This window comes from Pseudomonas sp. PS02290, from assembly GCF_029960075.1.
Lineage (GTDB): Bacteria > Pseudomonadota > Gammaproteobacteria > Pseudomonadales > Pseudomonadaceae > Aquipseudomonas.
The window spans coordinates 1-57,671 of the sequence record NZ_JASCOY010000019.1 but is presented as its reverse complement, the minus strand read 5'-3'; the positions used below and the strand labels follow the sequence as shown (position 1 = coordinate 57,671).

Annotated in this window: 52 protein-coding genes (1 of these 52 running past the window's edge); 21 read left to right on the top strand and 31 right to left on the bottom strand. The window is 60.9% G+C overall.

The features are described 5' to 3' along the window. The 15 genes from rnhB to rpsB all read right to left on the bottom strand — a co-directional run. Positions 1-586, bottom strand: partial view of a ribonuclease HII gene (gene rnhB, locus QMX88_RS11615; protein ID WP_122622967.1) — the 5' portion only. It extends 56 nt beyond the left edge of the window; only the first 586 of its 642 coding nucleotides appear in the window; the start codon lies at positions 584-586; the stop codon falls past the left edge of the window. Positions 587-597: 11 nt separating this feature from the next. Next, the gene (gene lpxB, locus QMX88_RS11610; protein ID WP_282369326.1) at positions 598-1,734 is read right to left on the bottom strand and encodes a lipid-A-disaccharide synthase; all 1,137 of its coding nucleotides are present in this window, start codon (positions 1,732-1,734) and stop codon (positions 598-600) included. Between the two features lie 2 nt (positions 1,735-1,736). After that, on the bottom strand, positions 1,737-2,513 hold the full coding sequence (gene lpxA, locus QMX88_RS11605; RefSeq protein WP_282369324.1) for an acyl-ACP--UDP-N-acetylglucosamine O-acyltransferase: 777 nt from the start codon (positions 2,511-2,513) through the stop codon (positions 1,737-1,739). Further along, positions 2,510-2,950: a 3-hydroxyacyl-ACP dehydratase FabZ gene (fabZ, locus tag QMX88_RS11600; protein ID WP_037014232.1), complete on the bottom strand. Its 441-nt coding sequence runs from the start codon at positions 2,948-2,950 to the stop codon at positions 2,510-2,512. The genes lpxA and fabZ overlap by 4 nt, the downstream gene beginning before the upstream one ends. A 112-nt stretch (positions 2,951-3,062) precedes the next feature. Beyond that, a complete protein-coding gene (gene lpxD / locus QMX88_RS11595) occupies positions 3,063-4,118 on the bottom strand; it encodes a UDP-3-O-(3-hydroxymyristoyl)glucosamine N-acyltransferase (RefSeq protein ID WP_282369319.1) in 1,056 nt (351 codons plus the stop codon). Positions 4,119-4,122: 4 nt separating this feature from the next. Beyond that, the gene (locus QMX88_RS11590) at positions 4,123-4,626 is read right to left on the bottom strand and encodes an OmpH family outer membrane protein (protein WP_037014235.1); all 504 of its coding nucleotides are present in this window, start codon (positions 4,624-4,626) and stop codon (positions 4,123-4,125) included. Positions 4,627-4,672: 46 nt separating this feature from the next. Further along, positions 4,673-7,045, bottom strand: a complete 2,373-nt coding sequence (bamA, locus tag QMX88_RS11585; protein WP_282369315.1) for an outer membrane protein assembly factor BamA — start codon at positions 7,043-7,045, stop codon at positions 4,673-4,675. A 75-nt stretch (positions 7,046-7,120) separates the two neighbouring features. Beyond that, complete coding sequence (gene rseP / locus QMX88_RS11580; RefSeq protein ID WP_282369313.1) at positions 7,121-8,473, bottom strand: RIP metalloprotease RseP; 1,353 nt, start codon at positions 8,471-8,473, stop codon at positions 7,121-7,123. An 87-nt stretch (positions 8,474-8,560) separates the two neighbouring features. Beyond that, positions 8,561-9,751 (bottom strand): 1-deoxy-D-xylulose-5-phosphate reductoisomerase, encoded by a 1,191-nt coding sequence (gene ispC, locus QMX88_RS11575; protein WP_192170827.1) that lies wholly within the window; start codon positions 9,749-9,751, stop codon positions 8,561-8,563. Further along, the gene (locus QMX88_RS11570; protein WP_282369307.1) at positions 9,748-10,566 is read right to left on the bottom strand and encodes a phosphatidate cytidylyltransferase; all 819 of its coding nucleotides are present in this window, start codon (positions 10,564-10,566) and stop codon (positions 9,748-9,750) included. Before QMX88_RS11570 ends, ispC begins: the two co-directional genes overlap by 4 nt. Then, positions 10,566-11,321: a polyprenyl diphosphate synthase gene (uppS, locus tag QMX88_RS11565; RefSeq protein ID WP_074891303.1), complete on the bottom strand. Its 756-nt coding sequence runs from the start codon at positions 11,319-11,321 to the stop codon at positions 10,566-10,568. The genes QMX88_RS11570 and uppS overlap by 1 nt, the downstream gene beginning before the upstream one ends. Positions 11,322-11,337: 16 nt before the next feature. Continuing rightward, positions 11,338-11,895: a ribosome recycling factor gene (frr, locus tag QMX88_RS11560; protein WP_065989845.1), complete on the bottom strand. Its 558-nt coding sequence runs from the start codon at positions 11,893-11,895 to the stop codon at positions 11,338-11,340. Beyond that, on the bottom strand, positions 11,892-12,635 hold the full coding sequence (gene pyrH / locus QMX88_RS11555) for a UMP kinase (RefSeq protein ID WP_037014256.1): 744 nt from the start codon (positions 12,633-12,635) through the stop codon (positions 11,892-11,894). The genes frr and pyrH overlap by 4 nt, the downstream gene beginning before the upstream one ends. A 222-nt stretch (positions 12,636-12,857) precedes the next feature. Next, positions 12,858-13,721: a translation elongation factor Ts gene (tsf, locus tag QMX88_RS11550; protein ID WP_122537362.1), complete on the bottom strand. Its 864-nt coding sequence runs from the start codon at positions 13,719-13,721 to the stop codon at positions 12,858-12,860. Positions 13,722-13,908: 187 nt separating this feature from the next. After that, on the bottom strand, positions 13,909-14,649 hold the full coding sequence (gene rpsB, locus QMX88_RS11545) for a 30S ribosomal protein S2 (RefSeq protein WP_037014262.1): 741 nt from the start codon (positions 14,647-14,649) through the stop codon (positions 13,909-13,911). A 339-nt stretch (positions 14,650-14,988) separates the two neighbouring features. Here rpsB and map point away from each other — a divergent pair, with 339 nt between their 5' ends. The 3 genes from map to dapC all read left to right on the top strand — a co-directional run bounded on the left by map (position 14,989) and on the right by dapC (position 19,848). Next, the gene (gene map / locus QMX88_RS11540) at positions 14,989-15,771 is read left to right on the top strand and encodes a type I methionyl aminopeptidase (protein ID WP_282369296.1); all 783 of its coding nucleotides are present in this window, start codon (positions 14,989-14,991) and stop codon (positions 15,769-15,771) included. Between the two features lie 84 nt (positions 15,772-15,855). Continuing rightward, complete coding sequence (locus tag QMX88_RS11535; protein ID WP_282369294.1) at positions 15,856-18,555, top strand: [protein-PII] uridylyltransferase; 2,700 nt, start codon at positions 15,856-15,858, stop codon at positions 18,553-18,555. 96 nt (positions 18,556-18,651) lie between these two features. Next, a complete protein-coding gene (gene dapC, locus QMX88_RS11530; protein ID WP_282369292.1) occupies positions 18,652-19,848 on the top strand; it encodes a succinyldiaminopimelate transaminase in 1,197 nt (398 codons plus the stop codon). 30 nt (positions 19,849-19,878) lie between these two features. Here the strand turns inward: dapC and QMX88_RS11525 are convergent, their stop codons facing one another. After that, entirely contained in the window at positions 19,879-21,525 is a 1,647-nt protein-coding gene (locus QMX88_RS11525; RefSeq protein ID WP_282369385.1) for a Na+/H+ antiporter, read from the bottom strand. Positions 21,526-21,869: 344 nt separating this feature from the next. Between QMX88_RS11525 and QMX88_RS11520 the strand changes: the two genes are divergently transcribed. From QMX88_RS11520 to QMX88_RS11495, 6 genes are all read left to right on the top strand, one after another. Further along, positions 21,870-22,991 (top strand): hypothetical protein, encoded by a 1,122-nt coding sequence (locus QMX88_RS11520; RefSeq protein WP_282369290.1) that lies wholly within the window; start codon positions 21,870-21,872, stop codon positions 22,989-22,991. Next, positions 22,991-23,359 (top strand): hypothetical protein, encoded by a 369-nt coding sequence (locus tag QMX88_RS11515; protein ID WP_282369288.1) that lies wholly within the window; start codon positions 22,991-22,993, stop codon positions 23,357-23,359. The genes QMX88_RS11520 and QMX88_RS11515 overlap by 1 nt, the downstream gene beginning before the upstream one ends. Before the next feature lie 165 nt (positions 23,360-23,524). Then, complete coding sequence (locus tag QMX88_RS11510) at positions 23,525-23,887, top strand: ArsC family reductase (protein ID WP_133772712.1); 363 nt, start codon at positions 23,525-23,527, stop codon at positions 23,885-23,887. Positions 23,888-23,918: 31 nt separating this feature from the next. Beyond that, entirely contained in the window at positions 23,919-24,953 is a 1,035-nt protein-coding gene (gene dapD, locus QMX88_RS11505; protein ID WP_282369285.1) for a 2,3,4,5-tetrahydropyridine-2,6-dicarboxylate N-succinyltransferase, read from the top strand. A 65-nt stretch (positions 24,954-25,018) separates the two neighbouring features. Further along, entirely contained in the window at positions 25,019-26,224 is a 1,206-nt protein-coding gene (locus QMX88_RS11500; RefSeq protein WP_282369283.1) for an aminotransferase class V-fold PLP-dependent enzyme, read from the top strand. Then, complete coding sequence (locus QMX88_RS11495) at positions 26,221-26,625, top strand: SufE family protein (RefSeq protein ID WP_282369281.1); 405 nt, start codon at positions 26,221-26,223, stop codon at positions 26,623-26,625. Before QMX88_RS11500 ends, QMX88_RS11495 begins: the two co-directional genes overlap by 4 nt. Before the next feature lie 355 nt (positions 26,626-26,980). Here QMX88_RS11495 and tcdA read toward each other — a convergent pair whose 3' ends face one another. Further along, positions 26,981-27,799 (bottom strand): tRNA cyclic N6-threonylcarbamoyladenosine(37) synthase TcdA, encoded by an 819-nt coding sequence (gene tcdA / locus QMX88_RS11490; protein ID WP_282369279.1) that lies wholly within the window; start codon positions 27,797-27,799, stop codon positions 26,981-26,983. Between the two features lie 232 nt (positions 27,800-28,031). Between tcdA and QMX88_RS11485 the strand changes: the two genes are divergently transcribed. The 7 genes from QMX88_RS11485 to QMX88_RS11455 all read left to right on the top strand — a co-directional run bounded on the left by QMX88_RS11485 (position 28,032) and on the right by QMX88_RS11455 (position 36,892). Next, positions 28,032-30,620, top strand: coding sequence for a glycosyltransferase family 2 protein (locus tag QMX88_RS11485; protein ID WP_192170816.1), 2,589 nt, complete (start codon positions 28,032-28,034; stop codon positions 30,618-30,620). Between the two features lie 102 nt (positions 30,621-30,722). After that, a complete protein-coding gene (gene dapE / locus QMX88_RS11480) occupies positions 30,723-31,874 on the top strand; it encodes a succinyl-diaminopimelate desuccinylase (RefSeq protein ID WP_282369276.1) in 1,152 nt (383 codons plus the stop codon). Then, a complete protein-coding gene (locus tag QMX88_RS11475) occupies positions 31,874-32,683 on the top strand; it encodes a putative RNA methyltransferase (RefSeq protein ID WP_192170814.1) in 810 nt (269 codons plus the stop codon). The genes dapE and QMX88_RS11475 overlap by 1 nt, the downstream gene beginning before the upstream one ends. A gap of 65 nt (positions 32,684-32,748) precedes the next feature. Beyond that, a complete protein-coding gene (locus QMX88_RS11470) occupies positions 32,749-33,126 on the top strand; it encodes a hypothetical protein (protein WP_192170813.1) in 378 nt (125 codons plus the stop codon). Positions 33,127-33,223: 97 nt separating this feature from the next. Beyond that, a complete protein-coding gene (plsB, locus tag QMX88_RS11465; protein ID WP_282369275.1) occupies positions 33,224-35,716 on the top strand; it encodes a glycerol-3-phosphate 1-O-acyltransferase PlsB in 2,493 nt (830 codons plus the stop codon). Between the two features lie 48 nt (positions 35,717-35,764). Further along, on the top strand, positions 35,765-36,163 hold the full coding sequence (locus QMX88_RS11460; protein ID WP_282369274.1) for a YbaY family lipoprotein: 399 nt from the start codon (positions 35,765-35,767) through the stop codon (positions 36,161-36,163). A 39-nt stretch (positions 36,164-36,202) separates the two neighbouring features. After that, positions 36,203-36,892 carry a DUF4197 domain-containing protein gene (locus tag QMX88_RS11455; protein WP_282369273.1) on the top strand — a complete coding sequence of 230 codons (690 nt, stop codon included), beginning with the start codon at positions 36,203-36,205 and terminating at the stop codon, positions 36,890-36,892. A 208-nt stretch (positions 36,893-37,100) separates the two neighbouring features. Here the strand turns inward: QMX88_RS11455 and QMX88_RS11450 are convergent, their stop codons facing one another. Both QMX88_RS11450 and QMX88_RS11445 read right to left on the bottom strand, forming a co-directional pair. Further along, entirely contained in the window at positions 37,101-40,169 is a 3,069-nt protein-coding gene (locus QMX88_RS11450) for an efflux RND transporter permease subunit (RefSeq protein WP_282369271.1), read from the bottom strand. Between the two features lie 4 nt (positions 40,170-40,173). Continuing rightward, positions 40,174-41,286 (bottom strand): efflux RND transporter periplasmic adaptor subunit, encoded by a 1,113-nt coding sequence (locus QMX88_RS11445; protein ID WP_282369269.1) that lies wholly within the window; start codon positions 41,284-41,286, stop codon positions 40,174-40,176. Between the two features lie 106 nt (positions 41,287-41,392). Here QMX88_RS11445 and QMX88_RS11440 point away from each other — a divergent pair, with 106 nt between their 5' ends. Next, positions 41,393-42,025, top strand: a complete 633-nt coding sequence (locus tag QMX88_RS11440) for a TetR/AcrR family transcriptional regulator (protein WP_442969448.1) — start codon at positions 41,393-41,395, stop codon at positions 42,023-42,025. Between the two features lie 311 nt (positions 42,026-42,336). Here the strand turns inward: QMX88_RS11440 and QMX88_RS11435 are convergent, their stop codons facing one another. Together QMX88_RS11435 and QMX88_RS11430 are read right to left on the bottom strand one after the other, a co-directional pair. After that, on the bottom strand, positions 42,337-43,425 hold the full coding sequence (locus tag QMX88_RS11435) for a catalase family protein (RefSeq protein ID WP_282369265.1): 1,089 nt from the start codon (positions 43,423-43,425) through the stop codon (positions 42,337-42,339). A 128-nt stretch (positions 43,426-43,553) separates the two neighbouring features. Next, the gene (locus QMX88_RS11430) at positions 43,554-44,345 is read right to left on the bottom strand and encodes a class I SAM-dependent methyltransferase (protein ID WP_282369263.1); all 792 of its coding nucleotides are present in this window, start codon (positions 44,343-44,345) and stop codon (positions 43,554-43,556) included. 98 nt (positions 44,346-44,443) lie between these two features. Here QMX88_RS11430 and QMX88_RS11425 point away from each other — a divergent pair, with 98 nt between their 5' ends. Beyond that, positions 44,444-45,073, top strand: coding sequence for an energy transducer TonB (locus QMX88_RS11425; protein ID WP_282369261.1), 630 nt, complete (start codon positions 44,444-44,446; stop codon positions 45,071-45,073). Between the two features lie 175 nt (positions 45,074-45,248). Here the strand turns inward: QMX88_RS11425 and QMX88_RS11420 are convergent, their stop codons facing one another. The 6 genes from QMX88_RS11420 to ppc form a co-directional block, all read right to left on the bottom strand. Further along, the gene (locus tag QMX88_RS11420) at positions 45,249-45,947 is read right to left on the bottom strand and encodes an extensin-like domain-containing protein (RefSeq protein ID WP_282369259.1); all 699 of its coding nucleotides are present in this window, start codon (positions 45,945-45,947) and stop codon (positions 45,249-45,251) included. 49 nt (positions 45,948-45,996) lie between these two features. Next, the gene (locus QMX88_RS11415) at positions 45,997-46,869 is read right to left on the bottom strand and encodes a DUF72 domain-containing protein (RefSeq protein ID WP_282369257.1); all 873 of its coding nucleotides are present in this window, start codon (positions 46,867-46,869) and stop codon (positions 45,997-45,999) included. Next, positions 46,866-47,156 (bottom strand): hypothetical protein, encoded by a 291-nt coding sequence (locus tag QMX88_RS11410; RefSeq protein ID WP_192171051.1) that lies wholly within the window; start codon positions 47,154-47,156, stop codon positions 46,866-46,868. The genes QMX88_RS11415 and QMX88_RS11410 overlap by 4 nt, the downstream gene beginning before the upstream one ends. A 218-nt stretch (positions 47,157-47,374) precedes the next feature. Next, complete coding sequence (gene tsaB, locus QMX88_RS11405; protein WP_282369254.1) at positions 47,375-48,049, bottom strand: tRNA (adenosine(37)-N6)-threonylcarbamoyltransferase complex dimerization subunit type 1 TsaB; 675 nt, start codon at positions 48,047-48,049, stop codon at positions 47,375-47,377. Between the two features lie 90 nt (positions 48,050-48,139). Beyond that, complete coding sequence (adk, locus tag QMX88_RS11400) at positions 48,140-48,787, bottom strand: adenylate kinase (RefSeq protein WP_172610925.1); 648 nt, start codon at positions 48,785-48,787, stop codon at positions 48,140-48,142. Positions 48,788-49,070: 283 nt separating this feature from the next. After that, positions 49,071-51,707 carry a phosphoenolpyruvate carboxylase gene (gene ppc, locus QMX88_RS11395; protein ID WP_282369247.1) on the bottom strand — a complete coding sequence of 879 codons (2,637 nt, stop codon included), beginning with the start codon at positions 51,705-51,707 and terminating at the stop codon, positions 49,071-49,073. Between the two features lie 243 nt (positions 51,708-51,950). Between ppc and QMX88_RS11390 the strand changes: the two genes are divergently transcribed. The 3 genes from QMX88_RS11390 (at position 51,951) to QMX88_RS11380 (ending at position 53,829) form a co-directional block, all read left to right on the top strand. After that, on the top strand, positions 51,951-52,286 hold the full coding sequence (locus tag QMX88_RS11390) for a pilin assembly protein (protein ID WP_282369382.1): 336 nt from the start codon (positions 51,951-51,953) through the stop codon (positions 52,284-52,286). Between the two features lie 286 nt (positions 52,287-52,572). Continuing rightward, on the top strand, positions 52,573-52,998 hold the full coding sequence (locus QMX88_RS11385; RefSeq protein WP_074893253.1) for a DUF4398 domain-containing protein: 426 nt from the start codon (positions 52,573-52,575) through the stop codon (positions 52,996-52,998). Between the two features lie 48 nt (positions 52,999-53,046). Further along, complete coding sequence (locus tag QMX88_RS11380; RefSeq protein ID WP_192170798.1) at positions 53,047-53,829, top strand: OmpA family protein; 783 nt, start codon at positions 53,047-53,049, stop codon at positions 53,827-53,829. A 115-nt stretch (positions 53,830-53,944) separates the two neighbouring features. On the opposite strand, the gene QMX88_RS11375 is transcribed toward QMX88_RS11380, so the two are convergent. The 4 genes from QMX88_RS11375 to QMX88_RS11360 all read right to left on the bottom strand — a co-directional run bounded on the left by QMX88_RS11375 (position 53,945) and on the right by QMX88_RS11360 (position 57,541). After that, positions 53,945-54,853 (bottom strand): alpha/beta hydrolase, encoded by a 909-nt coding sequence (locus QMX88_RS11375; RefSeq protein ID WP_192170797.1) that lies wholly within the window; start codon positions 54,851-54,853, stop codon positions 53,945-53,947. Between the two features lie 75 nt (positions 54,854-54,928). Then, positions 54,929-56,206, bottom strand: coding sequence for a flavohemoglobin expression-modulating QEGLA motif protein (locus tag QMX88_RS11370; protein ID WP_074892251.1), 1,278 nt, complete (start codon positions 56,204-56,206; stop codon positions 54,929-54,931). Positions 56,207-56,233: 27 nt separating this feature from the next. After that, positions 56,234-56,791, bottom strand: coding sequence for a hypothetical protein (locus tag QMX88_RS11365; protein WP_282369233.1), 558 nt, complete (start codon positions 56,789-56,791; stop codon positions 56,234-56,236). An 18-nt stretch (positions 56,792-56,809) separates the two neighbouring features. Further along, a complete protein-coding gene (locus QMX88_RS11360) occupies positions 56,810-57,541 on the bottom strand; it encodes a TetR/AcrR family transcriptional regulator (protein ID WP_282369231.1) in 732 nt (243 codons plus the stop codon). Positions 57,542-57,671: the final 130 nt, after the last annotated feature.

The following is a 57,671-nucleotide window of genomic DNA, read 5'->3' as shown; positions in this document are numbered from 1 at the left end:
AGGCCTGACGGACCGGGCCGAAGGAGCGCCGGTGAATAGGCGTCGGGCCCAAACGCGCCAGGGCCTCAAGGTGCACGGCCGTGGGATAACCCTTGTGGCCGCCAATGCCGTAGCCCGGATAGAGCAGCTCCATGCGCGCCATTTCCCGGTCGCGACTGACCTTGGCCAGAATCGACGCGGCGGCAATGGCCGGCACATGGGCGTCACCCTGAATGACAGGCGCGCTGGGCACTGACAGCTGCGGGCAGCGGTTGCCGTCGATCAGCGCCAGTTTCGGCGTGATGATCAAGCCTTCTACCGCGCGCTTCATCGCCAGCATGGTGGCGTGAAGAATATTCAGCTCGTCGATCTCTTCGACTTCAGCCCGCGCGATGTGCCAGCACAGCGCCTTCTCGCAGATTTCGTCGAACAGTCTTTCGCGCTTGGCTTCGGTGAGTTTCTTCGAATCGTTCAGGCCCAGAATCGGGCGCTTGGGGTCAAGAATGACCGCCGCAGTGACCACGGCGCCGCACAGCGGGCCCCGGCCGACTTCGTCGACACCGGCGACCAGATCCTCGACAAGATTGAAGTCCAGACCCATTTGCATTGATTGCCTGCTCATTGTGAAGGCGTTGCGCCAATCAGGTTCAGCACCGCTTCGGCAGCCTGATTGGAAGCATCGCGACGCAAGGTTCGGTGAATCGCATCGAAGCCGGCCGTCTGTGCATCGCCGTTTTCCAGCAACGGCAACAGCGTCTGCGCCAGGGCCTCGGCGGTCGCCGCGTCCTGCAGAAGCTCCGGAACCAGCAAGCGCTGGGCCAGCAAATTCGGCAGCGACACGTACGGGCTTTTCACCATCCGCTTGAGTATCCAGTAGGTCAGTGGTGCCAGACGATAGGCAACCACCATCGGTCGTTTGTACAGCAGCGCTTCGAGGGTCGCGGTCCCGGAAGCGATCAGCACGGCATTGCAGGCTGCCAACGCTACGTGGGACCGGCCGTCGAGCAACGTCAGTGGAAGATCGCGCTCTTGCAGCAGTTGCTCGATCTGCTCACGGCGTTGAGGGCTGGCACAGGGCAGCACGAAACGGATGTCGGGACGCGCGGCGAGAAGGCGTTCGGCCGCGTCGAAAAACAGCGCACCGAGACGCCCGACTTCACCACCGCGACTGCCCGGCATCAACGCGACCACCGGGCCTTCGCCCAGGCCAAGTTCGGCGCGCGCCGCCAGTTGATCCGCCTGCAGTGGAATGGTGTCGGCCAACGGATGCCCGACGAAACGCACAGGCACGCCCTTCTCTTCATAGAAACGGGCTTCGAACGGCAGCAGCGTCAGCATCAGATCGCAGCCTTCACGGATCTTCAGAACACGCTTCTGCCGCCACGCCCATACGGACGGGCTGACGTAATGAACGGTCTTGATCCCGGCCTGACGTAGCTTGAGCTCGATATTGAGGGTGAAATCCGGGGCATCGATGCCGATGAACACGTCGGGCTTTTCGTCGATGAGGGCCTGAATCAGCAACTTGCGACGGGCGAGCAGCTCCTTCAGGCGGCCCAGTACTTCCACGAGGCCCATGACCGACAGGCGCTCCATCGGAAAATACGACGTCATGCCCTGGGCTTCCATGAGCGGTCCGCCGACACCAATAAATTCGGCGTCCGGATGCCGCGCCTTGATTGCACGCATCAAACCGGAGCCGAGAATGTCGCCGGAGGCCTCTCCGGCCACCAGCGCAATACGCAAGCGGGCCATGGTCAGCGGGTGATGCCGCGGGTCGAGGACTGGATGGACTTGAGGAACAGCCCGACTTCAGGGAACTGCGCAGCGGGTTCGCTCAGCTCGACGATCGCCTGCTCCACGGTCAGGCCCTGACGGTAGACGGTCTTGTAGGCGCGGCGCAGCGCATGGATCGCTTCCTCGGAGAAGCCGCGACGGCGCATGCCTTCGAAGTTCATGCTACGGGCTTCGGCCGGGTTGCCGAACACGGTGACGAACGCCGGAACGTCCTTGCCGATGGCCGTGCCCATGCCGGAAAAACTGTGCGCGCCGATATGGCAGTACTGATGCACCAGGGTGAAGCCCGACAGAATGGCCCAGTCATCCACGTGCACATGGCCGGCCAGTGCGGTGTTGTTGACCAGAATGCAGTGATTGCCGATGACGCTGTCATGACCAATGTGCGCGTAGGCCATGATCAGGTTGTGATCACCGAGGGTGGTTTCGGCGCGGTCTTGAATGGTGCCACGGTGGATGGTCACGCCTTCACGGATGACGTTGTGGTCACCGATCACCAGACGTGTCGCTTCACCTTTGTATTTCAGATCAGGCGTGTCCTCACCTACCGAGGAAAACTGGTAGATGTGGTTGTGTTTGCCGATTTTGGTCGGGCCGCGCAGGATCACATGCGGTCCGATCACTGTACCCTCGCCGATTTCCACACCAGGTCCGACGATCGACCACGGGCCGACCTCCACATTGTCGGCCAGCACGGCCGTCGGATCGATGATTGCGCGAGAGTCAATCAAACTCATAGTTTGCGTTCCGCACAGATGATTTCAGCCGAGCAGACCGGCTTGCCATCTACCGATGCCTGGCATTCGAACTTCCAGATCTGACGCTTGCAGCTCAGGAATTTCGCTTCGAGGATCAGCTGATCCCCCGGCAGCACGGGCTGGCGAAAGCGCAGTTTGTCGGAACCGACGAAGTAATACAGGGTGCCGTCGGCAGGCTTCACATCGAGCATCTTGAAGCCCAGGATGCCGGCAGCTTGAGCCATGGCCTCAATGATCAGCACGCCCGGCATGATGGGGTGCTGAGGAAAGTGACCGTTGAAGAAAGGCTCGTTGATGCTGACATTCTTGTAGGCACGAATGCTCTTGGTCTCGACATCCAGCTCCACCACACGGTCCACAAGCAGGAACGGGTAACGGTGCGGCAGATATTCACGGATTTCGTTGATGTCCATCATTTCGAAGGGAAGCCTGTAGTAAAGAGTGGGAGGGCGCGACTAACGCGCGTCACTCCTCTAGCAAATCAAGGAGGCAGTTTATCGGCTGTGCACGCTTGATAAGAAAAAAGTATCAGCCATCAGATGAAGCTTTACCGCCTGAGGTCACTGCCTCGACAATCTTTTCCAGGTGCTGCAGACGTCGCGCCATGTCATCGAGATGACGCATGCGTGCCGCGCTCTTGCGCCACTCCGCCGCCGGCTGCATCGCCGTCCCCGAAGAATACGATCCAGGCTCGGTGATCGACCGGGTGACCATGGTCATGCCGGTGACGAAAACCCCGTCGCAGATCTCGATATGGCCCACCAGCCCGACACCGCCTGCGAGCATGCAATGCTTGCCGATCTTCGCGCTGCCCGAGATGCCGACGCACGCGGCCATGGCCGTGTGGTCGCCGATCTGGACGTTGTGAGCGATCTGAATCTGGTTATCCAGCTTCACGCCATTGCCGATGCGAGTGTCATCCATGGCGCCGCGGTCGATGGCGGTGTTCACGCCAATCTCGACATCGTCACCGATGGTCACACCGCCAATCTGCGCGATCTTCTGCCAGACGCCTTTCTCGTTGGCGAAACCAAAACCTTCACCCCCCAGCACCGCACCGGACTGGATGACCACACGCTGCCCGATACGGACGTCGTGATACAACGTGACGCGCGGGGCAAGCCAGCCGCCCTCGCCAATGACGCTGCGAGCGCCGATGAAGCAATGGGCGCCAATGGTCACACCGGCCGCAATCCGCGCGCCGCTTTCGATGACCGCATAAGCGCCAACGCTGGCCGCCGGGTCGACGAACGCATCCGGCGCTACCAGGGCAGTCGGGTGTACACCGACGGCAGCCTTGGGCTTGGGATCGAACAGATGGGAAATACGGGCGTATGCCAGATACGGATCAGCCACCAGCAATGCGTCAGCGGCATACCCTTCAGCATCCGCCGGCTTGAGCAGCACGGCAGCGGCCTGGGTGGTCGCGAGGAATTTTCGGTACTGAGGATTGGCCAGAAAGCTGACCTGATCAGGACCGGCTTCCTGCAAGGTTGCCAGTCCTGTGATTTGCTTGTCCGCCGGGCCACGCAGGGTGGCGCCGAGGAACTCGGCCAATTGGCCGAGTGTGATGGTCGCGGTCATTAACTTACTTCAGCTGGTTCATGCGCTCGATAACCTGGCGAGTGACGTCGTATTGCGGCTTGACGTCAATCACGGCACCGCGCTCGAACACCAGGTCAAAGCCGCCTTTCTTGATGACTTCTTCTACCGCCTGGTCAAGCTTCGGCTTGAGTTGCTTGAGCATGTCGCGGTCAGCAACAGCCTTGGCTTCGTTCAGCTCTTTGGACTGGAACTGGAAGTCACGGGCCTTCTGCTTGAAGTCCAGCTCCAGACGCTCGCGCTCAGGCTGGGCCATCTTGTCGCCACCGGCAACCAGACGATCCTGAATGCCTTTGGCGCTGCTTTCCAGCGCTTTCAGCTTGGTCAGCTGAGGACCGAATTTCTTCTCTGCATCCACCGCGTACCGTTTGGCTGCGTCGGATTCGAGCAGGGCCATCTGGTAGTTCAGTACTGCGATTTTCATGTCAGCAAATGCCGGGCCTGCGATCAGAACCGTTGCCAGCAATGCCAATTGGGTCAACTTACGCACGATGTAACTCCTACAGAATCCGTTGTCGTTAGCAGTGATCAGGCCCTTAGAAGGTCTGACCGAGAGAGAATTGGAAGACCTGGGTTTCGGTGCTGTCGTCCGGTTTCTTGACCGGCATCGCCAGGGCAAAACTCAACGGACCCAACGCAGTGACCCATGTCACGCCAACACCGACGGAGCTTGCAAGGCCGGACAGATCGGGGCCGTTACATTCAACTTTTTGATTGTCGAGTGTGGTCTTCTGCGAGCCGCAGTTGGTATTGAACGTATTACCCACATCCCAAAAAATCGAGGTGCGCAGCGAGCGCTGGTCCTTGATGAAGGGCAGCGGGAACAGGATCTCGGCGCCACCGGTGATCAGCACGTTGCCGCCGAATGGCAGTGGATCCTGATCCGGGTCGATAGTAGTGCCACGCTTGCCGTTACTAGGCGTACTGCGCGGACCAAGCGTGCTGTCCTTGAAGCCACGCACTGAGTTGAAGCCACCGGCGTAGTAGTTCTCGTAGAACGGCAGACCGGACGTCGAACCATAACCGTCGCCATACCCCAGCTCCGAGTGCAGACGCAGGGTGTAGTTATTGGTGATCGGGTGGAACAACTGGCCGCGATAATCAAGTTTGTAGAAAGACAGGTCGCTGCCCGGAATGGTGGTTTCCAGCGTCAGACTCTGAGAGCTGCCACGGGTCGGCAGGGTGCCTTTGTTCAGCGTCGATTCGGACCAGCCTACCGAGGCCTTGAAGTTGGTGAAACTGTCGCCCTCTTTGTCGATGAAGTCGAAGATCTCGTCAACGGTGTACTTACCGGTGCTAATTTCATCCTTCTGTACCGACAGGCCGTAGTTCAGGCGAGAAGTTTCGCTGATCGGGTAGCCCATGTTGATGCCGGCACCCAAGCTGTCGACCGAGTAGCTTGCCACGTCGACGTCGAGGTCGCTGTAGTCAGTCTTGCGGTAGAACGCGCTGTAGCCGAGGCTCACTCCGTCCGGCGTGAAATACGGATCGACGTAGCTGAAGTTGTAGCGGGTCTGGTATTCACTTTTGGTCAAACCAATGGTGACCTTGTTACCCGTACCCAGGAAGTTGTTCTGGCTGATGGAACCACCAAGGATCAGACCGGCGCTCTGCGCAAAGCCGACACTGGCGGTGATCGAACCGGACGCCTGCTCTTCAACGGCGTAGTTCACGTCAACCTGATCGTCGGTGCCAGGCACCGCAGGGGTTTCAACGTTCACTTCCTTGAAGAAGCCCAGACGGTCAAGACGGGTCTTGGACTGGTCGATCAGGTAAGTGGATGCCCAGCCGCCTTCCATCTGGCGCATTTCGCGACGCAGCACTTCGTCCGCTGTCTTGGTGTTGCCACGGAAGTTGATGCGGTTGACGTAAGCACGCTTGCCCGGATCGACGACGAAAGTGATATCGACGGTGTGGTCTTCATCGTTCGGCGTCGGCACACCGTTGACGTTGGCGAAGGTGTAACCCTCGTTACCCAGACGGCGGGTGATCAGCTCGGAAGTCGTGGTCATCACCTTGCGGGAGAACACCTGGCCCGGCTTGACCAGCAGCAGCGATTTAACCTGATCTTCAGGGACCTTGAGGTCACCGCTCAGCTTGACCGACTTGACGCTGTACTTCTCGCCTTCATGGATGTTGACGGTGATGTACACGCTTTTCTTGTCGGGCGTGATGGATACCTGGGTCGAGGCGATATCCATGTTGATATAGCCGCGGTCGAGGTAGTACGAACGCAGACGTTCCAGGTCGCCGGAGAGCTTCTCACGGGCGTACTTGTCGTCGTTCTTGAAGAAGGAAAGCCAGTTGGTGGTTTTCAGTTCGAACAGATCGACCAGATCGTCTTCAGGGAAGACCGAGTTACCCACCACGTTGATGTGCTGGATGGCGGCAACTGCGCCCTCGTTGATGTTGATCTTCAGGCCCACACGGTTACGCGGCTGCGGCACGACTTCGGTGGCGACTTCTGCAGAATAGCGGCCCTGGGCAACGTACTGACGTTGCAGCTCGTTGCGGACGCCTTCCAGCGTAGCGCGCTGGAAGATTTCGCCTTCGGCCAGACCCGACTGCTTCAGACCCTTCATCAGGTCCTCAGTGGTGATCGCTTTGTTGCCTTCGATCTCGATACTCGAGACCGACGGACGCTCCACAACTGTGATGACCAGGACGTTACCGTCGCGGCCCAGCTGGATGTCCTGGAAAAATCCGGTTTTGAACAGCGCGCGAGTTGCGTCGACAAGACGCCCATCATCGGCCTGTTCACCCACGTTCAACGGCAGCGCGCCAAACACGCTGCCGGCGGAAACCCGCTGCAGACCGTTGACCCGGATATCGGAGATAGTGAAGGACTCGGCGTGAACTTCGGCGATCATCAGTACGGCAAGAACCGCAGTTAGCAGCAGACGTTTCATGAAGTCCTTTCTTATTCCAACTGGCAATAAACAAACTGCCGCAAAATGCGGCAGATTCACAATTCGGCGTAGCTTTTACAGTCGTCCCAGATCGTTGACCAGTGCGAGCAACATCACTCCAACCACCAGACTGATACCGATCTGAACCCCCCAGCCCTGCACCTTCTCCGACAGTGGTCGACCACGCGCCCACTCGATCAGATAAAACAGCAAGTGCCCCCCATCCAGCACTGGTATGGGCAGCAAATTGAGAACGCCCAGGCTTATGCTCAGATAAGCGAGGAAATTCAGGAAGTCACCTACGCCTGACTGGGCCGAAGCGCCCGCCACTTTAGCAATGGTTATCGGTCCGCTCAAGTTTTTTACCGAGAGCTCGCCGAACAACATTTTCTTCAGCGAATCGAGGGTCAGCACGCTCATGGTCCAAGTACGCCGCGCGCCTTCTGCGACGGCGGCTACAGGGCCATAGCTGACCTCGCGCAACATCTCCGGCGGCCAATCCACGCCTTTCACGCCGGCACCGAGATACCCGGTCGCCGCAGCGCCCTCACCACGTGTCACTAGGTCAACGGGCACCTCCAGCTGTGCGCCATCACGCTCAACGCGCACCGAAATCCGCGTATCGGGATGGACACGAACCCAGTCAACGACCTTCTGCCATTCGTCGACAGCCTCGTTATTAAGGGCCAGCAGACGGTCACCGGTTTTGAGACCCGCAGTTTGTGCGGGGCCTTTCGGATCGAGCTCTGCCAGCACCGGCGGTAGCGCCGGACGCCACGGTCTGATACCCAGCGAACGAATCGGGTCTGGCTCGGCTGCGCCCTTGAGCCAGTCGTTGAGCACCAGCGAACGCGGGGTTTCCACGTCGGAACCCTGCTCGCGAACCTTCAACGCGATGCTGCCGCTCTCACCCAGGCGACGCACCAGTTGCAGGTTCACACCCGCCCATCCGGTAACGGCCTCGCCATCAACCGAGACGATTTCCTGACCGGAACTGAGCCCGGCCTTCTCTGCAATACTGCCTGGCTCGACACCGCCTACGACGGGCCGAACCTGCTGGCTGCCCAGCATGGCGAGTACCCAGAAAAATACAATCGCCAGCAAAAAGTTGGCGACCGGGCCGGCAATCACGATGGCGATGCGCTGATAAACCGACTTGCGGTTAAAGGACTGGTCAGCCAGCTCGGGCGGAACGTCGCCCTCCCGTTCGTCGAGCATTTTCACGTAGCCGCCGAGGGGAATCGCCGCCACGACATACTCGGTGCCCTTGCGATCACGCCAGCGCAGCAGCGGCATGCCGAAGCCCACCGAGAAACGCAGGACCTTGACGCCACAGCGACGCGCCACCCAGAAGTGACCGAACTCGTGAAACGTCACCAGCACGCCCAGCGCAACCAGGGTGCCGACAATCATATATAGCGCGCTCATCGCTGCTCTCCGGGTACCGATCTAGCGGTGCGTTGAAGCCCACATTGCATGCAAATCATCAAAAACACGACTGCCTGAACCGACCGCCTAGCGACCATTGCGACCGAGCCACTGCTCGGCCAACGTGCGGGCACGTGCGTCGATCTCGAACACTGTCTCCAGCTCGGACACGGCGACGACAGGCTCAAGGTTCAGAACCTCGTCGATCATACTCGCGATTTCCGGATAGCGAATGCGCTTGTCCAGAAACGCAGCGACCGCGACTTCATTGGCTGCGTTCAGAACCGCAGGCGCACTGTCACCCGCCTCGGCAGCTTGCCGCGCCAGACGCAGGCATGGGAAGCGCACTTCGTCCGGTGCTTCGAAGTCCAGTCGCGCGATGCTGAACAGATCCAGCGGCGCGACGCCCGAGTCGATGCGCTCGGGCCAGGCCAGCGCGTGGGCAATCGGCGTGCGCATGTCGGGATTACCCAACTGCGCCAGCACCGAGCCGTCGACGTAATCGACCATTGAATGGATCACGCTCTGAGGGTGAATCACCACCTCAATCCGCGCAGGCGTCGTGTCGAACAGCCAGCAGGCTTCGATCAGCTCGAGGCCCTTGTTCATCATGCTGGCTGAATCGACGGAAATCTTGCGACCCATGGACCAGTTCGGATGGGCACAGGCCTGATCCGGGGAGACGTGCTCCAGCTCGGCGAGCGGTGTCTGACGGAACGGGCCACCGGATGCGGTCAGCAGAATGCGTCTGACGCCGACCTTCTCGAGACCGCTTTCGTAATCACGGGGCAGGCACTGGAAGATCGCGTTGTGCTCGCTGTCAAGCGGCAGCAGTACCGTGCCACTGCGGCGAACAGCCTGCATGAACAGGGCGCCGGACATGACCAGCGCTTCCTTGTTGGCCAGCAGGACTTTCTTGCCCGCCTCAACAGCGGCAAGGGTCGGGCGCAAACCGGCGGCACCTACGATGGCGGCGAGCACGGTATCCACCAGAGGGTGAGCAGACACTTCGCAGAGCCCGCCCTCCCCCACCAGCACGCGGGTATCGAGACCGGCTGCGCGCAGGTCGTCCTGCAACTGGCGGGCGGCGGCCGTCGTCGGCACCACGGCAAACTGCGGGGTATGGCGAACGCACAACGCCAACAGCTCGGCCAGGCGCGTGTAACCCGTCAGGGCAAACACTTGATAACGCGCCGGATGCCGCGCGATGACGTCGAGCGTGCTCAAACCCACCGAGCCCGTTGCGCCGAGCACGGTAATGAGCTGAGGCGTACTCACATCACGCCCCAGTCTTTGGCGGCCCAGAGCAGCAAGGCGAACACCGGAATGGCGGCAGTCAGGCTGTCGATGCGATCCAGCACACCACCGTGGCCCGGCAGCAGGTTGCTGCTGTCCTTGACCCCGGATTTGCGCTTGAACATGCTCTCGGTGAGATCACCGACGACCGAAATGAGCACGACAATCGCCGCGCACACCAAAGCGAAGATGATTTCGCTCAGCGACCAGCCGCGATAGACGCCCACCGCCGCCGTGATCAGCAGACACGCCGCCAAACCGCCGTAGAGACCTTCCCAACTTTTACCCGGGCTAACTTTCGGGGCCAGCTTGCGCTTGCCGAATGCCTTGCCGGAGAAGTAGGCGCCGATGTCGGCACCCCACACCAGAATCATCACCGACAGGATCAGCCAGTTGCCCAGCGGCATCTGCTTGATCAGCACCAGGCCCTGCCAGGCCGGCAGCAATATCAGCAAACCGATCAGCAGTTTGCAGAGGGCACTGGACCAATGCTCGCTGGACTCGGGATAGGTGAGCACCAGCCAGTTTGCCACCAGCCACCAGATCAGCGCCGCCACCAGCAACCAGGGCGCGAGGTCGGGTAGCAGGTACAACAGAAACAGCAGCGCAGCGACCACCACGGCGTACAGAACGCGGGCCGATTGGGCTTCGAAGCCGGAAAGACGCGCCCATTCCCAGGCGCCGAGTACGACGACCGCGCCGATGAACAACGCGAAGCTGCCGCCTGCCAGCAGAAAGAAGCCGCACAGGGCCAGCGGCGCAAGGATCAGCGCAGTGATGATTCGTTGTTTGAGCATTAAGCGCGGGCTCCAGCTTCTACCTGCTCGCTGGTTTTCCCGAAGCGGCGTTGGCGAGAAGCGAAATCGGCCAGCGCAGTGCGCATGGCATCGTGTTTGAAGTCCGGCCAGAACAGGTCGGAGAAATACAGCTCGGCATAGGCCAGCTGCCACAGCAGGAAATTGCTGATGCGGTGCTCGCCGCCCGTGCGGATACAGAGGTCGGGCAGCGGCAAGTCGCCGGTGGCCAGGCACGTTTGCAGCAGCTCCGGGGTGATGTCCTCCGGGCGCAGATGGCCGGCCTGAACTTCACGGGCCAGCCGCTGCGCAGCCTGAGCGATATCCCACTGACCGCCGTAGTTGGCGGCGATCTGCAGGACGAAGCGGCTGTTCTCAGCCGTACGCTGCTCGGCTTCGCGGATGGCAGCCTGCAGCTCGGGATGAAACCGCGAACGGTCGCCGATGATGCGCAGGCTGATGCCGTTCTCGTTCAGGCGCTTGGTCTCGCGACGCAGCGCCGTGAAAAACAACTCCATCAGCGCGCCGACTTCTTCCGCCGGGCGCTGCCAGTTCTCGCTGGAAAACGCGAACAAGGTCAGCACCTCGACCTTGGCCTCGGCGCAGACTTCAATCACCGCACGAACAGCGTCGACGCCGGCCTTGTGGCCTGCTACACCGGGCAGCAGGCGCTTCTTGGCCCAGCGGTTGTTCCCATCCATGATGATCGCGACATGACGCGGCACCGATGCCGGCGCAGCCAGCTTTGTCTTATCCATGAAAGCTTCCCGGCCCTTATACGGCCATCAGGTCCGCTTCTTTGGACTTGGTCGCGGCGTCGATGTCCGCCTCAGCCTTGTCCGTCAGCTTCTGGATGTCGGCAGCGGCGCGGCGCTCTTCGTCTTCGCTGATTTCCTTGTCCTTGACCAGCTTCTTCAGTTCACCCAACGCGTCACGGCGGATGTTACGCACGGCAACGCGGGCGTCTTCGGCGGCGCTGCGAGCCTGCTTGGTGAACCCCTTGCGGGTCTCTTCCGTCAAGGCAGGCATGGAGATCAACAGCATCTCGCCCAGGTTGGTCGGGTTGAGGTTCAGGCCAGCGCTCTGAATCGCTTTGTCGACTGCAGACAGCATGTTGCGCTCGAACGCCACGACCTGCAGCGTACGGGAGTCCTTCACGGTCACGTTGGCGACGCCGCTCAACGGAGTGTCGGAACCGTAGTACGGCACCATCACGCTGCCGAGAATGCTCGGGTGCGCCTTGCCGGTACGGATCTGGCCGAATGCATGGGCCAGGGACTCAAGGGATTTCTTCATCCGCTCTTGAGCGTCTTTCTTGATTTCGTTGATCATTGTTCGCCTTCCTCGATCAAAGTACCTTCCGCGCCGCCATGCACAATGTTCAGCAGGGCGCCGGGCTTGTTCATATTGAAGACACGCAGTGGCATCTTGTGGTCACGACACAGACAGATGGCTGTCAGATCCATCACACCCAGCTTGCGATCCAGCACTTCGTCATAGGTCAGACGATCGAACTTCTCGGCATGCGGGTCCTTGAATGGATCGGCAGTGTACACACCATCGACCTTGGTTGCTTTCAGCACGACATCAGCGTCGATCTCGATCGCGCGCAGACACGCTGCGGAATCCGTGGTGAAGAACGGATTGCCGGTACCGGCCGCGAAGATCACGACTTCCTTGGCATTCAGGTGACGCATGGCCTTGCGCCGGTCGTAGTGATCAGTAACGCCCACCATGGAAATGGCTGACATCACGATGGCCGAGATGTTGGCCCGCTCCAGCGCGTCACGCATGGCGAGCGCATTCATCACGGTGGCCAGCATGCCCATGTGGTCGCCCGTGACCCGATCCATGCCGGCCGCGCTCAGCGCTGCGCCGCGGAACAGGTTACCGCCGCCGATGACCAGACCGACCTGAACACCGATGCCGACCAGCTGACCGACTTCCAGCGCCATGCGATCCAGCACCTTGGGGTCGATGCCGAACTCTTCCGACCCCATCAGGGCCTCGCCGCTGAGCTTGAGTAGAATGCGTTTATAGCGAGCTTGATAGCCACTGCCCTGCTGAGCCATTGCGAATCTCTCCTGCGGCGTTTGAAAAAAATCGTTCGAGTTGCGGGCCGTTTTCGGCCTGCGCTAACTCTAGGTCACTGCTTCAGGGAAATGCAGCCTCGTAGGCCCAGCCCCCTGCAAAAACAAATTCAGTGCAGCAATAACAATTCCGCGTACCGCTTTGACAAAGAGGCTGCGCGCGTTAGCGGGCAGCCTCTTCGGGGCGACAGTTGGAAAACCGTCTTATTGCTTGCTTGCAGCTACTTGAGCAGCGACTTCTTCAGCGAAGTTGTCGACTGGCTTCTCGATGCCTTCGCCTACTTTGAAGTAGGTGAAGGAAACGATTTCAGCGCCGGCTTTCTTGGCCAGTTCACCGACCTTGATTTCCGGGTTCTTGACGAACGCTTGCTCAACCAGGCTCGCTTCAGCCAGGAACTTGCTGATACGACCGCCAACCATCTTCTCGGCGATTTCAGCAGGCTTGCCTTTCAGCTTGTCTTCGTTCAACTGCATGAAGACATTCTTCTCGCGCTCGATCGCTTCTGGCGAAACGTCCGACGGCAGCAGGAACTCAGGGTTGGTCGCTGCTACGTGCATGGCGATGTCTTTCGCCAGCTCTGCATCGCCGCCCTTGAGGACGACAACCACGCCGATCTTGTTGCCGTGCAGGTACGAACCCAGCACGTCGCCTTCGATGCGCGCCAGACGACGGATGTTGACGTTCTCGCCAACCTTGCCGACCAGCACCAGACGATCAGCTTCCATCGCTTCAACCAGAGGCTCAACGGTGGTCAGCTTGTCAGCGAAGGCTTTCTCGACGCTCTTGGCGACGAATGCCTTGAAGTCATCCTGCAGAGCCAGGAAGTCGGTCTGGGAGTTGACTTCGATCAGGACAGCAGCTTTGCCGTCGTCCTTGATGGAGATGGCGCCTTCAGCAGCAACGTTGCCTGCTTTCTTGGCGGCCTTGATTGCGCCCGAAGCACGCATATCGTCGATGGCTTTTTCGATGTCGCCGCCAGCCTTGGTCAAGGCCTTTTTGCAATCCATCATGCCTTCGCCGGTACGCTCGCGCAGTTCTTTGACCAACGCTGCAGTAATCTCTGCCATTTCAAAATCCTCTTGGATAGGTCTTCAACCATTCCACCCGCAAGACGGGCGTTCAAATTCTTGAAAATCCATGGTGACTGCTGCACATGACAATAAGATCGATGGCAACGTCAGATGGTTTTCGAGGTGGCAAAAAGGGGGCCAAGCCCCCTTTTTGCGTACTGAGTCAACGCCAGGCGTTTGTTACTCAGCCTTCAACAGTTGCCGCTGGAGCTTCTTCAGCGTAAACGTCGGTGCCGCCAGCATTGTTGTTGCGACCACGGATCACAGCGTCAGCCATCGAACCCATGTACAACTGGATGGCGCGGATTGCGTCGTCGTTGCCCGGAATGATGTAGTCAACGCCTTCAGGGCTGCTGTTGGTGTCGACAACGCCGATGACCGGGATACCCAGCTTGTTGGCTTCGGTGATCGCGATGCGCTCGTGATCAACGTCGATAACGAACAGAGCGTCTGGCAGACCGCCCATGTCCTTGATACCACCCAGGCTACGATCCAGCTTTTCCAGATCGCGAGTACGCATCAGCGCCTCTTTCTTGGTCAGCTTGGTGAAAGTGCCGTCTTCTGCCTGGATTTCAAGATCACGCAGACGCTTGATGGAAGCGCGGATGGTCTTGAAGTTGGTCAGCATGCCGCCCAACCAGCGGTGATCGACGTACGGCGAACCGCAACGTGCTGCTTCTTCAGCGACGATCTTGCCAGCGGAACGCTTGGTGCCGACGAACAGGATCTTGTTTTTGCCCTGAGCCAGGCGCTCAACGAAAGTCAGAGCTTCGTTGAACATAGGCAGGGTTTTTTCAAGGTTGATGATGTGGATCTTGTTGCGCGCGCCGAAAATGTATTTACCCATTTTCGGGTTCCAGTAACGGGTCTGGTGACCGAAGTGCACACCGGCCTTCAGCATATCGCGCATGTTGACTTGGGACATGATAGTTCCTTGATAAGTCGGGTTAGGCCTCCACGTATCCCAATGACCAACCAGCGGCTTGAGCCGAAGGCACCCAGGTCATCGTGTCGACACGTGTGTGGGTTAGAGCTTTCGGGGCAGACCCCGTAAAGCGGCGCATTTTATATCACAAAAGACTGGATAACGGAACTCGAAATAAGAGCCTGTTTTTCCGACGCTTTTGTCCTCCTCGCGTTAACGGTCAGGCACCCTGTCCTCCGCGATCGGGGACGGGATGATAACCCGCCTGACGACGGTCTGGTAGAATCGCGTTTTTTCCGTATCAAGCCGTGGCCCCGCCGCGCCGAGAGAGCCTGTTTAATGACCGTGACACTGAAAACCCCCGAAGACATCGAGAAGATGCGCATTGCCGGCCGCCTGGCTGCGGACGTGCTGGAAATGATCGGCGACTATGTAAAGCCTGGCGTGACCACCGAAGAACTGGACCGCATCTGCCACGACTACATCGTCAACGAGCAGAAGGCCATTCCGGCGCCGCTGAATTACAAGGGTTTCCCGAAATCCATCTGCACCTCGATCAACCACGTGGTTTGCCACGGCATTCCGAACGAGAAGCCGCTGAAGAATGGTGACGTGCTGAACATCGACGTGACCGTCATCAAGGACGGCTACCACGGCGACACCAGCAAGATGTTCCACGTAGGCCAGGTGCCTGAATGGGCCGAGCGTCTGTCCCGCGTCACCCAGGAGTGCCTTTATAAAGGCATCGAAGTGGTCAAGCCCGGCGCGCATTTGGGCGATATCGGCGAAGTGATCCAGAAGCATGCAGAGAAGAACGGCTTCTCGGTCGTCCGCGAATACTGCGGCCACGGCATCGGCAAGGTCTTCCATGAAGAGCCACAAGTGCTGCACTACGGCAAGGCCGGGGACGGTGTGGAGCTGAAAGAAGGCATGACCTTCACCATCGAGCCGATGATCAACCAGGGCAAGGCCGACACGCGTCTGCTGGGCGACGGCTGGACAGCCATCACCAAGGATCGCAAGCTGTCGGCGCAGTGGGAGCACACCATTCTGGTGACCGCGACCGGTTATGAGATCTTCACCCTGCGCAGCGATGACACCATCGCCCGCACCTCGGTCTGATCACGAAGTCACTTGCGATCAAAGCCGGTACAGCCAGCACGGTCGGTTTAGCACGGTCGGTATAGATAGAAGGAAAGCAGTTCGATGCCGCAGGTGGACCCAGATTTGTTCGATCGCGGCCAGTTTCAGGCCGAGCTGGCACTGAAGGCCAGCCCCATACCCGCCTTCAAGAAAGCCATCCGTCAGGCGCGCGAAGTGCTGGACGGACGCTTCAAGTCCGGCCGGGAAATTCGTCGGCTGATCGAAGACCGTGCCTGGTTTGTCGATAACATCCTGCAGCAGGCCTGGGATCAGTTCGACTGGAGCGAAGACGCCGACATCGCCTTGCTGGCGGTCGGCGGCTACGGTCGCGGCGAACTGCACCCCTACTCCGACATCGATCTGCTGATCCTGCTGGACAGCGCCGATCATGAGGTTTTCCGCGACTCCATCGAGCGTTTTCTGACGTTGCTGTGGGACATCGGCCTGGAAGTCGGTCAGAGCGTGCGCTCGGTGGACGAATGCGCCACCGAAGCCCGCGCCGATCTGACCGTCATCACGAATCTGATGGAAAGCCGCACGATTGCCGGTCCCGAGCGACTGCGTCAGCGCATGCTCGCCGTCACCAGCACCCGCGAAATGTGGCCGAGCAAAGAGTTCTTCCTGGCCAAACGCGCCGAGCAGAAGAACCGCCATCACAAGTATTTCGACACCGAATACAACCTCGAACCCAACGTCAAAGGCTCGCCCGGCGGCCTGCGGGATATCCAGACCATTCTCTGGGTTGCCCGTCGCCAGTACGGCACGCTGAATCTGCACGCACTGGCCGACGAGGGTTTTCTGCTGGAGAGCGAAAACGCGCTGCTGGCGTCCTCCCAGGAATTTCTCTGGAAGGTCCGTTACGCGCTGCACATGCTCGCCGGTCGTTCCGAAGACCGTCTGCTGTTTGATTACCAGACCAGTATCGCGCGCCTGCTGGGCTACGAAGACAGCGACGCCAAGCTGGCCATTGAACGTTTCATGCAGAAGTACTACCGGGTGGTCATGAGCATCGCGCAGCTCAGCGACCTGATCATTCAGCACTTCGAAGAAGTCATCCTGGCGGACGACGAAGGCACGGTCACCGAGACCATCAACTCGCGCTTCCAGCTGCATGACGGTTACATCGAAGCGACCCATCCGAACGTCTTCAAGCGCACGCCGTTCGCGATGATCGAGATCTTCGTGCTGATGGCGCAGCGCCCGGAAATAAAAGGCGTGCGGGCCGACACCATCCGGCTGCTGCGGGAACACCGCTACCTGATCAACGACGATTTCCGCAACGATATCCGCAACACCAGCCTGTTCATCGAGCTGTTCAAATGCGAGATAGGCATCCATCGCAACCTGCGGCGGATGAACCGTTACGGCATTCTCGGCCTGTACCTGCCGGAGTTCGGCCATATCGTCGGGCAGATGCAGCACGACCTGTTCCACATCTACACGGTCGATGCCCACACGCTGAACCTGATCAAGCACCTGCGTAAGCTGCAATACACGCAGGTGTCAGAGAAATTCCCGCTGGCCAGCAAGCTCATGGCCAAACTGCCCAAGCCGGAGCTTATTTACCTGGCCGGGCTTTACCACGACATCGGCAAGGGCCGCGGCGGCGATCACTCGGAACTGGGCGCGGTGGATGCCGAAGCGTTTGGCATTCGTCATCACCTGCCCAATTGGGACACCCAGCTGATTGTCTGGCTGGTGCAGAACCATCTGGTGATGTCGACCACCGCCCAGCGCAAGGACTTGTCCGACCCGCAGGTGATTCACGACTTCGCCCAGTTCGTCGGCGATGAAGTGCACCTGGACTACCTCTATGTGCTGACCATCGCCGACATCAACGCGACCAATCCGACGCTGTGGAACTCGTGGCGGGCCAGCCTGCTGCGCCAGCTGTACACCGAGACCAAGCGCGCGCTCAAACGTGGGCTGGAGAACCCGGTCGACCGCGAGGAGCAGATCCGTCGCACGCAAAGCGCCGCCCTGGATATTCTGGTGCGCAGCGGCACTGATCCCGACGACGTCGAGCAACTGTGGTCGCAACTGGGTGATGACTATTTCCTGCGTCACACCGCCGGCGACGTGGCCTGGCACAGCGACGCGATTTTGCAGCAGCCAGCCGATGGCGGCCCGTTGGTGCTGATCAAGGAAACCACCCAGCGCGAGTTCGAAGGCGGCACGCAGATCTTCATCTATGCGCCCGACCAGCACGACTTCTTCGCCGTGACCGTGGCGGCCATGGACCAGCTGAACCTAAACATTCACGACGCCCGGGTCATCACGTCCACCAGCCAGTTCACCCTCGACACCTACATCGTGCTCGACAGCGAAGGCGGTTCGATCGGTGACAATCCGGAGCGCATCAAGGCCATTCGCGAGGGCCTGACCGAGGCGCTGCGCAACCCCGACGATTACCCGACCATCATCAAGCGCCGGGTACCGCGTCAGCTCAAGCACTTTGCCTTCGCGCCCGTGGTGACGATTTCCAACGACGCGCAACGGCCGGTCACGGTGCTGGAGCTCAGTGCGCCGGATCGACCTGGACTGCTGGCGCGACTGGGCAAGATCTTCCTGGAGTTCGATCTGTCGTTGCAGAACGCCAAGATCGCCACGTTGGGCGAGCGCGTGGAAGACGTGTTCTTCCTGACCGATGAAAACCACCAGCCGCTGTCCGACCCACAACTGTGTCGACGCCTGCAGGATGAAATCGTCGAGCAGCTCAGCGTGAATCCCGAGCCCGGCAGCGAGTTGCGCATCAGCATTTGAACCCGCCAGGACGGCACGACTTAACGACTTGATTCAACGGCGCCCTGCCACATCGTGAACACGAGTGCGGGCGCACAGCCTTGAGAACGATTCGACATGAATAACGCCCTGCAGCAGCTTCAGCCCTACCCTTTCGAGAAACTTCGCGCGTTGCTCGGTGCCGTTACGCCGAATCCGGACAAACGTCCGATCGCCCTGTCGATCGGCGAACCCAAGCACAAATCGCCGGAGTTCGTCGCCAAGGCGCTGGCCGACAACCTCGATCAGATGGCGGTCTACCCGACCACGGCCGGGCTTCCTGCGTTGCGTGAAGCCATCGCCACATGGTGCGAGCGCCGTTTCAGCGTGCCTGCCGGCTGGCTGGATGCAGCGAAACACGTGCTGCCCGTCAACGGCACCCGTGAGGCGCTGTTCGCCTTTACCCAGACGGTCGTCAACCGCGCTGACAACGGCTTGGTGGTCAGCCCCAACCCGTTCTACCAAATCTATGAAGGCGCGGCGTTTCTGGCCGGCGCCACTCCGCACTATCTGCCGTGCCTGGCCGAGCACGGTTTCAACCCGGATTTCGACGCGGTCAGCGCTGATGTCTGGGACCGCTGCCAGATTCTGTTCCTGTGCTCGCCGGGCAACCCGACCGGTGCGCTGATCCCGGTGGAAACCTTGAAGAAGCTCATCGCCCTGGCCGACAAGCACGATTTCGTGATTGCCGCGGACGAGTGCTACAGCGAGTTGTATTTCGACGAAGCGACCCCGCCGCCCGGCCTGCTCAGCGCCTGCGCCGAACTGGGTCGCCAGGATTTCAAACGCTGCGTGGTCTTTCACAGCCTGTCAAAGCGCTCGAACCTGCCGGGCCTGCGCTCGGGTTTCGTCGCCGGCGATGCCGAGATTCTCAAGGCGTTTCTGCTCTACCGCACCTACCACGGCTGCGCGATGCCGGTGCAGACGCAACTGGCAAGCATCGCGGCCTGGAGCGATGAAGAACACGTGCGCGCCAACCGCACGCTGTACCGGGAAAAGTTTGACGCCGTGCTGGAAATCCTCAGCCCGGTCATGGACGTGCAACACCCGGACGGCGGTTTCTATCTGTGGCCCAGCGTCGGGACTGATGACGCGGCGTTCTGCCGGGATCTGTTCGTCGCCCAGCACGTGACGGTGGTGCCAGGCTCCTACCTGTCCCGCGAGGTCGAAGGCTTCAATCCCGGCGCCGGTCGCGTGCGCATGGCACTGGTTGCACCGCTGGCCGAGTGCATCGAAGCCGCGCAGCGCATCCGGGATTTCGTGACGAGCCGGTGATACCTGGCGCACTGAGGCCAGCCTGCAGCTTCAGTGCGCCAGACCCAGATTGGCTTCGTTCAAATCGAGTTCTGCCAGCACCATGCGCAGCACGTCATCGCCGATCTGGTGATGGCGGTGCAGGTCGTACAGCTTCAGGCGCTGAGCACGCAGGGCGTTAAGGCGCATGCGTTTCTCCAGTTGATCCATCTGGAACGCCAAGGCCTGAGCCTCGGCGGTGTCATTGAAGATATCCAGACGCTGGCGGTATTCGGACATGATCCGCGCCTTCACTTCCATGGCGAGGACCGCTTGCGCGGCGTCGGGCGAATCCGTCGCTGCCGGGATCGCCTCATTCTCCAGTGTCTGAATCGCCGCCTGAGCCGTGCGCTTCCAGGCGTCTCGCACTTCGCGCTTCATGCGCATGTCCGGCTCACTGACCTGCCCACGCAGGAGCACCGGCAAGCCAATGCTCGCCGACACCAGCGACAGCAGAATCACCCCGGCGGCAATGAAAATCAGCAAGTCCCGCTCGGGAAAGTCGACGCCGGCGCTGATCAGCATCGGCACCGACAACGTACCCGCGAGCGTGACAGCACCGCGCACCCCGCCCACGGTCAGCAGCAATGACGACCGGGTCGACAGATCCAGGGTGCCGTCGCCCCTGCCGCGCCAGCGCCGAATCTGGATCATCAGCCGCCAGACGCTTTGCACCCAGATGAAACGCAGCACCGCCAGCACGACGAAGATCGCCAGCACATCCAGGCACCGCCACAACAGGGTCGGCCACAGGGTGGCTTCGTGGTGGGTAACGGCGGTGATGATGTCCGGCAACTGCAAGCCCAGCAGCAGGAAGATCAGGCCGTTGAACGCAAACTCCAAGAGGGTCCACACGCTGCGATTCAGCAATCGGGTGGTGGTCTGGCGGGGCAGCAGATCGACCCAACTTTGCATCATCCCCGCCGCCACCGCCGAGAGAATTCCGGACAGCTCAAGGCGCTCGGCCAGCACGTAAGCGGCGAACGGCAGCAGCAACATGAAGACGACGTGGGTCGCTGGATCATCCCAACCCCGGGTGATCATCCAGCTGCGCAGGCGACCCACCACCCAACTCAGCGCAACGCCCACGGCCAGACCACCGCAGGCGACCAGCACGAAACTCAGGCTGGCATCGGTCAGGGAAAACACCCCGGTGATGGCGGCTGCCAGCGCGAACTTGAAAGTGACCAGGCCGGTCGCGTCATTCATCAATGCTTCGCCCTGGAGCATGCGCATGATCGGCGCGGGCAGCCGGTCCTGGGCGATGGCCGAGACCGCTACGGCGTCCGTCGGCGACAGCACGGCCGCCAGCGCAAACGCGACGGGCAAGGGAATTGAAGGCAGCAGCCAGTGGATGAAGTAACCGGCGCCGATCACCGTAAAAATCACCAGCCCGACCGCGAGGGTCAGAATCGCGCCGCGGTAGCGCCAGAGGTCGCGCTTGGGCATCCGCCAGCCATCGGAAAACAACAGCGGCGGCAGGAACAGAAACAGGAACAGCTCAGGGTCGAGCGCCACGTGCAGGCCCAGGGTCGGCCAGGCCAGCAAGGCGCCCGCAGCGATCTGCACCAGCGGCAACGGCAGCGGAATCAACCGGGCGAGCAATCGCGAGACACCTACCAGCGTCAACAAGATAAGGACGGTATAGGCTGTTTGCATTGCGTGTTTCCCCAAGCGTTGACTCATGACTGACATCGGCAACAGACCCGATGCGTCCGGCAAAGTGCCCCTCTTCGCGGCTGCGATGGTCATGGGGTGTTGATACATCAGCGCTGGCAGGTTGTCGTCGCTCATGACCTATACCTCCCAGCAAGGCAATGGGTAGATCATTCGGGCCAAGCTAGTTGTGGGTACCGCAGAAATGCATTTTTTGAATCATTTGCTGCCACAACGAGAACAAAAAGGACTACTGCGCCCTGCTACCATCGCTATGGTCCGGGAGGGTGGGGATCCATGATTGCTCCAGGCCACAAAATAGCTATCTCAAAGGAAAAGGACTTCACATGAAAAAGCCATTCGTCGCACCGCGATTGGTTGGCGCAAGGTTTGATGACCACACGATTCCTCTTGAATTACTCAAAGACCTAGCCGCCCTTGAAGAGCTTGTGGTGGCGGTTGCCAAGTGGAAATTCGTCGAGCAGCACGGGCGTCTCCGCGCTCCCAAAGGTTTTACAGATCATTTGTCAATCAACCTCTCATCAGTCACCGAAGGAAGCGCTGTTCCGAATATTGTGATCGAATACAACGATCCGACTGCGGGCCTCTTTGCTGCTGCTAACGAGGACTATTTTTATCAAGCGGTGCAGGCAATTGGTAACGCGATCGACGCTGCAGAGCATGGCACGTCGATCACCGAGCATGTTCCAGCCGCTCTCCTTGGCTATTTCGACCGATTCGGAAGGGGCTTGCGGGACGGAGAAACACTTGAGTTCCGCCCTGGTACTGACCGACCTGCCAGGCTTTCGAAGCTGACGCGGCGCAGACTTCTGCTAGCATCTCAAAATCAGGTTCTCACGGACGAGGTCACCGTCCGCGGTGTAGTCCCTGAAATTGACCAAGCAAAAATGAGCTTTGAGCTGGTTCTAGCGGATGGGAAGAAAATTACCGCAAAGATGGATGCGATCCACCTCGACACCATACTCGAGGCCACCCGGGGTTTTCGTGAAGGCGTCAAGATTTCGGTTTCCGGCGTTGGCCGGTTCGACCGATTTGAGAAACTTCACTCCCTTGATCTTATTGAGGACGCCGTGATCATCGAATCGAATGATCCCTTAGCGCGACTGGACGAGCTACGACTTCTACGAGTTGGCTGGCTCGATGGTCGCGGCGTGGTTCCGAGCCCTCAGGAATTCGACTGGGTTGAATCGTTTTTCCGAGATCAGTACCCAGCCACCTTACCAACGCCTTTTATTTATCCCACCGCGGAAGGCGGTTTCCAGTTCGAATGGAGGACAGGAAACCAGGATGTAAGTCTTGAAATCACCCCTCGGGATAAGACTGCTGAATTGCATGGATTAAACATCAAGGACGGAGCAGACACCTTTATGGAGCTAAATCTCGAGGCTAAGAGTGACGTCGATTCGCTTATTGATTTCATTTCCAAGGCCGCGAAGGGTGAAGTGTGATGGATGATCAAACGCAGCTGCTGCGCCAGGTTCACCCCAGCTTTGTGCAAGACGGGAAAATCACCTCGCAGGTTTTTCGTCCGACCCCCAAGGATGACAAAAAGCTTTCTTCCTACGATGGTGACAAAATCACTCCAGAGGCTTCATACGCCCATTTCACCGCCCGGCCAGATTGTCGCTCAGCGGGCGTAGTCTCCATTACGACCGTTGAGTGCCATGCGCTTGACCTGCCTACAGAAGCAGATCCGGATGAATTTCCCGAACACGTGCTGATCGATTTCAGCAACTTCGAGAAAAAGGAAATCGAGAAAAAAGCGAAAATCCTTCGGGCGAATGCAGAATCGCGCGACTGGCTATTCAAGCCCTGAGTCAGGATCGCGTGACTTGCGCCGTATGCCCTGGCCCGCCACTGAGCGGGCTTTATTGTTAAAACCATCTCAAATGGACAAAGCGTCGGCCCCCCGCACTTACCCGACGTGTACGTGGCATAATCCTCCACCGTTTTTTTCAACCGTCCCGAAAGGAGCAGGCCCATGGCCAAGGAAACCCACACGTTGCACCTGTTTGGGATCAAGGCGTGCGACACGATGAAGAAGGCGCGCACCTGGCTCGATGAAAAATCGGTGAATTACGATTTCCACGACTACAAGACCCAAGGCATCGATCGCGACCACCTGACCCGTTGGTGCAATGAGCATGGCTGGCAGACGGTACTCAACCGCGCCGGCACGACCTTTCGCAAACTGGACGAGGCGCAGAAAGCCGACCTCGATCAGGAAAAGGCCATTGAGCTGATGCTCGCTCAGCCCTCGATGATCAAGCGCCCGGTGCTGGATCTTGGCGACAAAACCCTGATTGGCTTCAAACCCGAACTGTACGCTGCGGCTATCGCCTGATTGAGATAGCCCTAAATAACGAGGTATCTGCATGTCCACTTCTCTGTTCAGCCTGGCCTTTGGCGTTGGCACACAAAACCGTCAAGGCACCTGGCTGGAAGTTTTCTACGCCTTGCCGCTGCTCAACCCGTCGGCTGAAATCGTCGCCGCCATCGCGCCGATCCTGGGCTACACCGGTGGCAATCAGGCCATCGCATTCAACACCGATCTGTCCTCGCGTCTGGCCAATGCCCTCAAAGGCATCGACGACGCCCAGGCCGCGCTGCTGACCCGACTGGCCGAGAGCCACAACCCTCTGGTTGCCACGCTGCTGGCCGAAGACACCGCGCTGACCTCCACCCCAGAGGCTTACCTCAAGCTGCATCTGCTCTCCCATCGACTGGTCAAGCCCCACGGCTTGAGCCTGGCCGGCGTGTTCCCGCTGCTGCCGAACGTCGCGTGGACCAGCCAGGGCGCCATCGACCTGGGCGAGCTGGCCGAACGTCAGCTGGAAGCCCGTTTGAAAGGCCACTTTCTGGAGGTCTTCTCGGTGGACAAATTCCCGAAAATGACCGACTACGTCGTCCCGGCAGGTGTGCGTATCGCTGACACCGCGCGCGTGCGCCTGGGCGCCTACATCGGCGAAGGCACCACTGTGATGCACGAAGGTTTCGTCAACTTCAACGGCGGCACCGAAGGCCCGGGCATGATCGAAGGTCGCGTGTCGGCTGGCGTGTTCGTCGGCAAGGGTTCGGACCTGGGCGGCGGTTGCTCGACCATGGGCACGCTGTCGGGCGGCGGCAACATGGTGATCAAGGTCGGCGAAGGCTGCCTGATAGGGGCGAACGCCGGCATCGGCATTCCGTTGGGCGATCGCAACACCGTTGAAGCCGGTCTGTATGTTACCGCCGGCACCAAAGTGGCGCTGCTGGACGACAAAAACGAGCTGGTCAAGGTCGTCAAGGCCCGTGAGCTGGCCGGTCAACCTGACCTGCTGTTCCGTCGCAACTCGCAGACCGGCGCGGTGGAGTGCAAATCCCACAAGTCGGCCATCGAGCTGAACGAAGCGCTGCACGCTCACAACTGATCGATGCTGCGTGCGGGTTCGGTGTCCCTCGGGGCTCCGAATCCGCCTCAACGAGCGTGACTGATATGCCCCTCATTTCTCCCTGGCGCGCTGACTTTCCGGCCATCGACGCCCTGCAACGGCAAGGCCAGACCTACCTGGACAGCGCCGCCACCGCACAGAAACCCCACGCCCTGATCGACGCCACGGTGCATTACTACGCCAACGGCGCAGCGAATGTGCATCGCGCCCAGCACCTGCCGGGCGCCATGGCGACCCAGGCCTTCGAGGACACGCGACGCAAGGCCGGCGAATGGCTGAATGCCGGAGCGTCCGGGCAGATCGTTTTCACCCACGGCGCCACGTCCGCGTTCAACTTGCTCGCTTATGGCCTGGAGCACGTGTTTCAGGCCGGCGACGAGATTGTCATCAGCGCCCTGGAGCATCACGCCAATCTGTTGCCCTGGCAGCAGCTGGCCCTGCGTCGCGACATGAAGCTGGTGGTGTTGCCGATCACCGACGCCGGCGTGATTGATGTGGAAGCCGCCGCCGAGCTGATTACTCCCCGCACCCGTTTGCTGGCGGTCAGCCAGTTGTCCAACGTGCTCGGCACCTGGCAGCCGGTTCGGCAACTGGTCGCGCTGGCCCAGGCCCAGGGCGCGCTGACGGTGATTGATGGCGCCCAGGGTGTCGTCCATGGCCGACACGATGTGCAGGACATCGGCTGCGACTTCTATGTGTTTTCCAGCCACAAGCTCTACGGGCCGGATGGCGTGGGCGTGCTGTTCGGGCGACATGACGCATTGGCGCAGTTGCAGCACTGGCAGTTCGGCGGCGAGATGGTCCTGCAGACCGGTTACCAATCGGCCACATTTCGCCCCGCGCCGCTGGGGTTCGAAGCGGGCACGCCGCCCATCAGCGCGGTGATCGGTCTCGGCGCGACGCTGGATTACCTCAATGGCCTCAATCAGTCCGCCGTCGCCGAATACGAAGCGCGCCTGCATGAGCGGTTGCGCGCCGGGTTGATGCTGCGCGACGGTGTGCAGGTGCTGGGCGACCCCCATGTGGCGCTGGTGAGTTTCGTGGTCGAGGGCGTGCACAACGCCGATCTTGCGCACCTGCTGACCGAGCAAGGCGTTGCCGTTCGCGCCGGCCACCACTGCGCCATCCCGTTGATCAGTGGCTTGGGCCTCTCCGGCGCAATCCGCGTGTCGCTGGGGCTGTACAACGATTCCGGGGACCTGGAGCGATTTTTCACCGCACTGGATCAAGCGCTGGAGTTGTTGCGATGAGCCTGCCGACCGATGCCCGCACCGCGCTGGAAACCTTCAACGGGTCACTGAGCTGGGAGCAACGCGCACGATTGCTGATGCAATGGGGCGACCGCCTGCCACCCATGAGCGACGATGAAAAGACCGACGAGCATTTGGTAGACGGCTGCGAGAGCAAGGTCTGGCTGGTGGGCGACGTGATCGACGGCCACTGGCAGTTCCGCGCCGCCAGTGATGCGCGCTTGATTCGGGGTCTGGTGGCGTTGTTGCTGGCCCGGGTCAACGGCCTGTCGTTGCAAGAACTGCAGCAGGTGGATCTGGTTGATTGGTTCACGCAGCTGGGCTTGAGCCGTCAGCTGTCGGCATCCCGCAGCAACGGGCTGAATGCGGTGCTGCAGAAGATGCGGCAGTTAGCCGGCTGAGATCAGCCTTCAAACGATCGCGCATGAACCGCCGACCCTGTGGGAGTGACCCGGGTGGCGCTCCACCTTGCTCACGAAAGGATCTTTCACCACTGGATATTTAGCGGATGTACCGGCCTCTTCGCGAGCAAGCTCGCTCCCACAATGGGTTCCGAGCAACTGTTTAGAATCTTCGGCGTACACAAAACCTGTGGGAGTGAGCTTGCTCACGAAAGGATCTTTCAACCATTGGATATTTAGTGGATGTACCGGCATCTTCGCGAGCAAGCTCGCTCCCACAGGTCGTTCATTTGCAGGACTATCGGCGGCGGTTCACAAAGAAGGCGTCAGCAAGATTGCTCCCACGCCTCGACCTTCAGGCCGTTGGCTGCGCCTTGACGCGCTCCGACGGCCGTCGCACGCCGGCGACGATTTTGTCCACGGCCTTGGTCGCGGCGACCATCCCGAATGTGGCAGTGACCATCATCACCGCGCCGAAACCACCTGCGCAGTCCAGCTTCACGCCGTCGCCGACGAAGCTTTTCTGCAGGCAGATGCTGCCGTCCGGTTTCGGGTAGCGCAGTTGCTCGGTGGAGAACACGCACGGCACGCTGTAATGGCGGGTGACGGTGCGGGAAAAGCCGTAGTCCCGGCGCAGGGTCGAGCGCACCTTCGACGCCAACGGGTCGTTGAACGTGCGGTTGAGGTCGCAGACCTGAATCAGGGTCGGGTCGATCTGCCCGCCTGCGCCGCCGGTGGTGATGATCTGGATCTTGCGCCGTTTGCACCAGGCGATCAGCGCGGCCTTGGCGTTGACGCTGTCGATGCAGTCGAGCACGCAGTCAATGTCCGGCGTGATGTATTCGGCCATGGTGTCGCGGGTGACGAAGTCGGCGACGGCATGAACGACGCAATCGGGATTGATCTCACGCAGGCGGTCGGCCATGACCTCGACCTTGGCGCGGCCAACGGTGCTGCTCAGGGCGTGCAACTGGCGGTTGCTGTTACTGACGCAGACGTCGTCCAGATCAAACAGGGAAATCTCGCCCACGCCACAGCGCGCCATGGCTTCCGCCGCCCAGGAACCCACGCCGCCGATGCCGACCACCGCCACATGGGCCGCGCGCAGGCGTTCCAGGCCCTCGATGCCGTACAGACGGGCAACGCCAGCGAAACGCGGATCTTCTGTGCTCATGACCAATACCCCAAAAAACCGGCGCGCATTATAGGCCCTGGCGGCGATTCGCAAAGCGCTGAGTGGCAGTCGTTTGGTCTGAAAGTCGCCCCTTTCCCCGCAAGCCACCCACGAACACGCAAAGCCCTACAGGCATGGCCGAACAGAACTTCAACACGTGTCGGTTGCCAAAGTTCTGGCCCGCTGTACCCTGTCACTCCTCCCCGTTCCCCTCTTGGAACCTGAAGCATCTATGTCATCGCGTAAATTTGGACTCAACCTCGTGGTCGTCGTGGCGATTGCTGCGCTGTTTACCGGCTTCTGGGCGCTGATCAACCGCCCCGTCACCGCGCCCAACTGGCCGGAGCAGATCTCCGGCTTTTCCTATTCGCCTTTCCGGCTGGGCCAGAATCCACAAAAAGATCTCTACCCGTCCGACGAAGAAATGCGTCAGGACCTGGAGCTGATGAGCAAGCAGACGGACAACATCCGTATCTACTCGGTGGACGGCACGCTCAAGGACATCCCCAAGCTGGCCGAGGAATTCGGCCTGCGGGTGACCCTCGGTATCTGGATCAGCCCGGACCTGGAGCGCAACGAGCGCGAGATCACCACGGCGATCGAACTGGCGAATACGACACGCAGTGTGGTGCGCGTGGTGGTCGGCAACGAAGCGCTGTACCGCGAAGAGATCAAACCCAAAGACCTGATGGCCGCGCTCGATCGCGTGCGCGCCGCCGTCAAAGTCCCGGTGACCACGTCCGAGCAGTGGCATATCTGGGAGAAGTACCCGGAACTGGCCAAGCACGTTGACCTGATCGCCGCGCACATCCTGCCGTACTGGGAATACATCCCGATGGATAAAGCCGGGCAGTACGTGCTCGACCGCGCCCGCGAACTGAAACGCATGTTCCCGAAAAAACCGCTGCTGCTCTCTGAGGTCGGCTGGCCGAGCAATGGCCACATGCGCGGCGGTGCGGACGCCACCCAGGCGGATCAGGCGGTTTACCTGCGCACGCTGGTCAACAAGCTCAACCGTCAGGGCTTCAACTACTTCGTGATCGAGGCCTTCGATCAGCCGTGGAAAGCCAGCGACGAAGGATCGGTTGGTGCCTATTGGGGCGTGTACAACGCCGCCCGCCAGCAGAAATTCAATTTCGAAGGCCCGGTAGTCGCGATCCCGCAGTGGCGCGTGCTGGCGATCGGCTCGGCAGTGCTGGCGATGCTGGCCCTCGCCTTGCTGCTGATTGACGGCTCGGCGCTACGTCAGCGTGGCCGCACATTCCTGACCTTTATCGCCTTCCTGTGCGGTTCGGTTCTGGTCTGGATCGGCTACGACTACAGCCAGCAATACAGCACCTGGTTCAGTCTGCTCGTAGGATTTTTACTGGCGCTGGGCGCGTTCGGCGTGTTCATCGTGCTGCTGACGGAGGCCCACGAACTGGCCGAAGCGGTGTGGACGCACAAGCGTCGTCGCGAATTCCTGCCCGTTGAAGGGGATTCGGCCTACAGACCGAAAGTGTCGATTCATGTGCCCTGCTACAACGAGCCGCCGGAGATGGTCAAACAGACCCTCAACGCACTGGCCGCGCTGGATTACCCGGATTTCGAAGTGTTGCTGATCGACAACAACACCAAGGACCCCGCTGTGTGGGAGCCGGTCAAGGCCCACTGCGAAATGCTCGGCCCGCGCTTCAAGTTTTTCCACGTCGCACCGCTGGCCGGGTTCAAGGGCGGCGCCCTGAACTACCTGATCCCGCACACCGCGCCGGACGCCGAAGTGATCGCCGTCATCGACTCGGATTACTGCGTCGACCGCAACTGGCTCAAGCACATGGTTCCGCACTTCGCCGATCCGAAAATCGCCGTGGTGCAGTCGCCGCAGGACTACCGCGATCAGCACGAAAGTGCGTTCAAGAAGCTCTGCTACTCGGAATACAAAGGCTTCTTCTACATCGGCATGGTCACCCGCAATGACCGCGATGCGATCATTCAGCACGGCACCATGACCATGACCCGTCGATCGGTCCTGGAAGAACTGGGCTGGGCGGACTGGTGCATCTGTGAAGACGCCGAGCTGGGCCTGCGCGTGTTCGAAAAAGGCTATTCGGCCGCGTACGCCCACAACAGCTTCGGCAAGGGCTTGATGCCCGACACCTTCATCGACTTCAAGAAGCAGCGTTTCCGCTGGGCCTATGGCGCGATTCAGATCATCAAGCGTCACGCCGCCAGCCTGCTGCGTGGCAAGGACACCGAGCTGACCCGCGGCCAGCGCTATCACTTCCTCGCCGGCTGGCTGCCATGGGTGGCCGATGGCATGAACATCTTCTTCACGGTCGGCGCGTTGCTCTGGTCGTCGGCGATGATCATCGTGCCCAACCGGGTCGACCCGCCGCTGCTGATTTTCGCGATTCCGCCGCTGGCGCTGTTCTTCTTCAAGGTCGGCAAGATCATCTTTCTGTACCGTCGCGCTGTGGGCGTGAACCTCACGGACGCGTTCTATGCGGCGCTTGCGGGACTGGCGTTGTCCCACACCATCGCCAAAGCGGTGCTGTACGGGTTCTTCACCACCAGCATCCCGTTCTTCCGCACCCCGAAAAACGCCGAAAGCCATGGCTTGCTGGTGGCGATTTCCGAGGCCCGCGAAGAGCTGTTCATCATGCTGATGCTGTGGGGCGCCGCGTTGGGCATCTGTCTGGTGCAGGGTCTGCCGAGCAACGACATGCGCTTCTGGGTCATCATGCTGCTGGTGCAATCGCTGCCGTATCTGGCGGCGCTGATCATGGCGTTTCTGTCTTCACTGCCGAAACCAAAACCGGCAGACGAACCCGCCACCGCCTGAAACAATGGGGCGCTGTACTAAACGGCGGCCTTCGGGTCGCCGTTTTGCTTTAAGCTATTCGCCGGTTTATGCCTTGCCTTCAATCAATATCTCGGACCTTTCATGACAGCCCCAGCCGACCTCTCGCCCACGCTGCAACTCGCCTGCGACCTGATCTGTCGCCCATCCGTCACGCCACTGGACGCCGACTGCCAGGCCGTGATGATGAAACGCCTGAGCGATGCCGGTTTTGCCCTGGAGCCGATGCGCATTCAGGACGTGGACAACTTCTGGGCCACCCACGGCAGTCAGGACGGTCCGGTGTTGTGCTTCGCCGGTCACACCGATGTGGTGCCGACCGGCCCGGTTCAGGCCTGGGAGAATGATCCGTTCAGCGCGCTGATCGACGAAGACGGCATGCTCTGCGGCCGTGGCGCGGCGGACATGAAAGGCAGCCTGGCGTCGATGATTGTCGCCACCGAGCGTTTCGTCGCCGATCACCCGAACCACAAGGGCAAAGTGGCCTACCTGATCACCAGCGATGAAGAAGGCCCGGCGCACCACGGCACCAAAGCGGTGGTCGAGCGTCTGGCGGCGCGCAAGGAACGTCTCGACTGGTGCATCGTTGGCGAACCGTCGAGCACAACGCTGGTAGGCGATGTGGTCAAGAACGGCCGTCGCGGCTCACTGGGCGCAACCCTCACCGTCAAAGGCATTCAGGGCCACGTCGCCTACCCGCATCTGGCGAAAAACCCTATTCATCTGGCAGCGCCTGCGCTGGCTGAGCTGGCCGCCGAGCACTGGGACAACGGCAATGATTTCTTCCCGCCGACCAGCTTCCAGATTTCCAACCTGAATTCCGGCACCGGCGCCACCAACGTGATCCCGGGGGATCTGGTGGCAGTGTTCAATTTCCGTTTTTCCACCGAATCCACCGTCGAAGGCCTCAAGCAACGCGTGGCCGCGATTCTCGACAAGCACGACCTGGACTGGCACGTGGAATGGGCGCTGTCCGGCCTGCCGTTCCTCACCGAACCGGGCGCGCTGCTGGACGCGGTGTCGGCGAGCATTAAACACGTCACCGGCCGCGAGACCCGCGCTTCCACCAGCGGCGGTACGTCGGACGGTCGCTTCATCGCCACCCTCGGCACCCAAGTGGTCGAACTGGGGCCGGTCAATGCGACGATCCATCAGGTCAATGAACGCATCCTCGCCAGCGATCTCGACGTGCTGACCGAGATCTACTACCAGACCCTGGTCAAGTTGCTCGCCTGATGCTGACCTGCCCGATCTGCTCCGCCCCACTCGATTCAGCGGATAACGGCGTTGTGTGCCCGGCCGGGCACCGCTTCGACCGCGCCCGTCAGGGGTATCTGAATCTGCTGCCCGTGCAGCACAAGAACAGCCGCGACCCTGGCGACAATCAGGCCATGGTCGAGGCGCGGCGCGACTTCCTCAACGCCGGGCATTACGCCCCAGTCGCCAAGCGTCTCGCCGAACTGGCTGCCGAGCGTGCCCCCGCGCACTGGCTCGACATCGGGTGCGGCGAGGGCTATTACACCGCCCAGATTGCCCAGGGTCTGCCCGATGCAGACGGCTACGCGCTGGACATCTCCCGCGAAGCGGTGAAGCGCGCCTGCAAGCGTGACCCGAACATCACGTGGTTGATTGCCAGCATGGCGCGCGTGCCACTGCCGGAGGCGAGCATGCAGTTCATCGCCAGCGTGTTCAGCCCGCTGGACTGGGCCGAGGCCAAGCGTCTGCTGTCGCCGGGCGGCGGCTTGATGCGTGTAGGACCGACCAACGATCACCTGATGGAATTGCGCCAGCGCCTGTACGACGAAGTCCGCGATTACAGCGATGACAAGCACCTGGCGCTGGTGCCGGAAGGGATGAGCCTGCAGCACAGTGAAACGTTGCGTTTCACCCTGACACTGGTGGACGGCCAGGCCCGTGCCAATCTGCTGGCCATGACGCCCCACGGCTGGCGCGCCAGTGCCGAACGTCGTGCGAACGTGGTCGAGCAGGCCGAGCCGTTCGAGGTCACGGTGTCCATGCGCTACGATTATTTCGTCCTGAACTGACGGCTCGAAGCACCCGAACAGACTGAATCCGCGAGTGGATTTTCCAGAACAACCAAGAGGCATCCATGCGCCAACCCGATATCGAGATTTACCTGAAAGACGCTGACGTTGACCACAAGGCGATCACTGCCTGGCTGACCGCGGCCATCGGCCCTTGTACCGAATGGACGCAGAAAGGCCAGACCTGGAAATGCCAGGCGGGCGACGTGCCCGTTACCTGGATTCCCAAGGCCGTCGGCAAGTGGAACAGCCTGTGCCTGGACAGCGACAAAACCCCGTGGGAAGACGATATCGCCTGCGCCCGCGCCGCCTTTGCCGCGCTGAACGTTGAAGTGCGTTGCGCGCCGGGGACGTGGGTCGAGGAAGAGAGTGACGCCGAAGCCGATCAGTGGATTCGCATCAGCGTTGATGGCGAAGAAGAAATCACCTGGCACACGTCCTGAGACGTCATCCTGTCGGGTACCCGCGCCGCTTTGCCCATCCCCACCAGATGCGGCAAACTGGCGGCCTCGCGGGCGTCGCCCCTCTCAGCAGAATTCTATGACCCGTTCCCCGTTTCGCCGTCTTGTATTCGGCACCGTGCGCCGCCTGCTTTACCTGTGGGTGCGCTCGGAGACGATCAACCAGTCGTCCTTCACCCTCAATCTCGACCGCAGCCGCCCGGTTTTCTATGCGCTGCAAAACCCTTCGATGAGCGATCTCGCGGTCCTCGACACCGAATGCCGCAAGGCCGGTCTGCCGCGCCCGGTGCTGTCGGTGGCCGTTGGCAACCTGACCGAGCCGGCCGCGTTTTTCTACCTGACGCCAGAGCCTGACTGGCTGGGGCGCCACGACAAACGCGGCGCACCACCGACCCTTGAACGTCTGGTCAGCGCGGTCACGCAAAACGCTACCGAAGACGCGCAAATCATTCCGGTCAGCGTGTTCTGGGGCCAGTCCCCGGACAAGGAAGACAGCCCGTGGAAACTGCTGTTTGCCGACAGCTGGGCGGTGACCGGGCGTCTGCGTCGTCTGGTGACCATTCTGATCCTGGGCCGCAAGACCCGCGTGCAGTTTTCGGCGCCGGTTCATCTGCGCGAGCTGGTCGATCAGAACAAGGGTTACGAGCGCACGGTGCGCATGGCTCAACGCCTGCTGCGTGTGCATTTCCGCAACCTGAAAACGTCGGTGATCGGCCCGGACCTTTCGCACCGTCGCCATCTGGTCAAAGGGCTGGTGGCGGATCCGCTGGTCAGGCAGGCCATTCTCGACGAGGCCGCACGGGAGAAAATCACCGAAGCCAAGGCCCGGGGAAAAGCCCTGCATTACGGCAACGAGATCGCCTCGGACTACACCTACACCGCCATCCGTTTCCTGGAAGTGGTGCTGAGCTGGTTCTGGAACAAGATTTACGACGGCATCAAGGTCAGTCACCTGGAGGGCGTGCAGAACGTTGCCCAGGGCAACGAGATCATTTATGTGCCGTGCCACCGCAGCCACATCGACTACCTGCTGCTGTCGTACCTGTTGTTTCGCAACGGCCTGACCCCGCCGCACATTGCCGCGGGCATCAACCTCAACATGCCGGTCATCGGCGGCCTGTTGCGGCGCGGCGGCGCGTTTTTCATGCGCCGTACGTTCAAGGGCAATCCGCTGTACACCGCGGTGTTCAACGAATACCTGCACACGCTGTTCACCAAGGGCTTCCCGGTCGAGTACTTCGTCGAAGGCGGACGCTCGCGGACCGGGCGCATGCTGCAGCCGAAGACCGGAATGCTGGCGATCACCTTGCGCAGCTTCCTGCGCAATTCGCGCATGCCCATCGTGTTCGTGCCGGTCTACATCGGTTACGAACGGGTGCTGGAAGGCCGGACCTATCTGGGGGAGCTGCGCGGTGCGGCGAAGAAGAAAGAGTCAATCTTCGACATCTTCAAAGTCATCGGCGCGCTGAAGCAGCGCTTCGGCCAGGTCTCGGTCAACTTCGGTGAGCCGATCAAGCTCACCGAGTTTCTCGACCACGAGCAGCCGGACTGGCGCACTCAGGAACTGGGCCCAGTGTTCAAACCGGAATGGCTCCACGAGACTACCCACCGTCTGGGCGAACGCGTGGCCCGCCACCTGAACGAAGCCGCAGCGATCAATCCGGTGAATCTGGTGGCGCTGGCGTTGCTGTCGACGGCGAAACACGCGCTGGACGATCAAGCACTGGCGCGGGTCCTCGATCTGTACCTGACGCTGTTGCGCACTGTGCCCTACTCGCCCCACACGACGCTGCCGGACGGCGATGGCCGGGCGCTGATCGAGCACGTCAAAGGCATGAATCTGCTCTCGGAACTCAGCGATGCGCTGGGCAAGATTCTGTACCTGGACGAGCAAAATGCCGTCCTGATGACTTACTACCGCAACAACGTGCTGCACATTTTCGCGCTGCCCTCGTTGCTGGCGTGCTTCTTCCAGAGCTCGTCGCGCATGAGCCGCGAGCAGATTCTGCGGTACACCCGGGCGCTGTATCCGTACCTGCAATCGGAGCTGTTCATCCGCTGGTCGCTGGACGATCTGGATGAGGTCATCGATCAGTGGCTGGCGGCGTTTGTCGAACAGGGTCTGCTGCGCTTTGAGAACGGCGTTTACCTGCGCCCGGCGCCGAGCTCGCGGGCTTTCGTGCTGCTGACGGTGTTGTCGCGGGCGATTGCCCAGACCCTGCAGCGTTTCTACATGGCGATTTCCCTGCTGCTCAACAGCGGTCAGCACACCCTCAGCGCCGAAGGGCTTGAGGAGCTGTGCACGACGATGGCCCAGCGGTTGTCGATCCTGCACGGCCTGAATGCGCCGGAGTTTTTCGACAAGAGCCTGTTCCGGCATTTCATTCAGACGCTGCTGGATCAGGGTGTCCTGCGCACCGACGCCGCCGGCAAACTGAGCTATCACGATATGTTGGGGGATCTGGCGGAAGGCGCCGCCAAGCGCGTATTGCCAGCGGAAATCAGGCTGTCGATTCGCCAGGTGGCGTTGCACCGCAGTGATGAAGTCGTCGGGGCTGCGCCGATCGCCTAAGCGACGAAGCACGCCCTACCTAACGTTTCACCTGACAAGGACAATCACATGAAACATATCCTGCTCACCCTCATGACCACCGTGCTGGCCGCTTGCGCCCATGCGCCGGACAACCTGCCGGGCTCGGTGGACGGCGAGGTGTTTTACCTGCAGCGCATGGCGCTTCCACCGACGGCTACGCTGAAGGTCACGCTCCAGGACGTATCGCTGGCGGACGCACCCGCGCAGATCCTCGCCAGCCAGAACGGGCCGATCAAAGGCCAGGTGCCGCTGCCGTTTCACCTGACCTACGATCAGAAGCAGGTCCAGCCGGGGCACACTTACTCGGTCAGCGCGCGCATCGAGGTGGACGGCAAGCTGCTGATGATCAGCACCGAGCGCTACACGGTGGACCTGACGCTGGACGAAAAACCGCCCGTCAAAATTCGTTTGAGCCCGGCCCGTTAATCGGGCGTGCATCACAGACCGCTGAAAAGGACATTACCCATGTTGCGTCGCTCCCTCTCGTTCACTGGCCTCTGCGCCGGCCTGCTGTTGTCGGCCAGTGCCTTCGCGTTGTCGCTCAATGATCTGTCGCAATCGGACGCCACCGGCGGGCTTAAGGATGCCCTGACCCAGAGCGCCCAAGTCGCCGTCAAGCAACTGGGCGTACCGGGTGGCTTCAGCAACAACAAGGATGTGCGCATCGAACTGCCCGGCAACCTGGGCAAGGTCGCCAAGAAGATGAAGCAGTTCGGCATGGGCGCCCAGGTCGATCACCTGGAAACCAGCATGAACCAGGCAGCGGAAGCGGCGATGCCCCAGGCGCAGACGTTGCTGGTCGATGCGGTGAAAAAGATGAGCGTGTCGGATGCCAAGGCCATCCTCAGCGGCGGCAAGGACTCGGCCACCCAGTACCTGAGCACCTCCAGCCGCGAACAGATCCGCGCCAGGTTCCTGCCCATCGTCAAACAGGCCACTGACAAAGTCGGCCTGGCGCAGAAATACAACGCCTTCGCCGGTCAGGCCGCGGCGCTGGGCGTGCTGGACGCGAAGAGCTCGAATATCGAAGGCTACGTCACCGAGAAGGCGCTGAACGGCCTGTTCGAAATGATCGCCAAGCAGGAAGAAACCATCCGTGCCAACCCGGCAGCGGCGGCGACCGGTCTGGCGAAGAAGGTATTCGGCGCGTTGTAACGCGCGCCGTGGTACGGGTCGGTGATCGGTTCTAGCCCCTGTCAGTAGTGCCGCGCTATTCGCACCTGACACAGACACTGTGGGAGTGAGCTTGCTCACGAAGACGGCATTTCAGTCACTGAATATTCAGCGGCTGTACCTGCCCATTCGCGAGCAAGCTCGCTCCCACAGTTTGCTCAGCGTGCAGGCGCCATCTCGCTCAAGGCAATCACTCCTCTTTTTTCACTCTAAACCACGCCGCATACAGCGCGGGCAGGAACAGCAGGGTGAGTGCAGTGGCGACGATCAGGCCGCCCATGATGGCGACGGCCATGGGGCCGAAAAACACGCTGCGTGACAGCGGGATCATCGCCAGCACCGCCGCCAGCGCGGTGAGCACGATGGGCCTGAAGCGCCGCACCGTTGCTTCAATGATCGCCTGCCAGCGATCCAGACCTGCCGCGATGTCCTGCTCGATCTGGTCGACCAGAATCACCGAGTTACGCATGATCATCCCCGACAGCGCGATGGTGCCGAGCATTGCCACGAAGCCGAACGGCTGATTGAACAGCAGCAGAAACAGCGTCACACCGATCAGCCCCAGCGGCGCCGTGAGAAACACCATGAACGTACGGGAGAAACTGCGCAGCTGGATCATCAGCAAGGTCAGCACCACCACGATGAACAGCGGCACCCCGGCGTTTACCGAGTTCTGTCCGCGGGCCGAGTCCTCCACCGTGCCGCCCACTTCCAGCAAGTACCCATCGGGCAACTGCGCGCGCACGTCTTCCAGCGTCGGCAAAATCTGTTTCACCAGCGTTGCCGGCTGCTCCTTGCCATAGATGTCGGCGCGCACCGTCACGTTCGGCAAGCGGTTGCGGTGCCAGATGATGCCCTCCTCGAAGCCGTATTCAAGCGTCGCCACCTGTGACAAGGCGACGTTGCCGCCATTGTTGGTGGGCACTGACAAGCTGGCGAGGCTGCCCAGCTCATGCCGTTCCTGCTCCGTCCCGCGCAGGAGGATTTCGATCAACTCGTCGTCCTCGCGGTACTGGCTCACGCTCGACCCGGTCAGCTGACTTTGCAGAAAACGCGACAGGTCCGCCGTGGTCACGCCCAGCGCCCTGGCCCGGTCCTGATCGACGTTGAGATAAACGACTTTGCTCGGCTCTTCCCAGTCCAGATGCACGTTGACCACATGGGGATTTTCCCTGACCTTCGCGGCCACCTTGCGGGCCAGCGCACGTACCTCGTCGATGTGCTCGCCGGTGACGCGGAACTGCACCGGATAGCCCACGGGCGGGCCGTTTTCCAGGCGGGTGACGCGAGGGCGCAGCATCGGAAACTGCTCATCGAGGGTCTGGATCAGCCAGGTGCGCAGTGCTTCGCGGTCCTCAATGGTTTTCGCCAGCACGACGAACTGGGCAAAGCTTGCCGCGGGCAGTTGCTGATCCAGCGGCAGGTAAAACCTTGGCGAACCGGTGCCGACATAGGCCACGTAATTCTCAACGCCGGCGTGTTCCCTGATCATCGCTTCCAGCCGTTTGACCTGCTCGGCGGTGCTGCTGAGCGAGGCACCTTCGGCGAGTTTCAGGTCAACCATCAGCTCCAGCCGCCCGGACGCCGGGAAAAACTGCTGGGGCACGAAGCGGAACATGAAAATCGACAGGGCGAACAACGCAATGGTCAACACGATGACCGTCTTGCGGCGCCGCACGCACCAGCCGACCAGCCCGCGAACACGGCGGTAGAACGGCGTGCCGTATGGGTCAGGCGCATGGGCCCCGGCGCCATGTTTGGCTGCATGGATCTTCGCCAGATCCGGCAACAGCCGTGCGCCCAGGTACGGCACGAATACCACGGCGGCAATCCATGAGGCGATCAGCGCGATGGTCACCACCTGAAAGATCGAGCGGGTGTACTCGCCGGTACTCGACTGCGCGGTGGCGATAGGCAGAAAACCGGCTGCGGTAATGAGCGTGCCGGTAAGCATCGGGAACGCCGTGCTGGTCCAGGCGAAGCTCGCGGCCTTTAGCCGGTCATAACCCTGTTCCATTTTGATCGCCATCATTTCCACGGCGATGATTGCGTCGTCCACCAATAATCCCAGCGCCAGCACAAGCGCCCCGAGGGAGATCTTGTGCAGGCCGATGCCGAGGTAATACATGCAGGCGAAGGTCATCGCCAGCACCAGCGGAATCGCCAGCGCCACCACCATTCCGGTGCGCACGCCGAGAGAGAAAAAGCTCACCAGCAGCACGATGCCCAACGCCTCGGCGAGCACCTGAACGAATTCGCCGACGCTGGTTTTCACCGCCGCAGGCTGGTCCGAGACTTTGCGCAGCTGCATGCCGGCCGGAAGGTTGTTCTGCAAACGGGCGAACTCGCCCTCCAGCGCACGGCCCAGCACCAGAATGTCGCCACCGTCTTTCATGGCGACGGCGAGCCCGATGGCATCCTGACCCATGAAGCGCATCTGCGGCGCGGGCGGGTCGTTGAAGCCACGGCGCACATCGGCCAGATCGCTGATACGGAACGTGCGATCACCGACGCGGATCGGGAAGGTGCGGATCTCGTCGACGGTCTGAAAACGCCCGGTCACGCGCAGTTGAACGCGCTCGCTGGGCGTCTCGAAAAAGCTCGCCGCCACCACCGCGTTCTGGGCTTCCAGTGCCTGCTGCACCGATTGCATCGGCAGGCCGAGGGTGGCGAGTTTGACGTTGGAGAGTTCGATCCAGATCTTCTCGTCCTGCAGACCGAGCAGCTCGACCTTGCCAACATCCTTGACCCGCTGCAGCTGGATCTGGATGCGGTCGGCGTAATCCTTGAGCACCGCGTAGTCGAAACCCTCCCCCGTGAGCGCATAGATATTGCCGAACGTGGTGCCGAATTCATCGTTGAAGAACGGGCCCTGCACACCGGTCGGAAGGTTCTGACGGATGTCGCTGATCTTCTTGCGGATCTGATACCAGAGTTCCGGCAGTCGGGCGGAGACCAGCGAGTCCCTCGCGACAAACGTGACCTGGGATTCACCGGGGCGCGAGAACGAGAAAATGCGCTCGTAATCGCCGGTTTCCATCAGCTTCTTCTCGATGCGGTCGGTGACTTGCCGCGACACCTCTTCGGCACTCGCGCCCGGCCAGAGGGTACGAATGACCATGGCTTTGAAAGTGAAGGGCGGATCTTCACTCTGACCCAGTTTGGTGTAGGAAAGCGCGCCGACTGCGGCCAGCAGAATCATGAGATACAGGACCATCTGCCGATTACGCAGCGCCCATTCGGACAGATTGAAACGCATCCCGCTACTCCTTCGCGGCCAGCTTGACCGCCCGATTACTGCGGTCGACCGGCCGCACCTGCTCGCCTTCGTGCAGCACGTGCACGCCCGCTGCGACGACCCAGTCGCTGGTCTGCAAGCCGCTGAGCACCGGCACGGTTTCCTGCCCGTAAGCGCCGACCTGCACCGGCGTGCGTTTCAGGGTGGAGTCGCTTTGCAGACGCCAGACGTAGGTCACGCCGTTTTCGGCTGTCAGCGCCGACAGCGGCACGGACAACGGCACGGCGTGTTCGGACTGGATGTACACCCGGGCGCTCTGGCCCAGCTCAGCCGGGACTTTCCCGCCGGCGAAGGCAATGCGTGCGGCAAAGGTGCGCGACCGCGGATCGGCAGCCGGCGACAGCTCGCGGATACGCCCCGGGAAACGCTGCTCGCGCTGAGTCCAGAGTTCGACGGAAACAGGGTCGCCGATCTTGAAGCGGCCGTAATTCTGCTCCGGAAGACTGATCGAGACTTCACGCTCGCCGTCGGCGGCCAGGGTGAAGACGGTTTGTCCGGCAGCTACCACTTGACCGACTTCCACCAGTCGTCTGGCGATGACACCCTCCTGCGACGCACGAAGCACGGCGTAGCCGGTCTGATTGTCAGCGACGGTCGATTCAGCCTTGAGCTGTCTAAGCCGGGCGTCTGCGGCGCGGTAGGTGTTTTCAGCGTTGTCGTACAGCGACTTGCTGACCATCTGCCGGTCCATCAGCGTTTTGTAGCGGTCGCGCTCGGAGCGGACCGTCTGCAGGTTGGCTTCGGCGGCGGCAACTTGCGCGCGGGTGGCGTCCTGTTGCAGGCGCACGTCCTGGGCGTCAAGTTCGGCCAGCGGCTGGTTGGCCTTCACCCGCTCGCCCTCCTCGACCAGGCGCTTACTGACCTTGCCGGGGATGCGGAAGGCGAGTTCCGGCTCGAAACGGGCATGCACTTCCCCCGGATAGCTGTCCATGGACTGGGCAGCTGGCTGCGGTTGCACCACCATGGCGGGACGCACGGCGGCGTTCACCGGCGCCTCCTGCCGACACCCGGCAAGTGCGGCGATCAAGCCGACCGGCAGCGCAAGGAGCTGGGCACGAAGCAGGGCGTCGCGGAGCATGATGAGGCACCTTGGCAGGAGGGCTTTGAATAATTGTACCGGCGAGTATATTTAAAATTACCGAACTGAACAGTCCACTAATTCAACGAAGATGCCTGACGACTCCATGACCGACTCAACCTACCCCGCCGGACCCGGCCGCCCCAAGGATCTGGCCAAGCGCCAGGCCATTCTCGAAGCGGCCAAGAACCTGTTCATTCGCAACGGTTACGCCAACACCAGCATGGATGCCGTTGCCGCTGAAGCCGGGGTCTCCAAGCTCACCGTCTACAGCCACTTCACCGACAAGGAGACGTTGTTTTCCTGCGCGGTGGTTGCTCGCTGCGAGGAGCAGGTGCCGGAGCTGTTCGTGGACGTGCCCGCTGATGATCACGTTGAAAAGGTATTACTGGGTATTGCCAGAGGGTTTCAAACGCTGATCAACAGCCCTGAGTCCATCGACCTGAACCGTTTGATCATCGCTTTGGGGCCTCAGGAATCATCACTGACTCAAGTGTTCTTCGAAGCAGGACCGCAGCGGGTCCTCCACGAACTTGCGCGGTTTTTGAGTAAGCTGAGCGGTAAAAACGGGCTGCATTTTGAATCGCCGCTTAATGCGGCAGGCCATTTTTTGAGCTTGATCAAAGGCGTCCATCATTTCAGGCTTCTCATCGGCACCGGGGAAATACCGGACGAGCACGCTGCCGACCACCATGCCAGGGAGGTGGTGGCGCTGTTTTTGAAGGCGTATCGGGTTTAGACGCTGACGGTCAGTGCTCACTGTGGGACCGGCTTTAGCCGGGAAAGCGTCAGACGCCACAACATAGAATTGACGCTGCTAACACGGGCCCCTTCCCGGCTGAAGCCGGTCCCACTAATCGACCGCGTACTCATAGCGGGACTGGCTTTAGCCGGGAAGGCGTCGGGCGTGACACCACAAATCCGATAGTGATCACAGCGGCCCCTTCCCGGCTGAAGCCGGTCCCACTAATCGGCCGCGTACTCATAGTGGGACTGGCTTTAGCCGGGAAGGCGGAGTGGAAGACACCACAGAATTTGACTACCAGCTTGTCAGCGTGGCTCGTGCATCGGGCAGCCGTTGTGGCTGGCGCGGAAGCCTGAAGACAGCTCGTAGGACGGTTTGCGCGCACGCATGACGCCGCCGAGTGGCCGGTGTTCGACAACGCCCTGCCAAGGGCTGAAGGCCATGCCGTCGTCGATTTCCTGCTGATGTTCTTCTGACCAGCTGTCCTGTGTCGGAACGTCGATACGGGCCACGGTCACGAACGGGCTCAACTCTTCGGACCATTCCACCGATGCGTCTTCGATCGGCATTTTCTCAAGGTCTGTAGCGAGCTGGATCCGCACGTCCCACACCCCTCCCTTGCTCAAAAAGTGACTGCGCACCGCCTCCCGCAAGCCGTCGGGATGGCCATTCAGGTCGACCTTCTGGTCCGTCAACGCGGTGAGTTCGGGGGAAACAGGCACCACGCTCAACTTGGCGTAATAGCGGCCATAGAGAAACGGCACCACGGTATTAAAAGTTTCACCCAGTACATGGGTCATCGGATGCCCACCCAGCGATTTCAGCGTGCCACTCTCCCCGCCCATCGCTTCGACCGTCGACTCCAGACCACGAAACAACGCCGACAGCGCTTTCTTCATGTTGGGCACTTTGTCGGTGGTCTTGGCCAGCAACTTCAAGGTCTTGAGAAAATCCTTCGGCGTGGCAGCCGTGAACGCCCTGGCGTTCTGCATTACGAAGTCTTGGGTAACCTGCCCTTCACTGCCCGGCAGGCGTGCGCCCTGCACACCGACCAGCTTGATGGCCAGACCGCGTGGCGTTGACACCTTGTCGTCGAGCACATCCCCCGGATTGGTTGAAAAGCGCATCTTCACGTCCAGCGTGCCGGGGTGGGCGAAGACACCCTGCGCCAACTCCGGCGGCAGATTATCCAGAATGTGGATCTGCCCATGCAGCAATCCATGGGCTTTGGCATGCACGCTGCGGATGGCATGGCCGCCATCTTTGTAGGTGGTTTCCAGAATACTGTGCATGGCCTCGGCGAGTTCTTTGCTCGTCTGAGCCTCGTCATCGGGTATCTGCTCGAAGTGCGGCTCGAACGGCAAAGGCGTTACGGACAAAGGGGAAGTACTCATCGGTTATCTCCGGCTACGGATCAGGTCAGGTTTGTCTCCGACGAGCCCACTCATACGGTGGATTTTCTGGCATCGGCACAGCAGATGACTGCGCCGATGATTGCCGGGTTCATCTAATCGGATGAAGTTCACGGCCGCGCGATTTTCAACGCCTTGATCGGGTAAATGTCGTAGCGGCTGGATTTGCCGTCCAGCGCGTAGGACGGCTTGGCGCCTTCGATGCTTGGCGCCTTGCGAGGGCGTTTGACCACGACGCGGTGGCTGGCCAGCGCCAGCGCCGCTTCCAGCAACGCCGGAGCGTCCATGTCATCGCCCACCAGAGGCCGGAACAGGCGCATTTCCTTTTTCACCAGCGCGGTTTTTTCCCGATGAGGAAACATCGGATCAAGGTAAATGACCTGGGGCGGCTCGCCTTCCCATTGGCGAATCAGCTCAATGGAATTGCCGGTCAACAGGCGCATCTGCGCGATGATCCCGCCCACCTCCAGGTCCCTCACCCCACGCGCCAGGCCGTCTTCAAGCAGCGCGGCGATGATCGGCTGCCGCTCGATCAGGCTCACTTCGCAGCCCAGACTCGCCAGCACAAAGGCGTCCTTGCCCAGCCCCGCCGTGGCATCCAGCACCCGAGGGCGCACGCCCGGCTGAATGCCCACGGCCTTGGCGATCATTTGCCCGTTGCCGCCGCCAAACAGACGCCGATGGGCCGCCTTGCCTTCGATGAAATCCACACGCACCGGGCCCGGCGCGTCGTCACCCAGTTGCTGCAACTGCAGGCCGTCTTCGGCCACTTGCAGGGCGAAATCCGCGTCGGCATCCTCCAGCGGCAAACCCAGTCGCTGCGCCCACTGCGCTGCGGTTTCCTGCCCGTCAGGGGTCAGGCTGTCGACCCGAATGCGGCTGCCCGCGTGCTGCTCAGTCATTGTCTCTACGCGCTCAAATAATCTTAATGATTGGCAGGATCTGCCGATAACAAAAGTATCCGGCATTTTGCCAGACCCACGGGCTGTACTGAGCGCTTATGTCAGACATTCAGCAAACCTCCTCGATAGGCTATTTGACGTACGCAGGCGACTACAGCGTACGCAATACCCAAACCCTTAGCGGCGTCACGCAGCTCTGGCAGGATGCGTTTGCCCGTGCGATGGCTCAGCAGGTCGATGACAACGCTGGCGAAACCCCGGAATATAGCGCCGTCGCCACGACGGACCACCTGACCGGCGAACCGATTGCCGGCGCAAGCGCACTGGGCAAGATCGTCGAACAACGTGAGTGCCCGGTTCAGGACAAGGAAATCGCACCGCCGGAGCCGTTGTTCCTGCCGATCGCCGAGTTCGAATGGGACCTGGCCGACAAGCCCGCCAAGCCGTTCACCGCGATGGAAATGATCGAGCAGCAACGTAACCTCGAATTCGATGACAACTGGGTTCGCCCGACCGTGCTCAACCCCTATGATGACAGCGTCGAACCCGGCCCGGGCCCTCAGCCTCGTCCGCTGTTCCTGCCGATCGCCGAGTTCGAATGGGACTTGGCCGACAGGCCTGCGACGCCGTTCAGCGCGGAAGAGATGACCGAGCAGCAGCGTCATCTGGCCTTCGATAACGGCTGGGCGCGCCCGATCGTGCTGCAGAACCTTCGTCTCGCTGCCTGACTCCAGACTTGTCGCCTCTGAAAAAAGTGGGAGCGGCCGGGGTGGCGTTCCACTTTGCTCGCGAATAAATCAGCACAGCCCTCAATCTACAGCGACTGAACCGCCTTCTTCGTGAGCAAGCTCACTCCCACAGGTCCCGTGTTTGCCAATAACAGCTCGGCGTCACACCGCTGCTCTAGCGACACACCCGCCAGCGTCCCATGTCCAGGTGAAAGTGGTTTCGGTGCGCGGCGTTGTATTCCGGGCTCAGCACCGTGTTGAATTGCTGGCAGGCGCCATCCCTCACCAATCGCAGAAAACGCCCCGCGTCGCCCTCGTCTTTCCAGTCCTTGAGCACCGAAATCCTGCGTCCGTCTGCCAGACGAAACCCGGCGATGTCCAGCGCGTTGGCGGTAGCGTGCTGGCTCAGACGGCCTTCGCTGCGGTTGTAGATGTTGCGGCAGGCGAAGCTGCCAAGGTGATCAACCTGGGTGACCTTCTGCCCGAACACCGACTGGGCTGCCGGCTGCAACTGGTGGATATCAAACAGCGCATACGCCACGGCAAGGCGACAACTGGACAGAAAACTGCTGCTCAGCGCGACGTCGCCGCCCTGGATGCGCAGCGTGTTGGTCAGCGGGCATTTGGCGTCGGCGGCGCTGTCGGCCTGGTGCGTGTAACGCAGGGTCGAGGTTTGCAGCGCGGCCTCGCACAACGCCGGGTCCTCCTGCAATCGCCAAAGTTTGAAGGGCGTGATGAGGTTGGGTTCGTCCCGCACGTTCAGCGGGGCCCACGGATTCCAGCGGTCAGCGACAGGCAGCCAGCCACGCCAGATCGACACCGCGACCGCCGCGCTGAGCAAAACCAGAAGAAGAAAGAAGGTCGAGCCGCGCATGCAGGAAGGTTCTCGTCTGACGGAGGGATGAGTCCACCCTATCTCGACCTCAGAGCAGCCCGAGTTGCTCCACTTGCCGGCCGCGAGCCAGTTGCGGCAGATCGGGCAACCCCGGCAGCAGGGTCATCAATTGATGATGAAAGCGACGAGCCAGTTGGGGCGAGGCGATGTTGTCAGGCGTGTGCAGGAACACCGAAGGCGTGCGCCCCTCCTCGATCCAGCCGGCCACTTTTTCCGCCCACTGCACGATGAAGCCTTGGTTGATCTCCTCATCCGGCCCGCCAATGAAGCGAACCTGCGGAAAAGACGTCAGCGCCGCCGGACGCGGCGGGACTTTGGGCTTCTTCGATTGCGCATGAAGCACGGCTGGGTCAGTGGAGACAGAACTGAACAGCGGCCGGGAATCCAGACAGATGCGCTCCACGCCGCGGTCTAGCAACAGACGGTTGAGCTGCCGCTCGTCTTCGCCCTTGCTGAAAAACGCCATGTTGCGCACTTCAACCGCCAAAGGCTGGCCTTCCAGGGCGTCAATGAACGCGGCCAGCTCATTCAGCCGATGGGGACCGAAGCTGGCCGACAGCTGCAGCCACAGCGGTTGAAGCCTCGATCCCAGTGGCGCCAGCAGTTGCAGGAAATCCTCCACCGCGCCCAAGTGCTCGCGCAGGTCGCCGGCATGGCTGATGTCACGGGGAATTTTGGCGCTGAAGCGGAAGTGCTCGGGCAAGGCGTCCGCCCAACGCTGGACGATCTCGGGTTTGGGACGGGCGTAGAACGTGGTGTTGCCTTCGACGGCATTGAAGACCTGCGCGTACAACCCAAGCAAATCCAAGTCCGGGGCGTCGGGCGGGTACAGCGACTCACGCCAGGCTTTTTCGCTCCAGGACGGGCAACCGATGTAGTAAGGCGGGTGGGCGAGGTTCAAACGTGAAGGTCGAGCCCGGAGACTTCGAGGTCCCAGTCGACGAAGGTCGAAGTCGTCAGGTAGCTGCTCAGCGCGTGGGCGACGCGAGTGCTCATGGCACGGGGGAAAATAATGTCCTGCTGACGCGCGGGCACGTTTGCCGTGGTACCCGTCTGGCGACGGGCTGCCTGCGGAACCACTTCGACCTCATCGTTCACTTCCTCGAACGTGCCTTCCAGCGCCGCAGAATCCTTGCGCGTCTTGCGCTTGATCGGGTAGGTACGTGGTGAAGGACCGGTGATTCGCATCATGCTTACTCGGCGTTTGATAGTGGCAATTTAATCTCACAGTAAGCCGTTAAGCAAACATGCGAACGATAACTAGACCACACTTATTGCGAATTGTTTAAAGCAGCCGGGAGTTTATGCAGTTTTGTCGCCGAACGGTCATCTGCAGTGTGACCTGCGTCGCATCTCGGGCGTAGCACAGTGAAGTCATGACCGTTTCTGCATTGCGTGGCCATCCCTCAACGCGCCTTTGGCGTGGCCACTTTATCGCGAAGGTAAACCGGCTGGGCGTCGTCAGCGACGATGGCTTCGCCACGGTGCCAGGCGAAAGCGCCGAGAGTCAGCAGGTCCTGCGCGTGGGGCAACAGTGTGGCGTCCTGGGCACTGACAACGGCGGCAATGCGCTCGGCGTAACCCCAGCCGGTGCCGGCCCCGAACCAATCGCCCGTCGCTTCACTTGGCAAAGCAGCCATTTCCGGTGGCATGACGGCCTCTTCAGCCACCAGCTTCATCTCCCCCGCCACTTCTCGATAGCAGCCCCAATAGACTTCGTCCATCCGCGCGTCGATGGCGGCCGCGACCTGAGTAGCGCCCTGCTCGCGAAAGGCCCGTTGCGCCAGCGCCGCCAGATTGGACACTGGCAGCACCGGGCGATCCAGACCGAAGGCCAGCCCCTGCACCACCCCGATGGCGATGCGCACGCCCGTAAACGCGCCCGGGCCCCGGCCGAATGCGATGGCGTCCAGCGCCGACAGGCCAATGCCCGCCTCGGCCAGCAGGTCCTTGATCATCGGCAGGAGTTTTTGCGCGTGCAGGCGCGGGATCACCTCGTAGTGAGTCAGCACTTTGCCGTCATGCAGCAAAGCGACTGAGCAGGCTTCAGTGGCGGTGTCCAGGGCCAGCAAGGTGGTCATCGGGGTTTCCATCGTTGTGCGAAAAAAGTGCCGCATTATAAACAACAACGACCCGCAAGCGGGCCGTTGTTCAATGCCGTGAGACGCGAATCAGCTCAGGGCTTCAAGCACCTTGGCGGTGATCTGCTCGACCGTGCCCACGCCTTCGATGTGGCTGCACTTCGGTGTGCCGTCCTGCGTCTGCAGCTTGGTGTAGAAATCTACCAGCGGCTTGGTCTGAGAGTGGTAGACCGACAGGCGATGGCGAACAGTGGCTTCGACGTCGTCCTTGCGCTGAACCAGTGGCTCGCCGGTAACGTCGTCCACGCCGTCAACCTTCGGCGGGTTGTACAGGGTGTGGTAAACGCGGCCGGAGCCTTCGTGAACGCGGCGACCGGAGATTCGCTTGACGATCTCTTCGTCATCGACCTTGATCTCGATGACGTGATCGATGGCCAGGCCGGCTTTCTTCAGGGCTTCTGCCTGAGGAATGGTGCGCGGGAAGCCGTCGAACAGGCAACCGCCAGCGCAATCAGGCTCGGACAGGCGATCCTTGATCAGGCCGATGATCAGGTCATCGGAGACCAGGCCGCCGCTGTCCATGACGCTTTTGGCTTGCAGGCCCAGCTCGGTACCGGCCTTGACCGCAGCGCGCAGCATGTCGCCGGTGGAAATCTGCGGAATGTTGAATTTCTCAGTGATGAACTTTGCCTGAGTACCTTTGCCGGCCCCGGGAGCTCCCAGCAGAATCACGCGCATTGTTGTGCTCCTCAAATTTTTATAGAGATATCGTCGGATTCGCCTAAATGGGGCCAATCGCAAAATTTTACTGACCCAACGGCCAAAGGCTGATCAAGATACACAGCCGATTCATGCCGCACAAGACGCCGAAAGTCGCAGTAACCCGCGAAAAACCAGTAGCTTGGCATCGATCTGCACAAGCGTGAGACCTTGTGCAACTGGGTGACGCCGCATCACTCGCGACGATCGAGGTGCGGCCGAATGAAAGGCGTCGTGTTCATTCGGCCGGGTTGCCTGGCCGTCAGCCGGTGTTGCGCAATCCGGCGGCGATGCCTGCAACAGACACCAGCAGCGCCTGCACCAGCGGACTGTCCAGACTCGCCTCCTGCTGACGGGAGCGCGCCAGCAACTCCGCCTGCAATAAATGAAGAGGGTCGAGGTAGGTGTTGCGCAGGCTGATGAACTTCAGCGTTTCAGGGCTGTGGGCCAACAGCCGCGACTGGCCCGTCAGGCCAAGCACCACGTCACACGCCTGCGACAATAGGCCGCGCAGATGCGTCCCCAAATGCAGCAGTTTGGGCTCCACCAGTCGTTCGTCGTAGAGCTGGGCGATGTCGCTGTCGGCCTTGGCCAGCACCATTTCCAGCATGTCGATGCGGGTGCGGAAGAACGGCCATTGCTCACGCATCTCAGCGAGCAGATCACCCTGACCGCGTTCCAGCGCCTTGCTCAACGCGTTTTCCCAGCCCAGCCACGCGGGCAGCATGAGGCGCGTCTGTGTCCAGGCGAAAATCCACGGAATCGCGCGCAGGCTCTCGACCCCGCCCTCGCGGCGCTTGGCCGGACGACTGCCCAGCGGCAATCTGCCCAGCTCCTGTTCCGGCGTGGCCTGGCGGAAGTATTCGACGAACTCCGGGTCTTCCCGCACCACGGCGCGATAGGCTTTCACGCCGTCTGCCGCCAGTTCGTCCATCACCTGACGCCAGGCCGGTTGCGGCATCGGCGGCGGTTGCAAAGTGGCTTCCAGCACGGCGGCCAGATAAAGGTTGAGATTCTGTTCGGCGATGTCCGGCAGGCCGAACTTGAAGCGGATCATCTCGCCCTGCTCGGTGGTGCGGAAGCGCCCTGCCACAGAACCCGGCGGCTGCGACAGAATCGCCGCGTGTGCCGGGCCGCCACCGCGACCGACCGTACCGCCGCGACCGTGGAACAACAACAACTCAACCTCTTGCGCGCGGCAGATTTCAACCAGTTTTTCCTGGGCCCGGTACTGCGCCCAAGCCGCAGCCGTGGTGCCGGCGTCCTTCGCCGAATCCGAGTAGCCGATCATGACTTCCTGAGGACCTTCCAGGCCTCGGCGGTAGGCAGGAATGCTCAACAGCTGCTCGATCACCGGGCCGGCATTGTCCAGGTCAGCAAGGGTTTCGAACAGCGGCACCACGCGCATGGAGCGCTGCAGCCCGGCTTCCTTCAACAACAGTTGAACGGTGAGCACATCCGAGGCTGCGCCGGCCATGGAGATCACGTAGGAACCGAGCGATGCCGCCGGCGCAGCCGCCACTTCGCGGCAGGTCGCCAGCACTTCGGCCGTGTCCGCTTCAGGGCTGAAATGGGCCGGGAGCAGCGGTCGCTTGTTGTCCAGCTCTCGCAGCAGGAAGTCGATGCGCGTCGGCTCATCCCACTCGTCATAGCGGCCTAGCCCGAGGTATTCGGTGATCTCGCTCATGGCCGAACTGTGCCGCGTGGAATCCTGGCGCACGTCGAGCTTCACCAGGAACAGGCCGAACGTCACCGCGCGACGCAAACAGTCGAGCAGCGGACCATCAGCGATCACGCCCATGCCGCATTCATGCAGCGAGTCGAAACACAGCTGCAGGGGCTCGAGCAGTTCGCGGTTGTCGTGCAACACGTCTTCCGGTGCGACCTGCGTGACACTCAGTGAGGCGTGGGCCCAGTTGCGCGTGGCCCGAAGCCGCTCGCGCAGTTGCTTGAGCACACTGCGATAAGGCTCGGCGCTGTCGCCCGCGGCTTCCATCAACGCCGGGCTGGCCTGCTGCATCGACAACTCGGCGGCCAGTTGATCGACGTCGCGCAGATACAAGTCGGCCGCCATCCAGCGCGCCAGCAGCAGCACCTCGCGGGTGACGGCAGCGGTGACGTTGGGGTTGCCGTCGCGGTCGCCGCCCATCCAGGAAGCAAAACGAATCGGCGCCGCGTCCAGCGGCAGGTGCAGGCCGGTCGCAGCGTGCAGCGCCTGATCGGCCTTGCGCAGGTAGTTGGGGATCGCTTGCCACAGGGAATTTTCGATGACCGCAAACCCCCACTTCGCCTCGTCGACGGGCGTGGGTCGGACGCGGCGGATTTCTTCGGTGTGCCACGCTTCGGCAATCAGCCGCTGCAGACGCTCGGTGATCTGCTCACGCTCGTGGCGATTCAAGTCGCGATGATCAAGCGCGGCCAGTTGCGCAGCGATGGCGTCGTACTTCTGGATCAGCGTGCGCCGGGCAACTTCGGTCGGGTGCGCGGTCAGCACCAGTTCGATTTCCAGCGTGGTCAATTGCTGCGCCAGCGCCTCGGGGGTCTGCCCGGCTTGCTTCAGGCGCTCCAATAGTTCGGGCAGCACACGGGATTCAAACGGCTGCGGCTTGCTGTCATCACGACGATGAATCAGCTGATACTGCTCCGCGATGTTGGCCAGATTGAGGAATTGGTTGAACGCGCGCGCGACCGGCAGTAACTCATCTTCGCCCAGGCCTTCAAGACTGGAACTCAATTGCTCGGTGCCTTGGGTCGACGCATGCCGGTCAGCCTTCGCGCTTTTGCGGATGCGCTCGATCTTCTCGAGGAAATCAGCGCCGTGCTGATCACGAATGGTGTTGCCCAACAGTTCACCCAGCAGGTGAACGTCCTCGCGCAATCGTGCATCGATATCAGCCATCCAGCCCTCTCCTTCAGCTTTATTGTTTTTACCGGCGAGTCCTTGCAGGGGTCCATTCGCTGCTGCCGAACGGAACGCCCTGCGGGGTTTCGTTTCTATTGGTGTGTATAGAGCGACAAATTGATGTCCATACGCAACCCTCGACGCACTTTCACCGCCGGGGAAGCCCCTCTCAGTCACGCCTGACCGTGGCTCAGCCACATGTCCAACGCCCGCCCTGGCGCGGGAACCGATGAGGTATGTATGAAGATCCGAGAGCTCGCCGAACAGTGGGAACAAAATGCCAAGGGCCGTCTGACCGAGACCGCCTATGCCATTCATTTGGATGTTGAGGCGGCCGCGCGGCTTGCGGCGATTGCCGAGATGTACCCCAAGCGCACGCCTGAAGAATTGCTCGGCGAACTGATCGGTGCCGCCCTGGAAGAATTGGAAGCGAGCTTCCCTTACGTGCGCGGTCAGCATGTGGTTGCCACCGATGAGGAAGGCAATCCGCTTTACGAGGACGTCGGCCCAACGCCCCGGTTTCTCGAACTATCGCGGCGCCATCTGCAGGAAATTTCCGATCGGGAAAACCTGTGACGAGTGCATGGGCGACGTCGTTTTTGCTACGTCAGATTTTTCTGCAGGCCTCTCGGGCCGGTTTTCACGCAGGCAAATCGACGTCATTTTTCGAGCGTCAATTTTACAACACGTAACAAAAGCTGACCGCATGTTTAGAAAAATGTCTGAACTAATCAAAAAACGCAGCGGTCCGAGCAGTTAGCCATTCCAGTAAAGCCGTCAGATGACTGCGGAAGTGACGCAACACCATCCATCCGCGTGGGCTGTTGCTGAAATGGAACAACCAGTTTTCAGGAGTTAAGAAATGGAGTTGACCACCATGAACACCAGCACTGCCAAACCAACGTTCAATCGCCTGCGCGGGCTGAAGATGGCTGCACTGGCGCTGGGCACCAGCGTTCTTCTGGCTGGTTGCGCAGGCAATCCTCCAAGCGAGCAGTACGCCGTGACCCAGTCGGCCGTCAATGCCGCTGTCACCGCCGGCGCTACCGAATACGCTGCCGTTGAAATGAAGTCCGCTCAGGACAAGTTCAAGCAAGCCGAACTGGCGATGCAGGAAAAGAAATACGACGAAGCTCGTAAATACGCCGAGCAGGCCGAGTGGGATGCACGTGTAGCCGAGCGTAAGGCTCAGGCCGCGAAGGCACAGAAAGCGGTGCAGGATGCTCGTCAGGGCGTCAATGAGCTGCGTGAAGAAGGCATGCGTCAGGTTCAGCCTGTCACACAGTAACGCTTCGCAGTTCAAGCATTGGCCATTGAGTTAAAGGACGAAAATATTATGCGTAAACAAGTACTTATTCCTGCCCTGCTGGCTTTGAGCGTTGGTCTGGCGGCGTGCTCGTCGCAGCCGAACGTAAACCTGGAACAAGCCCGCACCAACTACTCGGCGCTGCAAAGCAACCCTAAAGCCACTGAACTGGCTGCGCTGGAAACCAAAGACGCCAGCGAGTGGCTGGACAAGGCAGATGCCGCGTACCGCAACAACGATGACCAGAAAAAGGTCGACCAACTGGCTTATCTGACCAACCAGCGCGTTGAGCTGGCCAAGCAGACCATCAACCTGAAGACCGCTGAAAACGATCTGAAAGGCGCTGCGGCCCAACGTGCCCAGGCTCGTCTGGATGCTCGCGACGCTCAGATCAAGGCCCTGCAGAACAGCCTGAACGCCAAGCAGACCGAACGCGGCACGCTGGTGACTTTCGGCGACGTATTGTTTGACCTGAACAAGGCTGAGCTGAAGTCTTCGGGTCTGGTCAACGTCAACAAGCTGGCCCAGTTCCTTCAGGAAAACCCTGATCGCAAGGTCATCGTTGAAGGCTACACCGACAGCACCGGTTCCGCTGCCTACAACGACTCCCTGTCCGAGCGCCGCGCCAACTCCGTGCGCATGGCTCTGATCAAAATGGGTGTAGGCCCAGAGCGTATCGTTGCCCAGGGCTATGGCAAGGAGTACCCGGTTGCTGACAACACCAGCGCCTCGGGCCGTGCCATGAACCGTCGCGTGGAAGTGACCATTTCCAACGACAACCAGCCAGTAGCACCGCGCTCTTCGATGAAGTAATGCGGTTGTAGCGGCACATAAAGAGCCCCGCCTGTTGCGAAACAGGCGGGGCTTTTTTGTGGCGGTTTCAAAATGCGAGCGATACGAAGTGTCGCTCGCGGTGCTGCTCCGCAGGCTATGGAGAGGATGGCGCCGACTTGCCGGTTTGAGGGTCAGGATAATTCGGAATTTCCCCCAGCCTGCGCAGGCCGTTGAAGTGCTGCGGATCATCCAGATAGCGAACCATGACCTCGCGCCATGTGGGGTCGCCGAAGGTCTGGACGTGAGGGCCGCGTGTCAGCTGCAGCACACGCGGCGGCGGTGCGGCCTGATACAGGCTGATGCCGTTGTGAAGCGGCACTAGCGTGTCGTCCAGGCTCTGGAACAGCAGCATCGGCGTGCCCTTGAGCTGCGGCATGCCGTTGATGGCGCTGTCGCCGTCCGGAATCACCCACGACAGCGGCCGTTTGATGGGCCACGTCAGCCACGACGTGCTGAGGGTATAGCGCGCGACCTCGCGGTAGCTCGCCGGTACGCTATCGAGCACCAGCGCCTTGACCCGCGCGCGCTGTTGCGGGTGCTCCGACAAGTAATGCACGGCCAGCGCGCCGCCGATACTTTGCCCGAGTACCACCAGCGGCTTGCCCTGCACCTCAGGCGCAGCGTTCAGCCAGTCAAAGGCCGCATCGATGTCCTGATAAACCGCCGGCAGACTCGGCTCGCCTTCGGACCGGCCATAACCGCGATAGTCCACCAGCAGCACTTGGTAGCCCTGCTCCGGCAACCACCAACTCCCCGCCAGGTGCCAGGCCATGTTGCCGCCGTTGCCATGCAGGTGCAGCACCGTGCCCTTCACCGGCACGCCGGGCTTGGCCGGCAGAAACCATGCGTTGAGTTTGGTGCCGTCGGCCGCCGTGAGGGTGACATCGCGCCAGGCGAGGTGGGCTTTGTCCGGCGTCAGCGGCAGACCGCGTTCCGGGTAGAACAGCCATTCGCTGCAGCCGCTGAGGGAGATGACCAGGAGCAAGGTAAGAAGACGCTTCAAGCGATGTCCTTCGATTCTGGATTTGCACACGACGGGAGACCTGACAGAGGCGCCGATTCATCAGCGCCCACAGACTCACAGAATATTCGAGTAGTCCGCTTCGATCCGGTCCAGGCTCAGGTGGTTGAGGAAGTTGGAGAAGCACATCCACGCCGACAGCGCGTTCATGTCGCGGAACTGGTCGGGCAGGTATTTGGGCGGCACCACCAGGCCTTCGTCCACCAGCTGACGCAACGTGCGCATGTCCTCCAGCGTGGTCTTGCCGCAGAACAGCAGCGGCACCTGCTCCAGCTTGCCCTTTCTCACGGCCAACTGGATGTAGTTGTAGACCATGATGAAGCCCTTGAGGTAGGACAGATCCTTGGTGAATGGCAGCCCATTCGGTACCGAGCCCCGGAATACCCGACTGGCGTTGCCGTAGCTTTCCGACATGCCGAAGCCTTGCTCGCGGTAGAAGTCGAACACCTGCAAAAAATCGGCGCCCTCCTCAGCCATGTGAATGGCGCGAGTGCGGTTGGTCAGCTTGCGCAGGCGGCTCGGGTAGGACGCAAAACCGATGATTTCCATCAGGATCGCCAGGCCTTCCTGGGTCACGGTCGACGAGGGCGGGCCTTTGGACAGGAAGGTGCAGATCGGCTGATTCTGCCCATTGAGCGTGGTGCCGACGTGCACCAGGCCTTCATGGACTTCAAGCGCCCGAACATCACGTTCGTTGAACATCGCGTCGCTGCGAATCTTGATGTAATCAGCGCCGGCCGCAGCGTCCGCCACAATGCCGTCGGATTCGAACACCCGGATCGTCTCCTCAGCCTCGCCAAACGTGCGATTGAGCCGGGTCTGCAGCATGGCGACGGCGTCTTTGGCCGTCAGGATTTTCGGCTCATCCTTGAGGTCCCCGCGACCGGCGATGTTGTTCAGGTAATCGGAGAGCATCATGCCGAGGTCGGACAGCGTCGGGTCGCCAGCGTGGAAGGCATCGGACGCCGCGCCGTACAGCTCCTGGGAGATCAGGCCGAAGTCCGGAGTGCCGCGGGCTTCAAGCATCCGGATGACCATCCGGTACTCTTTGCACATGCGGCGCATGATCTGCCCGACCGGGTTGAACTGGCCCAACTGCCGGGTGATGTCACGCTCGATGTTCTGGAACTCCAGCTTCACCGCGCCGGAATCAAACCCCAGCGGGCGATTTTCGTAGTACGCGCGGTCGACTTCCGGCAGGTGTTTGCCTTTGCCGTCGAGGAAGGTCTTGCGGATGTTGTCATCCCATTTCACGGCATCAAGGATTCGAATCGGCGTCTGCGCTACCACGATACGATCGGACAACGTGCGAATAGTCTGTTGGTATTCGTCCACCCGGTACCCCTTATTGAACCGTTTGCGCTATTTGGTCATGCGCTGATATTGAGCTGCTTTGAGAAAGACGTCGGAATTGGCCGGGTCGTCGAGGTAGGCAAAGACCTTGTCCATGGGACTTGAGATCAGCATACCGTCGCCCTTCACCGCATCGACCCGCTCGCCGTCGAGACTCTTCTGCTCGACCAACTGCTGAAACCGCTCCAGGTCCAGGTCATAGACCACCAGTTCGTCGGCACCGTTCTCGTTGTCGATCAGGTCGAAACCGGCGATGACGTAATTGCCGCCGTATTTGTCAGGCAGCGCGGCGGACACGTACCAGCGACTGCCGTGGCGCGACACGGTGAAGGCGTACTCGTCACGGTTTTTGCGATCGCCCTTACGGTAGCTGACCGCTTTGTAACGGTCGGGGCCGGCGCGGCTGATTTCCAGTTCGAGCGGCTCGCCCCAGGCATTTTTGCTGCTCCAGGTGCCGAGCAATTTGGGCGGGGCGGTGTTGCTGACCGGAATCGGGTCCTTGAACGTCACCAGGCATCCGCTCAACAGCGCGAACGACAGGGCGAGCAATACGCTCCAGACTCTCATCGGGTTCTCCTTGAGGTATCAGCCAGCCATCGGCTTGGCAGTGCCCAGTACCAGATGCATCTGGCGAGTAAGAATAGCGAGCATTTCTTCGTCTGCGCCGGGCCGAGGCCCGTTGAGCAGCCCCTGATATTCCATCCGGCAGATGAGCCCCGTCAACACTTGGGCGTCCAGTTGCGGCTGGACCGAGCCCATGACTTCAAGAAACTGGGCGCTGCCCTGCAATAGAATCTGCTGATGGGCACTCACCAGTGGCGCCAGACGCGGGTTGATCAGCGCTTCGAGGTGGAAGGCGTGCTCGGCAATGAGCTGGTCGCGACGGGTCAGCAATTGATGACGCACGTACTCCATGGTCATGCGCGCGATCTCATCCGCCAGCCGGGCGCGGGCCTCGGCGCTGCCGTCATTGCGCGCGACCATCTCGCGCAGCAGCGCCTCGGTGTTGGTCCACAGCTTGGCCATGTACGCCGCGCTGCGTTCAACGTATTGCGCGAAGGCATCGGTGAGCAGGTCATCGATGTCTTTGAAATAGTAAGTGGTGGCAGAGAGCGGCACTTGCGCCTCGGCCGCGACCGCGCGATGCCGCACGGCCCGGACGCCGTAACGGATGAGGATGCGCATGGCCGCATCGAGGATCTGTTGGCGACGCTGTTCACTTCCCTGTCGACTCGCCTTGCGGCCCTGGTACTGAACACTCTGTGCGACTGCCGTGGCCAGGCCAGCGGCTCCCTTTTGAGCGATCGTGCGGTTCACAACTGGATTTCCTTTTTTCGAGTCATTCACATCACAGCAACGTCAGCTTACGGCGGTGTCTGCGCCGACGTCATCGCGAGCAAGCTCACTCCTGCAATCGGCGGAGTGCCCCTGCAGGAGTGAGCTTGCT

Bases quoted from the DNA above. Each gene is read 5' to 3' on its own strand.
- QMX88_RS11475 (WP_192170814.1), top strand. From the start codon at position 31,874: ATGCTGACCTGCCCGATCTGCTCCGCCCCACTCGATTCAGCGGATAAC.
- bamA (WP_282369315.1), bottom strand. From the start codon at position 7,045: ATGAAACGTCTGCTGCTAACTGCGGTTCTTGCCGTACTGATGATCGCC.
- QMX88_RS11390 (WP_282369382.1), top strand. From the start codon at position 51,951: ATGAAGATCCGAGAGCTCGCCGAACAGTGGGAACAAAATGCCAAGGGC.
- QMX88_RS11535 (WP_282369294.1), top strand. From the start codon at position 15,856: ATGCCGCAGGTGGACCCAGATTTGTTCGATCGCGGCCAGTTTCAGGCC.
- pyrH (WP_037014256.1), bottom strand. From the start codon at position 12,635: ATGGCTCAGCAGGGCAGTGGCTATCAAGCTCGCTATAAACGCATTCTA.
- uppS (WP_074891303.1), bottom strand. From the start codon at position 11,321: ATGGATAAGACAAAGCTGGCTGCGCCGGCATCGGTGCCGCGTCATGTC.
- QMX88_RS11365 (WP_282369233.1), bottom strand. From the start codon at position 56,791: ATGAGAGTCTGGAGCGTATTGCTCGCCCTGTCGTTCGCGCTGTTGAGC.
- QMX88_RS11470 (WP_192170813.1), top strand. From the start codon at position 32,749: ATGCGCCAACCCGATATCGAGATTTACCTGAAAGACGCTGACGTTGAC.
- QMX88_RS11385 (WP_074893253.1), top strand. From the start codon at position 52,573: ATGGAGTTGACCACCATGAACACCAGCACTGCCAAACCAACGTTCAAT.
- QMX88_RS11380 (WP_192170798.1), top strand. From the start codon at position 53,047: ATGCGTAAACAAGTACTTATTCCTGCCCTGCTGGCTTTGAGCGTTGGT.
- dapD (WP_282369285.1), top strand. From the start codon at position 23,919: ATGTCCACTTCTCTGTTCAGCCTGGCCTTTGGCGTTGGCACACAAAAC.
- map (WP_282369296.1), top strand. From the start codon at position 14,989: ATGACCGTGACACTGAAAACCCCCGAAGACATCGAGAAGATGCGCATT.
- QMX88_RS11495 (WP_282369281.1), top strand. From the start codon at position 26,221: ATGAGCCTGCCGACCGATGCCCGCACCGCGCTGGAAACCTTCAACGGG.
- ppc (WP_282369247.1), bottom strand. From the start codon at position 51,707: ATGGCTGATATCGATGCACGATTGCGCGAGGACGTTCACCTGCTGGGT.
- tsf (WP_122537362.1), bottom strand. From the start codon at position 13,721: ATGGCAGAGATTACTGCAGCGTTGGTCAAAGAACTGCGCGAGCGTACC.
- plsB (WP_282369275.1), top strand. From the start codon at position 33,224: ATGACCCGTTCCCCGTTTCGCCGTCTTGTATTCGGCACCGTGCGCCGC.
- QMX88_RS11450 (WP_282369271.1), bottom strand. From the start codon at position 40,169: ATGCGTTTCAATCTGTCCGAATGGGCGCTGCGTAATCGGCAGATGGTC.
- QMX88_RS11435 (WP_282369265.1), bottom strand. From the start codon at position 43,425: ATGAGTACTTCCCCTTTGTCCGTAACGCCTTTGCCGTTCGAGCCGCAC.
- rseP (WP_282369313.1), bottom strand. From the start codon at position 8,473: ATGAGCGCGCTATATATGATTGTCGGCACCCTGGTTGCGCTGGGCGTG.
- QMX88_RS11515 (WP_282369288.1), top strand. From the start codon at position 22,991: ATGGATGATCAAACGCAGCTGCTGCGCCAGGTTCACCCCAGCTTTGTG.
- adk (WP_172610925.1), bottom strand. From the start codon at position 48,787: ATGCGCGTGATTCTGCTGGGAGCTCCCGGGGCCGGCAAAGGTACTCAG.
- lpxA (WP_282369324.1), bottom strand. From the start codon at position 2,513: ATGAGTTTGATTGACTCTCGCGCAATCATCGATCCGACGGCCGTGCTG.
- QMX88_RS11510 (WP_133772712.1), top strand. From the start codon at position 23,525: ATGGCCAAGGAAACCCACACGTTGCACCTGTTTGGGATCAAGGCGTGC.
- lpxD (WP_282369319.1), bottom strand. From the start codon at position 4,118: ATGACCGCGACCATCACACTCGGCCAATTGGCCGAGTTCCTCGGCGCC.
- QMX88_RS11570 (WP_282369307.1), bottom strand. From the start codon at position 10,566: ATGCTCAAACAACGAATCATCACTGCGCTGATCCTTGCGCCGCTGGCC.
- QMX88_RS11455 (WP_282369273.1), top strand. From the start codon at position 36,203: ATGTTGCGTCGCTCCCTCTCGTTCACTGGCCTCTGCGCCGGCCTGCTG.
- QMX88_RS11410 (WP_192171051.1), bottom strand. From the start codon at position 47,156: ATGCGAATCACCGGTCCTTCACCACGTACCTACCCGATCAAGCGCAAG.
- fabZ (WP_037014232.1), bottom strand. From the start codon at position 2,950: ATGATGGACATCAACGAAATCCGTGAATATCTGCCGCACCGTTACCCG.
- tsaB (WP_282369254.1), bottom strand. From the start codon at position 48,049: ATGACCACCTTGCTGGCCCTGGACACCGCCACTGAAGCCTGCTCAGTC.
- dapC (WP_282369292.1), top strand. From the start codon at position 18,652: ATGAATAACGCCCTGCAGCAGCTTCAGCCCTACCCTTTCGAGAAACTT.
- QMX88_RS11430 (WP_282369263.1), bottom strand. From the start codon at position 44,345: ATGACTGAGCAGCACGCGGGCAGCCGCATTCGGGTCGACAGCCTGACC.
- QMX88_RS11520 (WP_282369290.1), top strand. From the start codon at position 21,870: ATGAAAAAGCCATTCGTCGCACCGCGATTGGTTGGCGCAAGGTTTGAT.
- QMX88_RS11445 (WP_282369269.1), bottom strand. From the start codon at position 41,286: ATGCTCCGCGACGCCCTGCTTCGTGCCCAGCTCCTTGCGCTGCCGGTC.
- lpxB (WP_282369326.1), bottom strand. From the start codon at position 1,734: ATGGCCCGCTTGCGTATTGCGCTGGTGGCCGGAGAGGCCTCCGGCGAC.
- QMX88_RS11525 (WP_282369385.1), bottom strand. From the start codon at position 21,525: ATGCAAACAGCCTATACCGTCCTTATCTTGTTGACGCTGGTAGGTGTC.
- frr (WP_065989845.1), bottom strand. From the start codon at position 11,895: ATGATCAACGAAATCAAGAAAGACGCTCAAGAGCGGATGAAGAAATCC.
- QMX88_RS11440 (WP_442969448.1), top strand. From the start codon at position 41,393: ATGACCGACTCAACCTACCCCGCCGGACCCGGCCGCCCCAAGGATCTG.
- dapE (WP_282369276.1), top strand. From the start codon at position 30,723: ATGACAGCCCCAGCCGACCTCTCGCCCACGCTGCAACTCGCCTGCGAC.
- rpsB (WP_037014262.1), bottom strand. From the start codon at position 14,649: ATGTCCCAAGTCAACATGCGCGATATGCTGAAGGCCGGTGTGCACTTC.
- tcdA (WP_282369279.1), bottom strand. From the start codon at position 27,799: ATGAGCACAGAAGATCCGCGTTTCGCTGGCGTTGCCCGTCTGTACGGC.
- QMX88_RS11425 (WP_282369261.1), top strand. From the start codon at position 44,444: ATGTCAGACATTCAGCAAACCTCCTCGATAGGCTATTTGACGTACGCA.
- QMX88_RS11485 (WP_192170816.1), top strand. From the start codon at position 28,032: ATGTCATCGCGTAAATTTGGACTCAACCTCGTGGTCGTCGTGGCGATT.
- QMX88_RS11460 (WP_282369274.1), top strand. From the start codon at position 35,765: ATGAAACATATCCTGCTCACCCTCATGACCACCGTGCTGGCCGCTTGC.
- QMX88_RS11500 (WP_282369283.1), top strand. From the start codon at position 25,019: ATGCCCCTCATTTCTCCCTGGCGCGCTGACTTTCCGGCCATCGACGCC.
- QMX88_RS11420 (WP_282369259.1), bottom strand. From the start codon at position 45,947: ATGCGCGGCTCGACCTTCTTTCTTCTTCTGGTTTTGCTCAGCGCGGCG.